We start from the raw sequence: 56,187 nt of genomic DNA, 5'->3' as shown, positions 1-56,187 counted from the left end.
CTGCCCCGATGCCCCAGCTCCCCTCGACGATGAGCCCGGGGTTCAGGGCGTAGCCGCGCGCCCTCGTCTCCGCCACGCGGGTGCGCAGGCGCGCGGGGGAATGCGCCGCGCCCCAGCGGTCGGAGAGGTCGGCGTGGCGTCCGAGGTAGGCGTCGACCTCGTCGGGCGGCAGGAACGCGAGGATCGCGAGGCCCGCGGATGCCACCCCGAGCGGGAACCGCACGCCCTCCGAGAGCACGAACGAGCGGATCGGGAAGCTGCCGTCCTCGCGCACGAGGCACACGGTCTCGTCGCCCCGGCGCACGGACAGGAACGCGCTCTCCTCGGTGCGCACCGCGAGCGAGCGCACGATGTCGCGGGCGAGCGCGGTCACGTCGAACCGGGAGGCCGCAACCGTGCCCATCAGGTACAGCTCGGGGCCGGGCAGCCAGCGGCCGCTCTCCTCGTCGCGGTCGACGAGCCCTTCCTGTCGGAGCGCCGACAGCAGCCGATGCGCGGTGGGGCGGGTGAGATCGGCCTGGCGGGCGAGGTCGAGCACCGCGGCCCCCTCGGTTCCGGCGGCCGTCACGAGCCGTAGAAGATGCGCGGCGCGGGCGATCGCCTGGGTGCCGGGGACGGCGGAGCGTGCGGGGGAGGTCGCGGCCGTGTCCACGATGTGGACGCTACGCGGGCTGGCATCCACATGGCAAGACGGACCGCGACCGCGGGCGTAAGGCGGGCGCAGGATGACAACACCGATCCAGCACGAAGGAGTCCGCGTGATCGACAAGACCTGGCACTCGGCGAGCGACGCCGTCGCCGACATCCCCGACGGAGCGTCGCTCGCGGTCGGCGGCTTCGGCCTCTCCGGAAACCCCATCGCCCTCATCGAGGCGCTGCTCGCGCAGGGCACGCGCGACCTCTCGGTCGTGTCGAACAACTGCGGCGTCGACGATTGGGGGCTCGGCATCCTGCTCGGGGCCGGACGCATCCGCAAGATGACCTCGTCGTACGTCGGCGAGAACAAGGAGTTCGAGCGGCAGTTCCTCTCCGGCGAGCTCGAGCTCGAGCTGACGCCCCAGGGCACGCTCGCCGAGAAGCTGCGCGCCGGCGGCTCGGGCATCGCCGCGTTCTACACGCAGACCGGCGTAGGGACCCAGGTGGCCGAGGGCGGCCTGCCGCAGCGGTACGACGGGGCGGGCGGTGTCGCCCTGGCATCCCCGGTCAAGGACGTCCGCACCTTCGACGTCGGGGGCGAACCGCGCGAGTTCGTCCTCGAGGAGGCGATCCGCACCGACTTCTCGCTCGTCCACGCCTGGAAGGGCGACCGGCACGGCAACCTCGTCTTCCGCAAGGCCGCGCGCGCCTTCAACCCGCTCGCCGCGATGGCCGGACGCGTGTGCATCGCGCAGGTCGAGCACCTCGTCGAGCCGGGCGAGATCGACCCCGACGACGTGCACCTGCCCGGCGTCTTCGTCCACCGCCTCGTCGAGGTCGGTCCCGACATCGAGAAGCGCATCGAGAAGCGCACCGTCACCGAAGGAGCCCGCTGACATGGCCCTCACCCGCATCGAGATGGCCGCGCGTGCGGCCCGCGAACTCGCCGACGGTTCGTACGTCAACCTCGGCATCGGTCTTCCGACCCTCGTCCCCAACCACGTGCCCGACGGGGTCACGGTCGTGCTGCAGTCCGAGAACGGCATTCTCGGCGTCGGGCCCTACCCGACGGAGGACGCGGTGGATGCCGACCTCATCAACGCCGGGAAGGAGACGGTCACGACCCTCCCGGGGGCCGCGTTCTTCGACTCCGCGCTGAGCTTCGGCATGATCCGCGGGGGGAAGATCGACGCGGCGATCCTCGGGGCCATGCAGGTCTCGGCATCCGGGGACCTGGCGAACTGGATGATCCCCGGCAAGATGGTCAAGGGTCCGGGCGGCGCGATGGACCTCGTGCACGGAGCGGCGCGCGTCATCGTGCTGATGGAGCACGTCGCCCGCGACGGCTCGCCGAAGATCGTCGACGCGTGCTCGCTCCCGCTGACCGGTCGCGGTGTGGTCGACCGCATCATCACCGACCTCGCCGTCATCGACGTCACCCCCGACGGGCTCGTGCTCGTCGAAACCGCTCCCGGTGTCACGGTCGACGAGGTCGTCGCCGCCACCGAACCCCCGCTCACCGTCCGCATCCCCGAGGAGCAGATCGCATGACCTCCGCCACCGATGTCGTCATCGTCGCCGCCGCCCGCACCCCGCAGGGGCGCCTGAAGGGACAGCTCGCGCCACTGACCGCCGTGCAGCTCGGTGCCGCCGCGATCTCGGGCGCGCTCGAGCGGGGCGGCATCCCCGCCGACGCCGTGGACGCCGTGCTCGTCGGTCAGGTGCTGCAGGCCGGTGCGGGACAGAACGCCGCCCGCCAGGCCGCGATCGCCGCCGGCATCGGGTGGGACGTGCACGCCGCGACCGTCAACAAGGTCTGTCTCTCGGGGCTCACCGCGATCATCGACGCGGCCCGGATGCTCCGGCTCGGCGACGCGACCGTCGTGGTGGCCGCGGGCATGGAGTCGATGACGCGCGCGCCGCACCTGATGATGAACTCGCGCGAGGGCTACGCCTACGGCTCGATCGAGGTCCTCGACCACATGGCGTACGACGGCCTCACCGACGCGTACGACCGCGAGAGCATGGGTGCCTCGACCGAGCGCGCGAACGCCCGGTACGACGTCACCCGGGAAGCTCAGGATGCCGTCGCCGCCCGGTCGCACCAGCGTGCCGCCGCCGCGCAGGAGGCGGGTGTGTTCGAGGCCGAGATCGTGCCGGTCTCGATCCCGCAGCGCCGAGGCGAGCCGGTGGTCGTCGCGTCCGACGAGGGGATCCGACCCGAGACGACCGTCGAGACGCTCGCGAAACTCCGACCCGCCTTCGCGGAGGGTGGCTCCATCACGGCCGGCAACGCCTCGCAGATCTCCGACGGGGCGTCCGCCGTGGTCCTCACCACGCGCACGGTCGCGGACGAGCACGGCTGGGACGTCCTCGCGGTCGTCGGTGCCGCGGGACAGGTCGCCGGTCCCGACAACTCGCTGCACGCCCAGCCGGCCCGCGCGATCGCCCGCGCCCTCGAGAAGCAGGGGATCGTGGCATCCGCTCTGGATCACGTCGAGATCAACGAGGCCTTCGGCGCCGTGGTCGCGCGATCGCAGGCCGAGCTCGGACTCGCCGACGACGTCGTGAACCCGCATGGCGGCGGCATCGCGATCGGTCACCCGATCGGCGCCTCCGGCAACCGCCTCGTCGTGCACGCGGTGCACGAGCTGGTGCGCCGGGGGAGCGGCACCGCCGCGGTCGCCCTGTGCGGTGGGGGCGGCCAGGGGGATGCGCTGATCCTCACGCGCTGACCCGGCCCGGACACACGGATGCCGCGACCCCGGGGTCGCGGCATCCGTCGTGTCGTCAGCGGGCCAGGCGCTTCTTCAGCAGCTTCTGCTGCTTGCGGGCGACGGGCGAGTCGCCGGCGACGTTGCGTCCGCGCCGGGCTCGCCGGGTGTCGACGACCGCGCCGATCGCGAGGGCGAGCGTGATGCCCCAGCTCAGCCACGCCAGTGCCGTGCGCCACGTGAACTCCTCGTGTTCGCGGAGACCGCGCAGGAGCGTGACGCCGCCGGTGATGGCGCTGAGGAGACCCGTTCCGAAGATGTACTGACGCATGCCCCCAACCTAGCGATGTGCGCCCGCCACGTGCGGTCGCCTTGACAGATGCCCAGCCCTCCCCGCCCTCTCAGCGAGAAACGGCATCTGCGGCGAGAAACGCGCCGCCGCCCCATGTCTCGCCGCAGACGCCGTTTCTCGCGGGTCGGTGGGGGCCCCGCGCGGTGAGTAGCGCATTCCGGCCGCCTCGGGGAACGCCTTCACCCCACTGTTAGCCTGAGAGCAAGCTACCGAGGAGGACCTGTGCCCCAGGCCGATTTCGTCGTCGTCGCCAATCGTCTGCCGGTGGATCGCACCCCCGACGGGGAGGGATGGCGGCGCTCGCCCGGCGGTCTCGTCACCGCCCTCGAACCGGTCATGCGCCGCGCCGAGGGAGCGTGGGTCGGATGGGCCGGTCAGCCCGACGTGACCCTCGAGCCCTTCGACTTCGACGGGACGCACCTGGTGCCGGTCGAGCTGTCGGCGGCCGACGTGCAGCACTACTACGAGGGCTTCTCCAACGACACGATCTGGCCGCTGTACCACGACGTGATCGCCGAGCCCACCTACAAGCGGGCGTGGTGGGACGCCTACGTCCGCGTGAACCGACGCTTCGCCGAGGCGGCGGCCGCGGCCGCCGCCGACGAGGCGATCGTGTGGGTCCAGGACTATCAGCTGCAGCTCGTGCCGAAGATGCTGCGCGAGCTCCGGCCCGACCTCACGATCGGCTACTTCCACCACATCCCGTTCCCCGCCTACGGCCTGTACTCGCAGCTGCCGTGGCGCAAGCAGGTGCTCGAGGGTCTTCTCGGCGCGGACGTCATCGGATTCCAGCGCGTGGCGGATGCCGGCAACTTCGCGCGCGCCGTCCGGCGTCAGCTGCGGTACGAGACCAAGGCGAGCGGGATCTCGGTGCCGGACGGCGAGGGCGGCACGCGCGTCGCGCTGGCCAAGGCGTTCCCGATCTCGATCGACGCGGAGTCGTACGTCGAGATGGCGCAGCGCCCCGAGATCCAGCAGCGGGCACGCGAGATCCGCGAAGGTCTGGGCAACCCGCGCAAGATCCTGCTGGGCGTCGATCGCCTGGACTACACCAAGGGCATCCGCCACCGTCTCAAGGCCTGGGGCGAGATCCTCGAGGACGGACGCGCCACGGTCGAGGATGCCACTCTGGTGCAGGTCGCGAGCCCGAGTCGCGAGCGCGTCGACGCCTACGTGCAGTTGCGCGACGAGATCGAGATGACGGTCGGACGCATCAACGGCGACCACGACAGCACCACGCACACCGCGATCCGGTACCTCCACCAGTCGTATCCCCGCGAGGAGATGGTCGCGCTGTACCTCGCCGCCGACGTGATGCTCGTCACGGCGCTCCGCGACGGCATGAACCTCGTCGCCAAGGAGTATGTCGCGAGTCGCATCGACAACCGCGGTGTCCTGGTGCTCAGCGAGTTCGCCGGTGCGGCGGACGAGATGGGCAGCGCACTGCTGATCAATCCGCACGACATCGACGGACTCAAGGACACGATCGTGCGGGCGCTGGAGATGCCCTCCGCCGAGCAGGGGCGCCGCATGCGCGCCCTGCGCAAGCGCGTCCGCGACCACGACGTCGAAGACTGGTCGCGCGAGTTCCTCGAAGCCCTCTCGGCGTTCCACGACCGCGCATCGAGCGCCTCGGCGGCCGCCGAGGTGGACGCGTCCGTCGACGAGCCTCGGGATGCCTCGTGACCGCCGCCGACGCCGCGCTCGAGGCGGTCTCGACGACCCCCGTCCTGCTCGTCGCGCTCGACTTCGACGGAACCCTCGCGCCTCTCGTCGACGACCCGATGACCGCCCGCATGACCCCGCGCGCCCGCGCCGCCGTCGATGCCCTGGCGGCGCTGCCGGACACGGTCGTCGCCCTCGTGTCGGGGCGTTCGCTCGGGCATCTCCGCGAGATCGCCGAGCACGATGACGCGTCGCCCGTCTGGCTCGCCGCGTCGCACGGGGCGCAGTTCTGGACGCCGGGCGCGGGGGAGGAGGCGGCGGCCGACGATGCCGACGACCTCGCGCTGCGCGACCGCCTCCAGGCGACGATCTCCGATGGCGTCGGCCACCTCGAGGGCGTGTGGATCGAGCCGAAGGAGTTCGGCGTGGGCGTGCACACGCGGCGGGCGGATGCCGAGGCGACCGAGGAGGCGCGTGGTCTCGCCGACCGCCTCGTCGCCGAGGAGGCCCCGGACTGGCGGCGGCGCACCGGCCACGACATCCTCGAGTTCGCCTTCCGCCACGAGGGCAAGGACTCCGCCGTCGCACGTCTGCGCGAGCGGACCGGGGCGACCGCGGTGATCTTCGCCGGCGACGACGTCACGGACGAGGACGCCCTCGGCGCCCTCGCGACCGGGGATCTCGGCATCCACGTCGGTACCGGCGACACCGTCGCGGCCCTCAAGGTCGCCGACATCGACGGGCTCGTCGACGTGCTGGAGGCGGTCGCGCATCAGCGTGTCGTCCACGCGCAATAGACTGCGAGAATGCCCGCTCCGCAGAATCCGAACACCGGTGAGTTCGACATCAAGCCCCGCAGTCGCGTCGTCACCGACGGCATCGAAGCCACCACGTCCCGAGGCATGCTCCGTGCCGTCGGCATGGGCGACGAGGACTGGGACAAGCCCCAGATCGGCATCGCCTCCAGCTGGAACGAGATCACTCCCTGCAACCTGAGCCTCGACCGTCTGGCGCAGGGCGCGAAAGAGGGGGTGCACGCCGGCGGCGGCTACCCGCTGCAGTTCGGCACCATCTCCGTCTCGGACGGCATCTCGATGGGGCACGAGGGAATGCACTTCTCGCTCGTCTCGCGCGAGGTCATCGCCGACTCGGTCGAGACCGTCATGATGGCCGAGCGTCTCGACGGCTCGGTGCTGCTCGCCGGTTGCGACAAGTCGATCCCCGGCATGCTCATGGCATCCGCCCGTCTCGACCTCTCCAGCGTCTTCCTCTACGCGGGCTCGATCGCGCCGGGCTGGGTCAAGCTCAGCGACGGCACCGAGAAGGACGTCACGATCATCGACTCGTTCGAGGCCGTGGGCGCGTGCCTCGCGGGCAAGATGAGCGAGGCCGACCTCAAGCGCATCGAGTGCGCGATCGCGCCGGGCGAAGGCGCGTGCGGCGGCATGTACACCGCCAACACGATGGCCTCCGTCGCCGAGGCGCTCGGTCTCAGCCTCCCCGGCTCGGCCGCCCCGCCGTCGGCCGACCGCCGTCGCGACTACTTCGCCCACCGCTCGGGCGAGGCCGTGGTGAACCTGCTGCGTCAGGGCATCACGACGCGCGACATCCTCACGAAAGAGGCGTTCGAGAACGCCATCGCGCTGGCCATGGCCCTCGGTGGCTCGACCAATGTCGTGCTCCACCTGCTGGCCATCGCCAACGAGGCCGAGGTCGAGCTGTCGCTGCACGACTTCAACCGCATCGGCGACAAGGTGCCGCACGTCGCCGACATGAAGCCGTTCGGCAAGTACGTCATGAACGACGTCGACCGTCACGGCGGCATCCCGGTCATCATGAAGGCGATGCTCGACGAGGGCCTCCTGCACGGCGACGCGCTCACCGTCACGGGTAAGACGCTGGCCGAGAACCTCGCCGACCTGAACCCCGACCCGGTGGACGGCAACGTCATCCACCGCTTCGACGACCCGATCCACGCCACCGGCGGCATCACGGTGCTGCACGGATCGCTCGCTCCGGAAGGCGCGGTCGTGAAGACCGCGGGCTTCGACGCCTCGGTGTTCGAGGGACCCGCGCGGGTGTTCGAGCGCGAGCGCGGCGCCATGGATGCCCTCGAGGCCGGCGAGATCAACGCCGGCGACGTCATCGTGATCCGCTACGAAGGCCCCAAGGGCGGCCCGGGTATGCGGGAGATGCTCGCCATCACCGCGGCCATCAAGGGCGCGGGGCTCGGAAAAGATGTACTACTCTTGACGGACGGTCGATTCTCAGGCGGCACAACCGGCCTCTGCATCGGCCACATAGCTCCCGAAGCGGTGGACGCAGGTCCTATCGCCTTCGTGCGCGATGGTGATCTGATACGGGTCGATATCGCCGCTCGCACTCTCGACTTGATCGTCGATGACGCCGAGCTGAGTTCCCGCCGCGAAGGCTGGGAACCGCTTCCCCCGCGCTATACCCGTGGCGTTCTGGCCAAGTACTCCAAGCTCGTGCACTCCGCCGCGGAGGGCGCGGTCACGGGCTGACGGCCGTCCCCCTTTCACCCCCACCTGGTTCCGAGGTACCACCATGTCCGCCGAATCCGCCACGGCCGTTCCCCGGCCCCCCGCTCGCACCGCCCCGGCGCCCGTGCTCACGGGCGCCCAGGCGGTCGTCCGTTCGCTCGACCTGCTCGGCGTGACCGATGTGTTCGGTCTGCCGGGCGGCGCGATCATGCCCGTCTACGACCCGCTCATGGACGACGAGAACGTCCGCCACATCCTCGTGCGCCACGAGCAGGGCGCCGGCCACGCGGCCGAGGGGTACGCCGCAGCCTCCGGTCGCACCGGCGTCGCCATCGCGACGTCCGGCCCCGGTGCGACCAACCTCGTCACCGCGATCGCCGACGCCTACATGGACTCGGTGCCGCTGGTCTGCATCACCGGCCAGGTCTTCTCAACCCTCATGGGGACGGATGCCTTCCAGGAGGCCGACATCGTCGGCATCACGATGCCGATCACGAAGCACTCGTTCCTGGTGAAGTCCGCCGAGGAGATCCCCGGCGCGATCGCCGCGGCGTTCGAGATCGCCTCGACCGGGCGTCCCGGCCCGGTGCTCGTGGACATCACGAAGGACGCGCAGCAGAACTCGGCGCCGTTCATCTGGCCGCCGAAGATCGACCTGCCCGGCTACCGTCCCGTCACGAAGGCCCACGGCAAGCAGATCCAGGCTGCGGCGCAGTTGATCGCGAACGCGAAGAAGCCCGTGCTGTACGTCGGGGGCGGTGTGATCCGCGCGAAGGCGTCGGCCGAGCTCAAGACGTTCGCCGAGGCGACCGGCGCCCCGCTGGTGACGACGCTGATGGCGCGCGGGGCGTTCCCCGACTCGCACGACCAGCACCTCGGGATGCCCGGCATGCACGGCACGGTGCCCGCTGTCCTGGCGCTCCAGGACAGCGACCTCATCGTGTCGCTGGGCGCCCGCTTCGACGACCGCGTGACCGGCAAGGCGGCGCTCTTCGCTCCGAACGCGCAGGTCGTGCACGTCGACATCGACCCCGCTGAGATCTCGAAGATCCGCACCGCGGACGTTCCGATCGTGGGCGACCTCAAGGAGGTGCTCGTCGACCTGGATGCCGCCTTCCGGCAGGCGGCATCCGAGACCGACGTGGACTACTCGGAGTGGTGGACCTTCCTCAACGGCCTCCGCGAGGAGTTCCCCCTCGGCTACACGCCCACCACCGACGGGCTCCTGTCGCCGCAGCACGTGATCCAGCGGATCGGTGAGCTGACCGGGCCCGAGGCGATCTACGCCGCGGGAGTCGGTCAGCACCAGATGTGGGCGGCGCAGTTCATCAAGTACGAGCGTCCCAACGCGTGGCTCAACTCCGGCGGTGCCGGAACGATGGGGTACTCGGTTCCCGCCGCGATGGGCGCCAAGGTGGCCGAGCCCGAGCGCGTCGTCTGGGCGATCGACGGTGACGGCTGCTTCCAGATGACCAACCAGGAGCTCGCGACCTGCGTCATCAACGACATCCCGATCAAGGTCGCGATCATCAACAACTCGTCCCTCGGGATGGTGCGCCAGTGGCAGACGCTGTTCTTCGACGGGCGTCACTCCAACACCGACCTGAACACGGGGCACGGGACGCGTCGCATCCCGGACTTCGTCAAGCTCGCCGAAGCCTACGGATGCCTCGCCATCCGGGTCGAGAAGGAAGACGAGATCGACGCGGCCATCCAGCTCGCGCTCGACACCAACGACCGCCCGGTCGTCATCGACTTCGTCGTGAGCGCGGATGCCATGGTGTGGCCGATGGTCCCGCAGGGCGTCAGCAACAGTTACGTCCAGTACGCCCGCGATCACTCGCCCGCCTTCGCCGAGCAGGAGGACTGAGATGTCTCGTCACGTTCTGAGTCTCCTCGTCGAGGACAAGCCCGGTCTGCTGACCCGCGTCGCGGGGCTGTTCGCCCGTCGCGGCTTCAACATCGAGTCGCTCGCCGTGGGCGTCACCGAGGTGCCGGGCCTGTCCCGCATCACGGTCGTCGTCGACGTCGAGGGACTGCCGCTCGAGCAGGTGACGAAGCAGCTCAACAAGCTCATCAACGTCATCAAGATCGTCGAGCTCGACCCGGCCAGCTCGGTGCAGCGCGAGCACGTGCTCGTCAAGGTCCGCGCCGACAACGCCAGCCGCTCCCACGTGCTCGAGGTCGTGAACCTCTTCCGCGCGTCGGTGGTCGACTACGCGCCCGACGCCCTCGTCATCGAGATCACCGGTGACTCCGGCAAGGTCAGCGCCTTCCTCAAGGCCATCGAGCCGTTCGGCGTGAAGGAGCTCGCGCAGTCGGGCCTGCTCGCCGTCGGCCGTGGTGGCAAGAGCATCACCGAACGCGTCCTGCGCGGCTGAACCTCTCACCCCTTTTCACACACCCCCGGTCCCGTCGCGGGACCAGTATCCAAGGAGAAAGCATCCCCATGGCAGAGATCTTCTACGACGACGACGCCGACCTCTCGATCATCCAGGGCAAGAAGGTCGCGATCGTCGGCTACGGCTCGCAGGGTCACGCCCACGCGCAGAACCTCCGCGACTCCGGCGTCGAGGTCGTCATCGCGCTCAAGGACGGTTCGAAGTCGGCCGCGAAGGCGCAGGAGGACGGCTTCGAGGTGAAGAACGTCGCCGACGCGACCGACTGGGCCGACCTGATCATGATCCTGGCGCCCGACCAGCACCAGCGCTCGATCTACGCCGACTCCATCAAGGACAAGCTCACCGAGGGCAAGACGCTCGCCTTCGCGCACGGCTTCAACATCCGCTTCGGCTACATCGACGCCCCCGAGGGCGTCGACGTGATCCTCGTCGCCCCTAAGGCGCCCGGTCACACCGTCCGTCGCGAGTACGTCGCCGGCCGCGGCATCCCCGACATCATCGCCGTCGAGCGCGACGCCTCGGGCTCGGCCTGGGACACCGCCCTCTCGTACGCGAAGGCCATCGGCGGCACCCGCGCCGGCGTCATCAAGACGACCTTCACCGAAGAGACCGAGACCGACCTGTTCGGCGAGCAGGCCGTCCTGTGCGGTGGTATGAGCCACCTCGTCCAGTACGGCTTCGAGACGCTGACCGAGGCCGGCTACCAGCCCGAGATCGCCTACTTCGAGGTGCTGCACGAGCTCAAGCTCATCGTCGACCTCATGTGGGAGGGCGGCATCGCCAAGCAGCGCTGGTCGATCTCCGACACGGCCGAGTACGGCGACTACGTCTCCGGCCCCCGCGTCATCTCGCCGGACGTCAAGGAGAACATGAAGGCCGTTCTCGCCGACATCCAGTCCGGTGCGTTCGCGCAGCGCTTCATCGCCGACCAGGACAACGGCGCCCCCGAGTTCCTCGCCCTCCGCGAGAAGGAGCAGGGGCACCCGATCGAGGCCACGGGCAAGGAGCTCCGCGGCCTGTTCGCCTGGAAGCAGCAGGACTCCGACTACGTCGAGGGTTCCGCCGCGCGCTGATCCCCGCCGCGAACGCCCCGGAACCGTCCTGGTTCCGGGGCGTTCGCCGTTGCGGCGGGGCATAGACGCCCCACGGGCGTGCCGCGCTAGCGTGGAGGCGTGAGCACACCGCGCGACGACGACGCCCTCTCCTGGGACGGTGACGACGACCCGACGCTCGATGTGGGCGAGAAGCGGGTCTCCGAAGCCGAGCCCTTGCCGTTGCAGCCCGAGGCCGAGCCCGAACCGCTCCAGCCGGAACCGCTGTCGACCTCGGCGGCGCCGGCATCCCGGCATCCGGGAACCGCGCCCGAAGCCGACGCCGAGACCACGGATGCGGGGGATGCCGAACACTCGGCGCCGCTCGGCAATGTCGGGCTCGTCGGCATCGGGATGATCGCCGCGACGTTCCTGCTCTTCGCGGTCGGCTGGTTGGTGGCCGGATTCCGTCTGCGCGACCTCGGTCTCCCCATCCCCGACGTCACGGTGCTCACGCTGACCATTGCCGCGACCCTTGCTCCGCCGGTGTGGTTCGTGACCGTCCTGGCGCTCACGCGCGGCTGGCGCACGTGGCAGCGGTTCCTGCTGCTCATCCTCGGCATCCTGTTGCTCGTTCCGTGGCCCTTCCTCTCGTTGGGAGCTTCCGTATGAGCGCCACCACCCGCGTCCGCCGCCTGCCGACGTGGCTCGTCGTGACCATCGCCGGGCTCTTCGGCCTGCTGTACGCCTTCGTCGTCTGGAGCTCGGTGGCGCTGCTCGTGCAGCAGGCGACCGGCGCCCTCGGCCTGAACGGGCTGGGGTGGTTCGTCTACATCCTGCCGATCGTGTTCCCCCTGGTGGCCTTCGGTGTCGCGTTCGCGATCGGCGCGCGCCGCAAGGCGGGGGAGTTCTCGCTGGCCCTGCTCGCCGGGCTCACCCTGTCCGCGGCGTTCTGGCTGGCGATCGTCGGGTACGGAGCGACGTCGTACGGGTTGTACGGCGGCTGATCGCCCGTCGGATGGCGGCGGATCGCCCGACAGACGCCTTCGGCGCGGCTGCGGGTCGCGCCTGCCGGAGCGTCACGCGGTCGGACGCCTGCCGTTGCAGCGCTAGGCTGGCAGACGGCCCGCACGGGTCGCGCGCCCGGTTCGCGCCGGCGATGCGCGGCGGTGCGCGCCGCTCCCCAGCACCGTTTCGAAGGACGCATCCGTGACGAAGCCCGTCGTGCTCATCGCCGAAGAACTCTCTCCCGCCACGATCGACGCGCTCGGCCCCGACTTCGACGTGCGCCACGTCGACGGGACCGACCGCCCCGCGCTGCTCTCGGCCCTCGCCGACGCGCACGCGGTGCTCGTGCGCTCGGCCACCCAGATCGACGCGGAGGCCCTCGCCGCCGCGCCGTCGTTGAAGGTGGTCGCGCGCGCCGGCGTCGGACTCGACAACGTCGACATCAAGTCGGCGACCGCGGCCGGTGTGATGGTCGTCAACGCACCCACGTCGAACATCATCTCCGCCGCGGAGCTGACCGTCGGTCACGTGCTCAGCCTCGCGCGTCGGATCCCCGCCGCCCACGCCTCTCTCGCTCAGGGACTGTGGAAGCGCAGCTCCTTCACCGGCACCGAGCTCTTCGAGAAGACGATCGGCATCATCGGCCTCGGTCGCATCGGCGCCCTCATCGCGGCGCGGCTGCAGGCGTTCGACATGCGCGTGATCGCCTATGACCCGTACGTCACCGCGACGCGCGCGCAGCAGCTCGGCGTGCAGCTCGTCTCGCTCGACGAGCTCCTCGACCAGAGCGACTTCGTCACGATCCACATGCCGAAGACCCCCGAGACGACCGGGATGATCGGCACCGAGCAGCTGCGTCGCATGAAGAAGTCGGCCTATGTCATCAACGTCGCGCGCGGCGGTCTGATCGACGAGGACGCGCTGTACGACGCGCTCACCTCGGGCGAGATCGCCGGAGCCGGCCTCGACGTCTTCTCGACTGAGCCCCCGGTCGAGGGCGGTCCGGCGCGCAAGCTCCTCGACCTGCCCAACGTGGTCGTCACGCCCCACCTCGGCGCCAGCACCGAAGAGGCCCAGGAGAAGGCCGGCGTCTCCGTCGCGCGTTCGGTCAAGCTCGCCCTCGAGGGAGACCTCGTCCCGGATGCCGTCAACGTCGCCGGTGGCGCGATCGATCCGTTCGTGCGCCCGGGCATCGCCCTGGTGGAGATGCTGGGTCAGTTCTTCAGCGGTCTGGCCGACAGCGCCCTGTCGAGCCTCGACATCGAGGTGCGCGGCGAGCTCGCGGAGTACGACGTGAGCGTGTACCGGCTCGCGGCTCTCAAGGGCATCTTCAGCCGCATCGTCAGCGAGACGGTGTCGTACGTCAACGCGCCGCTCTTCGCCGAGCAGCGCGGCGTCGAGACCCGACTCGTCGTCGAGTCGGAGAGCCCGCTCTACCGCAACATCACGATCCTGCGCGGCACTCTGGCGGACGGATCGACCCTCGAGGTCGCCGGTACGCTCGCCGGCACGCGCATGGTGCCGAAGGTCGTGGGCATCAACGGCTACGAGATCGAGGTTCCGATCGAGACGCACCACATCGTGATGCGCTATGCCGACCGTCCCGGCATCGTCGCGATCTACGGTCAGAAGCTCGGCGAGGCGGGCATCAACATCGCCGGCCTCCAGGTCGCCCGACCGGATGCCACGGGCCGTGCACTGTCCGTGCTCACGGTCGACTCCCCGGTGCCCGATGAGATCCTCGCGGCGATGCGCGAAGCCGTGAACGCCGATCTGTTCCGTCAGATCGAGATCGTCGAGAGCTGACGCACGAACGAAGTGCGGGGGAGGGGGTCGCGGAAGCGGCCCCCTCCTCCTGCGTTTCGGGCCGTCGTCCCTTCGGCGGCGTCCACGGCCCGTCCTCAGGCCACAGGTTGTGCGGTTTCGGGTGAGATCCGTCCGGCGGAGGATGGAATCGGCGGGACCCGGCGACCGCCGGGCCCGTTCGTCGTCAGCATCGACCCATGCTGCTCTCCCTGGTCGGTCGGCTGGCGTCGGTGGCTATCGGCTCCGCCCTCCTCATCGTCGGGCTCGCCGAGATCGTGGGCGGCCGGTGGTGGGGATTCCTCGCGATCGTCGGCGCGGCCGGAGTCCTGCTGGGCGTGGCGCTGGAGGCATCCGGGATCGTCCGCGTCCCGCGCCGGGGCGATCGCCGATCTCAGGTGGTCGCTGCGACGACCGCGGAGATGAGCGCGTCGAGGTCGGTGCCCTCGAGTGCGGGGCCGGGGAGCGCGTTGAGGTCGAGAACGGCGTTGAAGTAGAGCCCGTCGCTCACGAGCAGGACCATCTGCAGGGCGGTCTCGTCACGGGTGTGGGCGCGCAGGCTGTCTTCCCAGAGTTCGCGGACACGGCGCAGACTCGCCGATGCGGCGTCGCTGCCGTTCTGAGCCAACCGCGACACCGCGAGGATGGTCACATCCAGGGGCGAACCGGTGTTCTGCGACGAGCGCAGGTGCGCGGCCACGACGCCTTCCGGAGAGTTCTCGATCTCGTCGACGTCCTGCTGGGCGAGCGTCTCGAGGCGCTGCACGAGGGCTTCCTCCAGTGCGCTCTTCGAGTTGAAGTGGTAGAGAAGTCCGCCCTTGCTGACCCCGGCGGCGCGAGCCGTGGCATCCATGGTCGCCGCCCGTTCGCCGTCGTCGACGAGGATACGGGTGAAGGCGTCGAGGACGGCTTCGCGGGCGAGTGGGGGTCTGCTCATGGCCTTTAGATCGTAATGGCGGGCGGTGTGTCGATTCTGTTACTATACCGGCTGGACGGTTTAGAAACGGAACTCGGAAGAATGCTCACCTCGTCGTTGCCCACTCAAGAGATCAACGCTCCTCGCGCCGGCTGGCGCGGGTGGTTCGCGTTGGCGGTGCTCATGCTGCCCGTGCTGCTCGTGTCGGTCGACAACACCGTGCTGAGCTTCGCTCTGCCCGAGATCGCGCTGTCGCTGCAGCCGTCGAGCATCGAGCAGCTCTGGATCATCGACGTCTACCCGCTCGTTCTGGCCGGACTCCTCGTCACCATGGGCACGCTGGGTGACCGGTTCGGCAGGCGGCGCATGCTCCTGATCGGCGCCACCGGATTCGCGGTCGTCTCCGCGCTCTCCGCGTTCGCGCCCACCGCGGCGCTGCTGATCGCGGGACGCGCTCTGATGGGTGTGTTCGGTGCGATGCTGATGCCCTCCACCCTGTCGCTGCTGCGCAGCATCTTCCGCGACCGCGACGAGCGACGCCTCGCCATCGCGGTGTGGGCGTCCGGGTTCTCCGCGGGTGCCGCTCTCGGTCCGATCGTGGGCGGTTTCCTGCTCGAGCACTTCACGTGGGGGTCGGTCTTCCTTATGGCCGTGCCCGTGCTCGTGCCTCTGCTGGTGCTGGCGCCGTTCTTCGTGCCCGAGAGTCGCGATCCTGCTCCGGGCCGGTTCGACCCGGTAAGCGTCCTCCTGTCGCTCGCGACGATGGTGCCGATCGTCTACGGCATCAAGAAGCTGGCCGTCGACGGTCCGACCCTGACCACCGGTGCCCTCTTCGTCATCGGTGTCGTGTTCGGGTGGCTGTTCGTGCGGCGGCAGCGTACCCTGCCCACCCCGATGCTCGACATGTCGCTGTTCCGTCGGGGCACGTTCTCCGGCGCGATCCTGGTCAACCTGCTCAGCGTCGTCGGTCTCGTGGGCTTCCTGTACTTCGTGGCGCAGCACCTGCAGCTGGTCGTCGGACTCACGCCGATGGTGGCCGGCTTCGCGCTGCTGCCGGGGCTCGCGCTGATGATCGTGTCGGGTCTCGCCGTGGTCCCGGTGGCGCAGCGGTTCGCGCCGCGGGTCGTCGTCCCGGCGGCACTGGGCTTCTCGGTGGTCGCGTACGTCCTGGTCGCGGCGTCCACCGGTGACCTCGTGCTGCTCATCGTCGCCTTCGGTCTCCTCGGAATCGGCATCGGTGCCGCCGAGACCGTGTCGAACGAGCTCATCCTGTCCAGCGCCCCGCCGGCGAAGGCCGGTGCGGCCAGCGCGGTGTCGGAGACGGCCTACGAAGTGGGGGCCGTGCTCGGTACGGCGGTGCTCGGCGGCATCCTCGCCGCGTTCTACCGCGCGCAGCTCGTGCTTCCGGCCGGACTCCCCGAGGCTGCCGCCGACGCGGCCCGCGAAACCCTCGCCGGGGCGGTGGCGGTGTCGCACACGCTGGACGATGCCGCTCTGGCGGAATCGCTGCGTCTCGCGGCCGCGCACGCGTTCGATTCCGGCGTCGTGGTCACGGCGTTGATCGGTGCCGGGCTGATCGTCGTGGCGGCCCTCATCGCTGCCACTACCCTGGGAGGAACCCGCGGCGCGTCGACGAAGTGATGCGCCCTGAGCGCTGAGGAGTGCGATGTCGCGCGTCGTCAAACTGGCCGTCATCCCCGGTGACGGCATCGGTCCCGAGGTCGTCACCGAGGCCGTGAAGGTCCTCGACGCGGTCACCGCCGGATCCGGTGTGGAATTCGAGAAGACGCCGTTCTCCCTCGGCGCCGGCCGTTACCTCGAGACGGGCGACACGCTCACCGATGCGGACCTCGCCGCGATCGCCGAGCACGACGCGATCCTCCTGGGCGCGGTCGGGGGAGTGCCCGGCGACCCGCGCCTGAAAGACGCGAACATCGAACGCGGCCTGCTGCTGAAGCTGCGTTTCGAGCTCGACCACTACGTCAACCTGCGCCCCTCGAAGCTGTACCCCGGAGCGACCGGTCCGCTCGCGAACCCGGGCGACATCGACTTCGTCGTGGTCCGCGAGGGCACCGAGGGGCCGTACGTCGGCAACGGCGGCTCCATCCGGCGCGGCACGCCGCACGAGGTCGCGAACGAGACGTCCGTGAACACCGCCTACGGCATCGAGCGGGTCGTGCGCTACGCGTTCGACCTCGCCCAGCGTCGCCGGAAGAAGCTCACGCTCGTGCACAAGACGAACGTCCTGGTGCACGCCGGTGGCATGTGGAAGCGGATCGTCGACGCCGTGGCGTCGGAGCACCCCGAGGTCGACGTAGACTACCTGCACGTCGACGCGGCCACCATCTTCCTGGTCACGAACCCGAGCCGCTTCGATGTGATCGTCACCGACAACCTCTTCGGCGACATCCTGACCGACCTGGCCGGCGCCGTCACCGGTGGCATCGGCCTCGCCGCATCGGGCAACATCAACCCCGACGGCGCGTTCCCCTCGATGTTCGAGCCCGTCCACGGATCGGCGCCCGATATCGCGGGCACCCAGAAGGCCGATCCCACGGCCGCGATCCTCTCCGTCGCCCTTCTGCTCGATCACCTCGGGCTCCCCGACGAAGCCACTCGCGTCACCCGCGCGGTGGAAGACGACATCGCGACCCGGGATGCCACCCCGCGCAGCACCGCGCAGATCGGCGACGCCATCGCCGCCCGCGTCCAGGCGTAACCTGGACCGATCGGCACGCGCCGCCGCCCGCGCCCCCCGACACCGTGTGAAAGAGACCATGACGACCATCGACACCGACCCCGACACCGGACTCGACCCGCTCGAGTTCGCCGTCACCCGCAATCTCGCCGCCAAGAGCCCCGCGCAGCGCGCCGAGATCCTCGCCAGCCCGGGATTCGGGCAGCACTTCACCGACCACATGGTCGACGTCTGCTGGTCGGTCCGCGGGGGATGGCACCGGCCGCGCGTCTCGCCCTACGGTCCGATCTCGCTCGACCCCGCCGCGGCCGTGCTCCACTACGGGCAGGAGATCTTCGAAGGCATCAAGGCCTACCGTCACGCCGACGGCTCGGTGCACACGTTCCGCCCCGATCAGAACGGACGTCGTCTGCAGCGTTCGGCGCGCCGTCTGGCTCTGCCCGAGCTGCCGGTGCCGTACTTCCTGCAGTCGCTGCGCGAGCTGATCGCGGTCGACGGCGACTGGGTGCCCTCTGGTGAGAACCAGAGCCTGTACCTGCGTCCGTTCATGTTCGCGAAGGAGGCGTTCCTGGGTGTCCGCCCGGCGCACAAGGTGGCCTACTACCTGATCGCGAGCCCCGCGGGTGCGTACTTCAAGGGCGGCGTACAGCCGGTGTCGATCTGGCTGAGCGAGGACTACTCGCGCGCCGGCAAGGGCGGAACGGGCGCGGCGAAGACCGGCGGCAACTACGCCGCGAGTCTCCTGCCCCAGTCCGAGGCGTACGAGAACGAGTGCGATCAGGTGGTCTTCCTCGACCAGGACCGCAACATCGAGGAGCTCGGCGGAATGAACGTCGTGTTCGTCTACAAGGACGGCACCATCGTCACGCCGCAGTCCGACTCCATCCTCGAGGGCATCACGCGCGACTCGCTGCTGCAGCTCGCCCGCGACCGTGGCCACCACGTGGTCGGACGCAACGTGTCGCTCACCGAGTGGCGCGAGGGTGTGGCATCCGGAGACATCGTCGAGGTGTTCGCGTGCGGTACCGCCGCCGTCGTGACCCCCATCGGTGTGCTCAAGGGCAAGGACTTCATCGACGAGCAGCCGACCGGCACGCTCGCCCTGGAGCTGCGTCAGGAACTGACCGACATCCAGTACGGTCGCGCGGAAGACCGGCACGGCTGGCTGTATCGCCTCGACGCCTGAGGGCGTTGCGCATTCGGAGGGGTCCCCGCGAGGGGGCCCCTTCGCCGTTGGGCACCCGTGCCTGTGGGCTCCGCCCCACCGATAAACGGCATCGGCGACGAGAAACGGGCTCTCCCGGCGTGTTTCGTCGTGGATGCCGTTTATCGCCAGATGCTCGAGCAGCGCCGGGGCTGGACGCGGCGCGGAGGCAGACGCGGCGTCGGGGCCGGACGGGGTGTCGGGTGAGCCGCGGTTAGGCTGAGACGGTGAAGATCGCTCGCTTCAGCTACCAGGAAACCCTCCGCTACGGCATCGTCGACGACGCCGAACTGGTCGTCCTGTCCGGTGACCCCCTGTTCGCCGGGTTCGAAACGACGGGGGAGCGGATCCCACTGTCCGAGGTCACGCTGCTGGCTCCGGTCATTCCGCGCTCGAAGGTCGTCTGCATCGGCAAGAACTACCACGACCACGCGGCCGAGATGGGCGGCGAAGCCCCCGCCGAGCCGCTCATGTTCCTCAAGCCCAACACCTCGGTGATCGGTCCGGACGACGTCATCGTCCGTCCGACCGCGCTCAGCTCGCGGACCGACTACGAGGGCGAGGTCGCGGTCGTCATCGGCCGCATCGCGAAGAACGTCCCGGCCGAACGGGCATCCGACTACGTCTTCGGCTACACCGTCGCCAACGACGTCACCGCCCGCGATCTGCAGAAGACCGACGGGCAGTGGACTCGCGCGAAGGGCTTCGACACCTTCTGCCCGGTCGGGCCGGTCATCGAGACCGAGCTCGACACGGATGCCGCGATCATCACGACCCGCGTCAACGGCGAGGTGCGGCAGAACGGACCGATGTCGGACATGATCCACTCGGTGCCCGATCTCATCGCCTACGCGTCGTCGGTGTTCACGCTGTTGCCCGGTGACCTGATCCTGACCGGGACCCCCGCCGGGATCGGCCCGTTCGAGGCCGGCGACACCGTCGAGGTCGAGGTGAGCGGGATCGGGGTGCTGCGCAACACCGTGCGCGATGCCTGAGCCGACGTCGGGCGCGGCGCCCGACATCGCGCTCGTGCAGCGCCGGACCGTGCGGGTCCTCGCATCCGGGCAGGTGCTCACGGGTGTCGCGTTCGGGTCGACGCTGTCGCTGGGCGCTCTGCTCGCCGCCGATCTGTCGGGGCAGGAGGCGTTGTCCGGCTTCGCCACCGCGGCGGTGACACTGGGCGCGGCTCTCACGGCGATCCCGCTCGCCCGCCTCGCGGCGGCGCGCGGCCGTCGATTCGCGTTGAGCGCGGGGAACATCGCCGCACTCGTCGGAATCTCCGTCGTGATCCTCGCCGCCGCCTCGCGCCTGTTACCCCTGTTGCTCGTCGGGATCGCCCTCATCGGCGCCGGTAACGCCGGCACGTTGCAGGCACGGTTCGCCGCCACGGATCTCGCCGGCCCTCAGCGGCGGGGGCGGGACCTCGCGACGGTCGTCTGGGCGACCACCGTCGGCGGTGTCGTCGGTCCTCTGCTGCTGGCGCCGGGCGAGGTGCTCGGGGCGGGCATCGGGATGCCACGTCTCACCGGCGCGTACCTGTTCTCGTTCGCGGCCCAGGCGTGCGCGCTCGCGCTGTACGTGCTGGTCCTGCGGCCCGACCCGCTGCTTCTCGCACAGAGACGCGACCGCGAGAGCGCGGGCGCCGCGACCGTGGAGGCCGTGGCCGATCGGCCCGCACTGGCCCGCTACGCGATGTTCGCCGTGGCTGCGTCGCACGTGACGATGGCATCCGTCATGGCGATGACGCCCGTGCATCTGTCGCACATCGTCGCTCCGGATGCCGTGACCCTCGCCGTCGGCGTCACGATCGCGCTGCACGTGTTCGGGATGTACGGGCTGTCGCCCGTCTTCGGGATCCTCGCTGACCGTGTGGGGCGGATCCCCGTCGTGCTTCTCGGGCAGGTGCTGCTCGCTGCGGCGTTGGCGGTGGCGGCGACGCTGCCGTGGTCGCAGGCGGGGGTGCTCGTCGCCCTGGTGCTGCTGGGTCTCGGTTGGAGCGCGGCCACGGTCGCGGGCTCGGCGCTCCTGACCGAGGCGACTCCGCTCGCGGGCCGTCCCCGGCGTCAGGGACGCAGTGACACCCTGATGACGGCGTGCGCCGCCGCCGGGTCCGTCCTCGCGGGCGTGATCCTCAACGTCGCGGGATACGGCGGGCTCGCGCTCTGGGCGCTCGTGCCCGTCGCGGCCGTGTGCATCGGAGCCGTGGCGGTCAGAGCGCGACGGTGAGCGGCGCGCTGCGCCGGCCGTGCAGGGCCGAGAGCGAACGGTCGACGTCGTCCTCGTCGTTGAAGACGTGGAAGGCGACCCGGGCGCGGCCCGCGCGTCCCGACGCGATCATTCCGGATGCCGTGAGCCGCGCGAGCGCGCAGCCCTCGGCATCCGGCCACGTGACGATGGCCGAGGGGCGTGGCTGCTCGTCCAGGTCCATTCCCGCGCGGAAGCGCGCGGCGAGCCCCGTCGTGTGCGCGTGCACGGCGGTCGGATCGGCCGAGGCGAACAGCGCGAGGGCGGGCGCGGCGCCGACGAACGCCTGCCAGGCCGGCGAGACGTCGAAGCGTCGTGCATCCGGTGCCGGCGGCGCCGACACGCCGTAGCAGGACGCCCACGGATCGTCCCCCGAGTACCAGCCGGCGTGCACGGGACGGAGTTCACGCGCGAGGGCCGGGGACAGGGTGAGGAAGCCGACCCCGCGGGGAGCGCACAGCCACTTGTACGCGTGGCACACCGTGGCGTCGAAGAGCGTGGCATCCACGGGCAACCACCCGGCCGCCTGCGTCAGATCGCACAGGGTGCGTGCGCCCGCCCGGGCCGCTGCGGCGGCGATCCCGGCGGCGTCGGCGACCTCGCCGGTGGCGGATTGCACGAGGGAGAACGCCACGAGCCACGTCTCGGCCGTGACCTCGTCGGCGAGACGGCTCAGAGGGACGGACCGCAGGCGTACGCCGCGACCCGCGTGCGCGAACGGGGCCACGAGCGACGCGAAGTCGCCTTCGGGGCACAGCACCTCCGCTCCGTCGGGCACGGCGGCGGCGATGAGCGAGACGGCGACCGAGGTCTGCGCGGCGATCGCGACACCCGACACGGGCGCGTGGACGAGGTGCGCGTAGGAGCGTCGGGCGTCTTCTACCGCCCGCGTGGCAGCGGCGACGTCGGGTCGCCCGGATGCCGCGGCCTGGAGGTCGGCGGACACGGCGGCGACCGTCGCGCGGGGCGGAAGCCCGAGTGTGCAGGCGGCGAGGTAGTCGCGGCCTCCGGCGAAGTGCGGCGCGAGGGTCATGCGACCAGCGTGCCCGCGCATCGCACATAGCACTACGGGAGGTTTTGCATGAAAAGCATTCGCCATGATTATGTTCTGGCATGAGCGATGCACCCCACGACGACGGGCTCGATGCGCACGTCCTCCGCGTCGTGAAGGCGATCGCCGACACCGGTTCGATCACGGCGGCGGCGCGCGCCCTCGGCTACAGCCAGCCCGCGGTGAGCCAGCAGCTGCGGCGGCTGGAGCGCCGCTCGGGCCTGCCGATCGTGGAACGCGTGGGGCGCGGGGTCCGGCTCACGGAGGCCGGGTGGGTGCTCGCCCGTCACGCAGCGACGGTGACGACCGCGCTGGATGCCGCCGCCGGCGACCTCGCGGAACTGCGCGGCATGCGGGCGGGACGCGTGCGGATCGCCGCCTTCCCGTCGGCATCCTCGACAGTCGTGCCCCGGGTGATCGCCGCACTGTCGGCTCGTCGGCCCGGGGTGGCGCTGAGCTTCGTCGAGGCCGAGCCGCCCGAGGCGATCGCGGCGGTCCGCGAGGATCGCGCCGACATCGCCCTCATCTACAGCTTCCCCGGCGACCGTCGCGAGCAGCTCGAGTCCGCGGCGGGCGGTCTGAGCGTCCGTGCGGTCGGCGGCGACGACACGGTGCTCGTCGTCCCCTCCGATCATCCGGTCGCGGGCGACGACCCGGTGGATCTGTCGCGTCTCGCGGGGGAGCGTTGGATCGCGGGATGCCCGCAGTGCCGCGGTCACCTCCTCGAAGCGTGCGGACGTGCCGGCTTCGTCCCCGACATCGCGTTCGAGACCGACAACTACGTCGCCGTCGAGAACCTCGTCGCCCAGCGGGTCGGCGTCGCCATCCTGCCGGGGATGGCCGTGGCATCCCTCCCGCTCGTCGCGGGGATCGCGGTGCCGCGCCTGCCGGTGTCCGAGGCGCGGACGCTGCACGTCGTCACGGCACGCGGAGCCGACCGGGTCCCGGCCGTCGGCGCGGCCCTGAGCGTCGTCGACGAAGTGCTCGTCGATCATCCGCACCCGGCGCCGGGGCGCCCGGGCCGCGCGGGCGCCGCCGAGTAGGATCGGGGGGTGTCTGCCACACCCGATCCCCGCACCACGACCGCCACCGGCGCCGATGTCCGCGTCCGCTTCTGCCCCTCCCCGACGGGGCTGCCGCACGTCGGTCTGATCCGCACCGTCCTGTTCAACTGGGCCTACGCGCGCCACAACGGTGGAAAGCTCGTCTTCCGCATCGAAGACACGGATGCCGCCCGCGACAGCGAGGAGAGCTACCAGCAGCTCCTCGAGGCGCTGCGCTGGATGAACATCGACTGGGACGAGGGCGTCGAGGTCGGCGGTCCGCACGCCCCGTACCGGCAGTCGCAGCGCCACGAGATCTACCGCGAGGTGCTCGACAAGCTCATCGCCGCCGGTGCGGTGTACGAGAGCTACTCCACCGCCGAAGAGATCGACGCCCGCAACGAGGCCAACGGTCGCGCGAAGCAGCTCGGATACGACAACTTCGACCGCTATCTCACCGATGAGCAGAAGGCGGCTTTCCGCGCCGAGGGACGTCAGCCGGCGTGGCGTCTGCGCGTGCCCGACCACGACCTCAGCTACGTTGACCTGATCCGCGGCGAGGTCACCTTCCCCGCCGGTTCGTTCCCCGACTTCGTGCTCGTGCGCGCCGGGGGAGTGCCGCTGTACCCCTTCGTGAATCCGGTCGACGACGCCCTGATGGGCATCACCCACGTCATCCGTGGTGAGGACCTCATGCCGTCGACGGCGCGTCAGCTCGCGCTGTACTCCGCTCTGGTGGATGCCGGGGTCACGACGTTCATCCCGCGCTTCGGCCACATGCCCCTCGTGTTGGGCGAGACCGGCAACAAGAAGCTGTCCAAGCGCGACCCGCAGGCCGACCTGTTCCTGCAGCGCGAGAAGGGCTTCATCCACGAGGGGCTGCTGAACTACCTGTCGCTGCTGGGCTGGTCGCTCTCGAGCGACCGCGACGTGTTCTCGCTCGACGAGATGATCGCGGCGTTCGACATCGGCGACGTGAACCCCAACCCGGCCCGCTTCGATCAGAAGAAGGCCGAGGCGATCAACGGCGACCACATCCGGATGCTGGATGCCGACGACTTCGCCGCCCGCATCGTGCCCTACCTCGCTGCCGCGGGGTACATCGGCGAGGAGCCGTCCGCGGAGCACCGCGCGATCATCGCGGCCGCCGCGCCCCTCGTGCAGGAGCGCGTGCAGCTGCTCGGCGAGGTGCCGGGGATGCTCGGCTTCCTCTTCGTCGACGAGGTGTCGTACGCCGAGGACGCGCTCAAGGGCCTGCCGGCGAATGCGGGCGAAGTGCTCGTGGCATCCGTCGGTGCGCTCGAGCTCGTCCCCGAGACGGAGTTCACCGCCGCCGCGGTCCAGGAGGCGCTGTCCGCCGCGCTCGTCGACGAACTCGGCCTGAAGCCCCGCGTGGCCTACGGTCCGCCCCGCGTCGCCCTGACGGGCCGTCGCGTGTCGCCCCCGCTGTTCGAATCGATGGAACTCCTCGGAAAGGCCGCGACGCTCCGTCGCCTCGACGCTCTGGTGCAGCACCTGGGCTGACACCCGCGGCGCACCGTCGCTGACCGTCCAGGACACGCGGATGCCACGCCGCGGCATCCGCGTGTCCTGGACGCCGAAGCGGGTGTGCGGCGCCGCGCGACGCGCGCGGGCGGGCGCCGGTTTGGCGCACGGCCCCACGTCACGTAAGCTTGATCCTCGGCACGAACTTCGGTTCAGCGCCTTGGGGTATGGTGTAATTGGCAACACGGCGGTTTCTGGTTCCGTTGTTCTTGGTTCGAGTCCAGGTACCCCAGCAAGACGAAAGCCCCGGTCAGGCCGCATTCCCGCGGACAGCCGGGGTTTCTTGCTTCTCCGCCGGCGCACGGGGAGCCCCTGGAGCCTCCTCCCGACCTTTGGTAGGCAGGAAGCATGACTTCCACCGACATCCGGCCACGGACCGACTCGCCGAGCGCGCGCGCCGCGCGGAAGAACCGGCTGCTCACGTGGATCACGCTGTCCATCGCCGCGGTCATCTGCGTGGCGATCGGCGTGGGGGCCTACGCCATGAACAACTCGTGGTGGACCGAGGAGTCGCCGGTCGCCGCCGCGGACCAGCAGCTGCCCGACGGCCAGTCCCGCTTCGATCAGGCGGGTCAGGACTACTTCAACCGGCAGGGGCGGGCGACCGTGGACCTCGCTTCGGGAACCGCCGCGACCGAGCTCGGTCTTCCCGTCGCCGGTACCACCGCGATCGACACGCTCGTCCCGCTCGCTCTGGACATCCGCCCGAGCGGCGAGGACATCACCTTCGGTGGAGTGTCGCACTTCGACATCACGACCGGGCAGGACGGCATCACGGGCGTCGCGGTCGAGCCCGCGTCCAGCAGCGTCTGGTCGGCGATCTCCACGGAACTCCGGGCGCGCGCGAGCGCGTGGGGCTGGTCGGATGCCGATCTCGCGACGTTCGGCGACCAGGTCGGCGCCGCGGCGCGCGATGAGGGCGTGGCGTCGACGGTGAGCCTCCCCGCCGTGGCATCCGGTGGGCTGACCATCACCGCCGCCGTGAACGTCACCGACGGGGGATCGCTCCAGCTCGTGTACACGCTGACACGCTGATCCACCGACCCGCGCTCAGCGCGCCGCCAGCCGCGGCCCCTCGTACGCCCGGACGGGCGGCAGCTCCCCGTCGTACCGCGCGATGCTCACGGCCACCCGCGCGCCGCTCGACGCCTGGGTGAGTTGCGACGTGCCGACGTCCTTCGTCAGGACGTTGACGTTGCCGTTCACGCAGTCGGCGATCTCCGGGGCGCTGGGGTCGTACCAGGCTCCCGTGTGCATCTGCGCGACTCCGGGCAGCAGCGCGTCGGTGGTCACGACGCCCGCGAGCAGGCTGCCCTGCGCGCTGCGGACCAGCGCGACGTCGCCGTCGGTCAGCCCGCGCGCGGCCGCGTCGGAGGGGTGCAGTCGGACCGGTTCGCGGTCGGCGACCTTGGTCGAGCGGCTGGGCGCGGCCATGTCCAGCTGGCTGTGCAGACGGCGCGAGGGCTGGGTGCACAGCAGCTTCAGGTCGTAGGGGGAGCCGGGCGGTTCGGCGGGGTCGATCCAGACCGCGTGTCCGGCGGTGTCGGCGAGTCCGAAGGCGTCGAGGGTGGTGGAGAACAGCTCGATGCGACCGCTGGGCGTGTCCAGGGGATGTGCGACGGGATCCGCACGGTAGTCGGTGAACGCGTCGTCCCGGTAGTGGTGCTGGGGGAGCGGTGTTCCGCCGTTCCGCCAGAACTCGTCGAACGGGGGCGCGTCCGGCGTGTCCGGTCTTTCGCGCCAGTCCTCGTAGATCTTCTCCAGCCACGCCCGGCTGTCGCGGCCCTCCGCGAAGTCGGCATCCAACCGCCGGGCCAGCTGGTCGTAGATCCAGAACTCCTCGCGGGCCTCGCCCACCGTGGCGACGGCGCGCGGCATCGTGCGCAGGCGCGTGTCGCCCGCCCCGGCCGCGAGGTCGTCGCGTTCGAGGCCGGTCGCGGCGGGGAGCACGATGTCGGCGTGACGGGCCGTCGGGGTCCAGTGGAACTCGTTCACCACGAGCGTGTCCACCGTGGCGACGGCTCGGGTCAGACGCCGGAGATCCTGGTGATGGTGGAACGGGTTCCCGCCCGCCCAGTACACGAGTCGGATGTCGGGCAGCTCCAGGGTGCCCCCGTCGTACGGAATCGTCTCGCCCCCGTGGAGGAGGAGGTCGCTGATGCGGGCGCAGGGGATGAAGTCCGTGACGGGGTTCCGCCCCTGCGGGAACGTCGGCAGCGGGACCGGCACGACGCCGACTCCGTAGTCGCCCATCGAGCCGTAGCCGTGGGTGAAGCCGCCGCCGGGAAGACCGATCTGTCCGAGGAACGCGGCGAACGTCACCGCCGCGAAGATCGCCTGTTCTCCGTGTTCGGCACGCTGCAGCGAATAGGTCACGTTCACCAGCGCCCGCCCGGCCGCCGCGCGGCGCGCGAGGTCGCGGATCGTCGCGGCCGGGACCCCGCTCACGGCTTCCGCCCACTCCGGCGTCTTCGCCACGCCGTCGGGCTCACCACGGAGGTAGGCGCGGACCCGGTCGGCGCCGACCGTGTGCGTGGCGAGGAACGCCTCGTCGGCGAGCCCCTCCGTCACCAGCGTGTGGGTGAGGGCCAGGAGCACCGCCGTGTCGGTTCCGGGCCGGATGCCGACCCACTCGGCATCCCACTCGGCCAGGGTGTCGTCCCGCTGGGACGACACCGAGACGATGCGCGTCGACGCGGCCGCCTCGCCCGCCAGGCGCGTCCCCACGTGACGGTCGTGGCCGCCCGGCACCACCCAGGTGTTGGACCGGCGAAGTCCGCCGAACGCGATCATGAGGTCGGTGTGCTCGGCGATGTGCCTCCACGACGGCGGACGGTTGCGTAGTTCGCGCATCCCTCGCGGCCCGATGAGGTGGGGGAGCAGCACGAGACTCGCGCCGCGACTGTAGTCGTTGATCGACCGGGTGTACCCGCCGATGGAGGTGAGGAACCGGTGGAGCTGGCTCTGCGCGTGGTGGAACCGCCCCGCGCTGCCCCATCCGTACGAGCCCCCGAAGATGCCGCGGTTGTCGTGGACGGTGCGCACCCGATCGAGTTCGCGCGCGAGCAGGTCGAGGGCTTCGTCCCACCCGACCTCCAGGTATTCGTCGTCGGGGGTTCCGCGGAGCGGGTCGGGACCCGGGCCCCGTTCGAGCCAGCGGCGGCGAATCGCGGGACGGGTGACACGAGACGGATGGCGCAGACCCTCCGCGACCGCGGCGATGGCGGGGGCGGCGTCCGGATCGTCGGAGTGGGGCCGCGTCTCGACGACCTCGCGGCCGTCGTCCGAGATCTCGACCTGGAAGGTGCCCCAGTGCGTGCTGCTCTCCTGCGTTCGCGTCACCCGTCCATCGTGGTCCACGTCACGCCGTCAGGCCGCCGGGTGCGCAACACGGCGTCAATGTACCGCCGAAGACGCCCCGCGCGGGTCGGCGGGGCGTCTTCGGACGGGGACGCGATCAGGGCGTCGCGTACGCCGGGATGGCGGAATCGATCATCCAGTACTCGGACTGCGTCCTCGCGGAGTCGTCGGTGAAGTCGGAATCGCGGATCATGAGGTATCGAGTCGGATCGCCGCCGTCGTTCCACGTCGTGTCGACCGCGAGCCACTGGTCGTCGACACGCACCTTGTTCCACGCGTGCGGGCCGCCGGAGAGGACGTCGCCGGCCACGACGACCGTCTCCACTCCCGCGGCGTTGGCGAGGGCGGAGAACGCGTAGGCGTAGCTCGCGCAGACACCGGTGCCGTCGAGGAGCGTGCCGGTGGCGTTCCACGCCGACTCGTATCCGGGGGGTATCCCGTCGAACTCATAGGACTGCAGGGCGGCGAACGCCTCGTCGTCGTATTCGGCGTGGGAGATCAGCCAGTCATTGAGTGCGGCGACCTTGTCCCGGGGACTCATCGCGTCGTTCGTCACCTCGCCGACGACGCTGTCCACCTTGGACTTCATCTCCGCCTGCAGGGTGCGCACCTGGTCGGTGGGCAACGAATACGTGACCAGCAGCGACTTCCCGCCGTTGCGGAGTCCGACGTAGTTCATGTTGAACGCGTACGGGTTCTGGTACCGCGCTTCGTAGACGGCGTCGTACGGATCCGGCGCGCCGGGCTGGTCGACGTAGGCCGAGATGTCGATCACCTTGGTCTGCGCGATGAGATGCGCCCCGAGATAGCGCGTGAACTCGGTGCTCCCGTAGACGGGGTAGCCGAGGTCGGGTGTCTCCGAGACAGGGGTGTCAGCGCTGTCCTCGGGTACCTCGAACGACTCGAACCGCGGCTGCCCGGTCGGCGGCGCGGCCGCGAGTGCCGCAGCGTTGAACTGGGCGATGGCCGCGGCCGGGTCGGGCGTGGAGTTCTTGGTGATCGGGATCCATTCGCCCAACAGCGTGTTCCGGCCGCGCAAGGCGATGACCCAGCGGTTGCCGTAGTCGAGCACGGCATTCTCGTCCAGGAAGGCGACGGTGCTCCGCGTCCGCCCGTCGACCGAGGTGACCGGGAGGACTTTCTGCACGTTCTCGATGCCCTCGATGAACCCGCTTGACCCCCAGTTCTTGAGCGCGGAAGCGGCGTTGAAGGCGACCTCCAGCGGCATCCATCCCGCCACCTGTTCGAGATCGTTCGCCTGATAGGACGAGTAGCGCGTCCCGTCGGTCGCGATGACCCCGATGTCCGAGCCGAGCGACTGCGCGACGCGCGCGGCCTCCTCGGAGTCGAGCGTGTCTCCGCCGTCGACCTGGTCCTGCGTGAGGGCGCGGTAGTTGAAGCCCTCGAGCCCCAGGTTCTGGGCCGTGACGAAGGAGGCCCGATTCGATTGATTGTTCTCGGTCTGGCCCGCGGACGACCACTCGGTCTCTCTGACTTCGGCCACGAGCTTCTGGATGGCCTGCCCGTCGCGCTCGACCTCATTGGTCACGATCAGGTAGCTGGTGGCACCGTCGACGGGCGCCCACGACATGGTGAGGCTGCCGGCTTCGGCGCCGGAGCCGAAGGTGACGTCGGGGGTCGCGAGCGTCGACTCGACGGTGAACCGGGTGACCAGCGGCTTCGCCCGCGGAGTGCCGTCCTTCTCGAGGTGACGCACGAGGAAGTACTCCTCGTGCAAGCCCCACGGAAAGGCGAGATCACCGTCCCTCTCCTGGATCTGGCGATCCCCGGCCCCGGCGGAGGCTCTCCCCGATTCGTCGCCGCTGACCAGAACCTTCCCGCCCGGATCGGCCTGGTAGGCACGGAACTCGGCCGGCCTCGTCAACGCCGCGTCGTAGTACACCTCGATCGCCCAGTCCGGGGCATCCGCCTCGGGGCGTCGGTCGGGGTCGGGGGTGGGGTTCTCCGCCTCGTGGGCGGCGTTGGCCGCGTCGAAGTCGTAGTCGGCGTCGAACTCGAACTCGTGGTCGCGCGGCAGACCCAGTTGCGGTTCGGTGAAGTCGTACAGCGTCGAGCGGTCGGCATACACGCGTTCGTTGGATCCGGTCACCGCGGGAACGATGACGAAGGCGGCGACGACCGCGAGGACGGTGACGACGGCGATGCCGCCGACGAGGAGTCCCGCTGTGAGCCCCCGACGTCGGCGCCGCGGTGTGGGCTCGCCGGATGCGGGGATCGCCGTTGCATCGGCAGACGTCGGTAGGGACGCTTCTGCGGAGGTGACGCCGGCTGGCACGGATATGCCCGTGGATGCCGGGTGCACGTGCCCCGTCCACGTCGTGCCGTCCCAATACCTCAGCTGGCGCGGGTCCCAGGGGTCGGCGTACCAGCCCTCCGGCGTGTTGTTCGGCTCATCGGACATGCGTTCGGCCTTCCCCCCAGGTCTGAATCTCCGATGGTTCCCGATGCGGGACGGAGTGGCAAAGGCGCGCGCCGGACGCGCCACATCGTGTATGTGCGGCGTGCCGCGATAGCATCCGATTCCCGCTCCGTCCCGAGAGAAGGTCTGGCGTGACCCGATCGTCATCCGTCGTCATCGTCCTCGTCACCGTCGCACTGCTCACGAGTGGCTGCACGGCCCCCGCCGAGCCCGCCGTCCCCGCGGCTCCGACGGCGGCAGCGAGCGCGGGCCCCGACGGCGGGTCCCAGGCGCTTCCTCCCACGATCGTGTCGCCCGGTCAGCTCGAGGGCACCGATGTCGCCGTGGTCATCGGCACCGCGCTCGTCATCGCGGTCGACGACGGCACCGAGGACCAGTGGCACGGAACCACCGCCGACGTGACGATCGCCGAGTTCTCCGCCGGTGGTTCCGATGAGGGAGCGACCTTCCGGCCCGGCTTCATCGCGCGCAAGATCGGGACGACCGCGGCGACCTTGACGGCGCCGGACGGCACGGTGCGCGCGTTCACGATCGCGGTCGTCGCGCCCTGAGGCGACCGTCAATAGCGCGCGAGCACCGACAGCAGCGGATCGCCCGCGGGCGTCTCGGCGCGCAGCGCCTTCGTCTCCACGCCGTCGAGGTGCGCTGCGACGTGATCGGCAGCCGCGGCGCCGTCGCCGGCGGCGAGGAGGGCGATGAGTTCGTCGTGCTCGGCGATCGAGGCGCCCTGTTCGATGTCGCGCCCGTAGATGGTGAGGATCAGGGCGGTCCGTGAGACCACCTCCGACATGTAGCGCTGGAGGAGCGCGTTCCCGCTCTCGCGGGCCAGCAGGATGTGGAACTCGCCGCCCAGCCGCGCGGATGCCGCGCTGCGGCGCTCCGTCCACGCCTCCCGCTCTGCGCGGGCGTGAGCCCGGAGCCGCTCGTGGATGCCGTCGTCCCACCGCTCCGCGACGCGCAGCACGGCCTCGCGCTCGAGCGCGCGCCGCACCACGAACGCGTCCCGCGCCTCCTCGATGGTGGGCTGCGCCACCTCGGCCGATCGCCCGTGCGGGGACTCGACGAGCCCGTCGTTCACCAGGCGTGTGAGCACGGTGCGCACCAGCGTGCGACTGACGCCGTAGTGCGCGGCGAGGGCCTCTTCGCCCAGCTTCGTTCCGGGCGTGAGCGCGCCCTCGATCACCGCCGCGCGGACGGATGCGTACGCGCGCTCCGCGCGATCTGCGGGTGTCCCGTTGCTGCCGTCTGTGCTCGCGACCATGCCGAAACTGTATACGAAGACTGTCTTTGTACCCCGTCTTACGGCGTAGGCACCGCCGAAACGTGCGTGACTCATGGCTGAAATCGCCGCGACCTGTATACGAGCTAGAACAGTATCTGTATACAGAAAGGCGCGACCCATGAACCTGACCTTGACGGCCCAACAGCGAGAGCTGCTCGACCGATCCGTCCTCGCCGGTGAGGCGGGCACGGTGGCGGACCTGGTGAGTCTCGCGCTTCGGGAGACGGCGGGCGGGGTGACACGTCGATCACTGCCGGGATCAGCGAGCGTCGTGCGCGCTTGGCGAGACGACATCGCCTTCACGCCGGGGCCCGAGCGGGTCGTGCGAGCCGAGCACCGGCTCCTGCCCGGAACGGGCAAGGCGTTCGAGGTGCGTGCCGGGCAGATCCTCCGCGTGGCCCAGGTCGACGGCGATCAGTGCGCCGACCTGAACGTCTTCTCTCTGCACGACTATCGCGAGGCGATGCACGTCGGTCGCACGCGCACGCTGCACGGCATCCATCCGGGGGAGGGGTCGTTCCTGTGGTCGGCGCCTCCGCGGGAGCGGGCGATGATGTTCCTCCTCTCCGATGCGGCGGGCCTGAACGACACCCTCTTCCCGCGCTGCAGTGCCGCGATGTACGAGTCCATGTTCGGCTTCGCCGAGCACACCAACTGCGCCGACATGCAGGCCGAGGCGCAGCGCGAGTACGGACTGACCCCCGACGACGTGCACGATTCGTTCAACCTCTTCATGGCCACGCGCGTCAACGTGGACGGGTCGATCGAGGTGGTCCACCAGCACACGCCGGCGACCGCCTTCGTCGAGATGCTCGCCGTCATGGACGTCCTCGCCGTGCCGAACGTCTGCGGCAACGACATCTTCCGCACGAGCAACTACTCGCTGCGGCCGCTCGACGTCACCGTGTTCGACGCCGCCGAGTCCGACCTCGACCGCGTGCCGCCGCTGCAGGTGCACCGCGCGCAGCGCACGCCCGCGGACTTCGCTCAGCCGGAGATCCGTGCGGAACGGAGTCTGCAGAGGGACGCCGCGTACGAGCCCCGTTTCGCCCGCACGCCGGTCACGGTCGACCGCCTCCCGATCGAGCTCGGCGAAGCGGACACCGCGCTGCTCCACGCCCACGCGCGTCGCGACCTATACGGCGACGACGACGAGGCCGCGCTGCGTGACATCGTCCTCAGCTGGTGGGTGCAGAGCCATGCATGACGTCGAGGACTTCGACGCCCTGACGCCGTACGAGCGGTACAAGCTGATGGCCTCGCTCATCGTGCCGCGGCCCATCGCCTGGGTGACGACGCTCGGCCCGGACGGAGTGCCCAACGCCGCGCCCTTCTCGATGTTCGCCATGGTCGGGGAAGACCCCCCGCTCGTCATGGTGAGCATCGACCGCCTGCCCGGCGGCGCCCGCAAGGACACCGCGGTGAACATCGACGCGACCGGCGAGTTCGTCGTCCACCTCGTCGACCGGCCCCTGGTGGAGGCGATGGATGCCACGAGCGTGCGGCATCCCCCCGAGATCGACGAGCTCGCACACCGCGCGATCGTCACGGTGCCCGCGGCATCCGTCCGTCCGCCCGTGATCGCCGAGGCACCCGTCGCGCTCGAATGCGTGCTGTTCTCGCGCATGGACATCCCGAGCCGCGAGATCTACTTCGGTCGCGTCCAGCGCCTGCGCACGCGCCCCGGTCTCGTCGACCGCGCGCGGATGCGCGTGCGGCTCACCGATTACGCCCCGGTCGCTCGGTTCGGGGCGAGCTTCTACACGACCACCCGCGAACGCTTCACCCTGACCGGCGATCCCACGACCGACATCGATTCCCTCTGAGCTCCACCCGACCACAGGAGAACACCATGACCCGACTCTCACGCCCCCTGTCCGCTGTCGCCGTCGGCGCCGCCGTGGCCGCCGCGCTGACCGGTTGCGCGTCCGGCGGGGCCGCGGCTCCCGCGGCGGCTCCCGGTCTCGCCATCGGAGCGACCGACCTGTCCGGCGTCTGCCCGGCGACCGTCGTCATCCAGACCGACTGGAACCCGCAGGCCGAGCAAGGCGGACTGTTCACCCTTCTCGGCCCGGATGCCCGGATCGACGCGGGGAAGAAGAGCGTGTCCGGGCCGCTCATGTCCCAGGGGGAGTGGACCGGGGTGAACGTCGAGATCCGCGCGGGCGGACCCGCGATCGGCTTCTCGGGAGTCCCGGCCCAGATGTACACAGACCCCGACATCCTGCTCGGCTGGGTGAACACCGACGACGCCATCGCGGCATCCGACACCCTCCCGACGACCGCGGTGATGTCGACCTTCGAGAAGGCGCCGTGGGCGATCATGTGGGACCCGAAGACCTACCCCGACGTGCACTCCATCGCCGACCTCGCCAAGACGGATGCCACGGTCCGGTACTTCGACGGCACGACGTACATGGACTACCTCACCGGCTCGGGACTCCTGCGCACCGACCAGCTCGACGGGTCGTACGACGGTACGCCCGCCGCCTTCATCGCCGCCGACGGAACCGCCGCGCAGCAGGGTTTCGCGACGGTCGAGCCCTGGGTGTACGAGAACGCGATCCCCGAGTGGGGTCGCGCTCTCGACTACCAGCTCGTCGCCGACACGGGGTACCCGATCTACGCGGTGGCGCTGGCTGCGCGCAGCGCCGACATCGACACGCAGGCGGACTGCCTCTCGAAGCTCGTCCCGGTCGTCCAGCAGGCGAGCGTGGACTACTTCGCCGACCCCGCCGCGACCAACGCACTGATCGTGTCGGCGGTGGAGCAGTACGACAACGGCTGGGTCTACCCGGCCGCGGAGGCCGAGAACTCCACCGCGCAGCAGCGGGCGCTCGGCCTCGCCGCCAACGGGGCGGACGGGACCTTCGGCTCCTTCGACGAGGCGCGGGTGGCCCGCGTGCAGTCGATCGTGACCCCGATCCTGACCGAGAAGGGCGTGACGGTGCCGGCGGGGCTGACGCCGGAGCAACTGGCGACCAATCGGTTCCTCGATCCCGCCATCGCTCTTCCCTGAGTCACGGCTCCGCGCAGACCGCGGTGCGACTTCGGTCGTACCGCGGTCTGTGTTTTCGCCTGCCCGAATGTGTTGCTTCATGTGGGTGCGTGTTGTACTGTGTGGGAATCTTCGAAGGGGATCCCGTGTACGCAATGGAGCGCCAGCAGCTCATCGAGCGCGAACTGCGCGAGATCGGACGCGTCAGCGTCGTCGACCTCGCCCGCCGTTTCGACGTCACCACAGAGACCGTTCGTCGCGACCTCGACCGTCTCGAGCAGACCGGCGCCCTGCGTCGCGTCCACGGCGGCGCCGTCGGTACGGACCGTGCGAGCACCACCGAGGTCTCGCTGTCCGAACGCCGCCTCCGCCAGGGTGACGCCAAGCGCGCCATCGGTGCCGCGGCGGCGCGTCTGCTCACTCCCGGGTTCCGCGGCTCGATCTTCATCGACGCCGGGACCACCCCCGCGGCCGTGGCCGCAGAACTCCCGCTCGTCCTCGGCGACAGCTCGGGCGAGGTCGAGATCGTCACGCACTCCCTCGAAGCGGCCCACCTGCTCGCGGGCGACGACCGTGTCTCGCTCACCGTGATCGGCGGCAAGGTCCGCGGGGTCACCGCCGCCGCCGTCGGGGCGCACACGGTGCGCTCGATCGGCGAGCTCCGCCCCGACATCGCCTTCGTCGGCACCAACGGGCTCAGTGCCGGATTCGGTCTCAGCACGCCCGATCCCGAGGAAGCGGCCGTGAAGACGGCGATCATCCGAGCCGCGCGACGGGTGGTGGTCGTCGCCGACACCGCCAAGTTCGGGGAGGAGCTGCTCGTGCGCTTCGCGCGCCTCGACGAGATCGACGTGCTCGTCACCGACGGGACACCGCCCGAACCGCTCGCGGACGCCCTGGCCGACGCCGATGCGGAGGTGCGCGTCGCATGATCGTCACCGTCACCGCCAACCCGTCGGCCGACCGCGCGGTCGAGCTGCCCGGCCCCCTCGTGCCGGGCGAGGTGCAGCGCGCCGCGTCCTCGCGTGAGGACGCGGGCGGCAAGGGCGTCAACGTCTCCCGCGTCGTGTCCGCCGCCGGGGCGCCCACCCGTGCCGTCGTCCCCGTCAACGCGCACGACCCGTATCGCCTGCTCCTGGACGACGCCGGCGTCGATCTCGACATCGTCGCGGTCGAGGGGCGGGTGCGCGCGAACCTCACGATCACCGACCCGCAGGGCGAGACGACCAAGCTCAACCTGCCCGGTGCGGAGCTCTCGCCGTCGGAGGCGGCCGCGCTCACCGAGGGTGTCGTCGCCGCCGCGGAGAACGCCACATGGCTCGTCCTCGCCGGATCGTTGCCGCCGGGCGTGCCCACGACCTTCTACGCGGACCTCATCGCCGCCGTGCGCGATCGGTGGGGCGACACGGCTCCGCGCATCGCGGTCGACGCGTCCGGGGCGGCTCTCGCGGCCGTCGTCGAGTCCGCACGGCCCGACGTGATCAAGCCGAACCACGAAGAGCTGGCCGAGCTCGTCGGCGAGGATGCCACGGCCGACGCCGACGTCCTGCTCGAAGCCGCGCGGCGCGCCGCTGCCCTCGTCCCCGGCCGGGTGGCATCCGCTCTCGTCACCCTCGGTGCCGACGGCGCACTGCTGTTCGACGGCGACGGCGCGTGGCGCGGTCGCGCGCCGAAGATCCAGGTCGCGAGCACGGTCGGGGCGGGCGACAGCTCGCTCGCCGGCTACCTGCTCGCCGACCTCGACGGGGCCACGGCCCCCGAACGCCTCGCCCGCAGCATCGCCTACGGCGCGGCTGCGGCGACCCTCCCGGGGACACAGGCCCCGACACCGGCCGATCTGCCCGCGGGGCCGATCGCCGTGACCGTTTTCTCCACCCCCACCGCAACATCCTGACCACGAAAGGTCACCGAACAATGTCCGACATCATCACACCGGAGCTCGTCAGCCTCGACGCGCCCCTGGGGGCCGACAAGCAGTCGGTCATCCGTGCTCTGGCCGAGCGTGTCGTCGCGCAGGGCCGCGCGACCAGCGCGCAGGAACTCTTCGACGATGCGTGGGCCCGCGAGCAGAAGGACGAGACCGGCCTCCCCGGGGGCATCGGCATCCCGCACGCCCGCAGCGCCTCCGTCACCGAGCCGACCCTCGCGTTCGCCCGACTGACGCCGGGCGTCGACTTCGGCGCCCCCGACGGTCCCGCCGACGTCGTGTTCCTCATCGCCGCGCCCGCGGGCGCCGACGAGGCGCACCTCGCGGTGCTGTCGCAGCTCGCCCGGAGCCTCATGAAGCCCGAGTTCACCGGTGGTCTCCGCGCCGCGGCGACGCCGTCGGACGCGGTTCGGATCATCACGGATGCCATCACCCCGGCGCCCGAGGCGCCTGCCGCTCCCGCGGCCACGCGCGCCGAGAACCGTGCCGCCACGGCCACCAAGACCACCAAGATCGTCGCCGTGACCGCCTGCGCCACGGGCATCGCCCACACGTTCATGGCGGCGGACGCCCTCACGGCAGCCGGCGCCGAGACCGACGGTGTCGAGCTCATCGTCGAGCCGCAGGGCTCCAGCGGCTACAAGGCCCTGCCGCAGAGCGTCATCGACGACGCCGACGCCGTGATCTTCGCCGTCGACGTGGACGTGCGCGAGCCCCAGCGCTTCGCGGGCAAGCCGGTCGTGCGCGCCGGCGTCAAGCGCGGCATCGAGCAGCCGAAGCAGCTCATCGCCGAGGCGGTCGCCGCGGTCGACAACCCGAATGCCGCACGCGTCGCCGGTGCGGCCGCCGGCGCCTCGGCCGCCGCACCCGCGGTCCCGCAGTCGGTGGGCCGCCGCATCCAGCGCTGGCTGCTGACCGGCGTGAGCTACATGATCCCGTTCGTCGCCGGCGGCGGCCTCCTGATCGCGCTGGGCTTCCTGCTCGGCGGCTACGAGGTCACCAAGAACGCGGCCAACGTCATCATCCAGAACTCGCTCTGGGACCTGCCCACCGAGGGCATCACGTCGCCCCTGGGGCCGATCGGACAGTACCTCGGGTCGGTCGCCTTCATGATCGGTGCGACCTCGATGGGCTTCATCGTCGCCGTGCTGGCGGGCTTCATCGCGTACGCGATCGCCGACCGCCCGGGCATCGCGCCGGGCTTCGTCGCCGGTGCCGTGGCGGTCCTGATGAACGCCGGCTTCATCGGCGGCATCATCGGCGGTCTGCTCGCGGGCTTCATCGCCTGGTGGCTCGGACGTTTCGACGCCCCGCGCTGGCTGCGGGGACTCATGCCGGTGGTGATCGTCCCGTTCCTCGGCTCGATCTTCGCCTCGGGCCTGATGATCCTGTTCCTCGGCCGTCCGATCGCCGCGCTCATGGCCGCCCTGACCGAGGGGCTGACGTCGCTCGCCGCGAGCGGTGCCGGCGCCGTTCTGCTCGGCGTGATCCTCGGTCTCATGATGTGCTTCGACCTCGGCGGTCCGGTCAACAAGGTCGCCTACGTCTTCGCCACGACCGGCCTCGCCGCCGCGACGCAGACCAACACGGCGCCGTACCTCATCATGGCGGCGGTCATGGCCGCGGGCATGGTTCCGCCGCTCGCGATGGCGCTGGCCTCCACGGTCCTCGCCCGCGGACGCTTCACCCCGGTCGAGCGGGAGAACGGCGCCGCGGCCTGGCTGCTGGGCGCATCGTTCATCTCCGAGGGCGCGATCCCGTTCGCCGCGGCCGACCCGCTGCGCGTCATCCCGGCCTCGATGGTCGGCGGCGCGATCACCGGTGGACTGAGCATGCTGATCGGGGTGCAGTCCTACGCCCCGCACGGCGGAATCTTCGTGCTCTTCGCGATCAATCCGGTGTGGGGTTTCCCCCTCGCGATCATCGTGGGTACGGTCGTTTCGGCGCTGCTCGTCGTCGCACTCAAGCGTGTCGGCGGTGCCCGCAAGGAAGAAGCCCCCGTCTCCGAGTCCGCTCCCGCGGTCACGGTCGCGGCCTAAGGCCCCATCGGTTCGAAAGGAATCACCATGGCAGAACGTCAGGCGACCATCGCCAGCAGCTCCGGCCTCCACGCCCGTCCCGCGAAGCTCTTCGTGCAGGCCGTGCAGGAGAAGAAGGTGCCCGTCACCATCGCGGCCGAGGGCGGACCCGACCTCAACGCCGGCAGCATCCTTTCGCTGATGGGCCTGGGGGCCGGTCACGGCACGGTCGTGACGCTCAAGGCCGAGGGGGAGGGCGCCGAGCAGGCGCTCGACGAGCTCGTCGCGCTCCTGGAGACCGATCTCGACGCGCAGTAGGCACGTCCTGCTCCGCTCCGCTCCCTCTCACCGATAAACGCGATCCACAACGGGAAACGTGACGACAGACCGTGTCTCGGCGCGGATCGCGTTGATCGCGGGGGACGGAACACAGAACACCGGATGCCACGGCCCGACGGGTCGTGGCATCCGGTGTTCTCGTCTGTGTGCGGGAGTCAGACCTCGGTCGAATCGCCGGGTGCCAGGTCGACGAAGGAACCGCCGTTCTGCTCGACCGCCCAGGTCAGGCGCGCATCGCCCATCTGCTTGCCCGCGACGGACAGGGTCATGTCGTGCGTGGCGAACGCGCGCGCGGGCTTGACCGCGAGGACGTAGTCGATCGCCTCCGAGATCTTCAGCCACGGAGCCCCGACGGGTGCGGCGAGCAGGGCGACGTGCGCTCCGCGCGGCACCGTGTATGAGTCCCCGGGATAGAAGAACGCATCGTTGACGAGCACGCCCACGTTGTCGACGACGGGGATCGATTCGTGGATCACCGCGTGGGTGCCACCGAAGAACTCCAGGTGGAACGGCCCGAGATCGAGCGTGTCCCCGGGATGGACCGCGATGATGTCGAATCCCGCCGCCGCTTTCCGTACGCCCTCGGGACCGTAGACCGGTACACCCGGGTGGGCCTTCTGGAGCCGTGTCAGGTGCTCGGGCGTCCAGTGGTCCGCGTGTTCGTGGGTGATGACGACCCCGACGAGCCCGGTCAGTTCCTCGAGCGGCGAGGTGAAGACGCCGGGGTCGATGACGAGTGTGTGTCCCGCCTCGCTGAGGACGAGGGCGGCGTGTTCGCGTTTGGTGACCTGCATGTGTGGGAGTCAACTCCGCGGTGGGGGACCCTGCAAGCGCTGGACGGCGAGTCATCGGGATGCCACAGGGGGAACGTCCTGCGTCGGCCGGGTATTCGCGCTTCCCTCGCGGCGGTCGGCACGGTACGGTGGGCGGGACACGCCCGGGCTGCGAGTCATTCGCGGCCCGATTTGTCGTGCGCGGCATCCGTAGTGCATACTTGAACGGTTGCGACGCGGCCCCATCGTATAGCGGCCTAGTACGCCGCCCTCTCACGGCGGTAACGCGGGTTCGAATCCCGCTGGGGTCACCAACAGAGAAAAGCCTCGACCGAAGGGTCGGGGCTTTTCTCATGTTCCGGTGCCGTGGCTGGACGAGGAGCGGATGGGCACCCACCGCCCGGAGGCCCCGACCCTCCGCGGAGTCGGGGCCGTGCGCCTACGCTTCGTGCGACCCCCGACGCTTCCGCACGATGCGCCGGACACCCCACACGATCAGCACCGCGACGCCCGCGACGGCGATCCAGGGGAGCAGGAAGCCCAGGCCGATCACCACCCCGTTCAGCGTCGCGATGAGTCCGTTCCACCCGGCGACCAGGCCGTCGCCGAAGCCGGCCGGATCGGCGGTCACCGTCACCGAACGCGTGTTCACCTGCACGCTCAGCGACGACATCGCCACCTGCGACTCGATCGAGGTGAGCACGGCCCGGTCGGAGTCGAGTTGCGCCTGCCGCTCCGACAGCGCGGACTCGGCGGCGATGAGGTCGGCCACCGACCCGGCCTGAGCCATGAGTTCGGTCAGGCGGGCAACGGACGCCTCGCCGGCGGCGACGCGGGCACGCAGGTCGACCGTCTGCTCGGTGACGTCGGAGCGGTTGACGCTCGTCGCACTGACCTCGCCGACCGCGGAGAGCCCGTCCATGACCGAGGTCAGGGCGTCGGCCGGTACCCGCAGGGTGATCCAACCGGACGAGACGTCCGGCTGTGCCGCTGTCCCGTCGAGAGGCACCACGCCGTACCCGCCCCCGACCTGCGAGGACTCGACGTACCCGCCGGCCGAGCCGGCGGCATCCGTGATCTGCTGGAGGGCCGCGCGCACGTCGTCGACCTCCACGGTGACGGAACCGGTGGCGACGATGTCGCGACCCGCATCGGCCGCGGTGCCCGATGACGCCGCCACCCCGCTCGATGAGTCACCGGTGACGCCTCCGGGGGCGACCGGCGCACTGAAGTCGCGCGACCCGTCCACGGCACCCTGGCCGGGGTCGGCTGCGCCGCCCGCCTCGGATCCGGGGGCGAACTGCTCGGTCACACCGCCGTCGGACCGGCTCGCCCCCGAGATCGACGAGCCCGACGTGCCGGTGGAGGTGGTGAGCGCGGGTCCGACCACGGCCGCGACCACGACCACGGCGGCCGCGGCGCCGACACCTGTCCACACGCCCCGTCGGCGGCGGCGGCGCGCGGCGCGCTCGTCGGCGATCCGCGCGAAGACGGTGGCCTCGATGGCATCCACGCGATCGGCGCGCAGGGGGGGAAGGCTGGGGGTGGTCATGAGGTCTCCGTCTCCATCGCGGTGGCGCGCACCCGGGAACGGATGCGGGAGAGGCGGTTGCGCACCGTCCCGTGCGAGACGCCGAGCGTCTCGGCGGCGGCCTGGTAGCCGTAGCCCTCGGCCGCGCACAAGCGGAAGATCTCGCGGTCGAGATCGCCGAGTCCGTCGACGGCGGCGAGGATGGCCCCGACCGTCTCGGCCTCGACCACCTGGTTCTCGACGTCGACGAGGGCGGGGATGCGTTCGTCCAGTTCCGCCGTCTCTCCGTGCCGACGCCGCGACCGGAGCCGGTTCTGCGCCTGGAGTCGACAGACGGTGGCGAGCCACGGCAGCAGGGACGCGCCCTCGAGTCGCAGCTTCGGGATCTTCCGCCAGGCGACGACGAACGTCTCCTGCACGACGTCCTCCGCGTCGCTCTCGTCGTGGACGAGCCCGAACGCGATCCAGTACACGGGTCGCACGTACGCGCGGTACAGCGAGCGGAAGGCGTCCTCCGACCCGCCGGCGGCGCGCGCGACGAGCGCCCTGTCGTCGATCACGTCGTCGGTCATGGCATCCGTTCCCTCGTGTGGGCGCCCGTGCGAGCACTCTCTCACTCAGAGGTGTCCGCCGGCGCGTGATCGTCTCATACCCGGTTCCGGACGGGATGCCGAGCCGACGAGGCGGTCGGTAGACTTCAGCGTTTCCCCCGAACGAAAGGCCTTTGATGGAGCTGCAGCTGGACCCGGTGTTCCAGACGGTCACCCTCGTGGTGCTCGTCCTGATCCTCGCCGCGGATCTGCTCATCATCCTGGCCCGGCCCCACATCCCCTCGCCGAAGGAATCGACGCTGTGGGTCGTGTTCTACGTCGTGCTGGCGTTGGCGTTCGCCGGGGTGCTGGCGATCGTGGCCGGGGGAGAGGTCGCGGGGCAGTTCGTGGCCGGTTGGCTCACGGAATACAGCCTGTCGATCGACAACCTCTTCGTCTTCGTCCTGATCATGGGTCAGTTCGCGGTTCCGCGCCGCTATCAGCAGGAGGTGCTGATGGTGGGGATCATCATCGCGCTCGTGCTGCGCGGTGCGTTCATCCTCGTCGGCGCGACGATCATCGAGAACTTCAGCCCGATCTTCTACCTGTTCGGCGCGTTCCTCATCTACACCGCGATCCGTCAGGCGTTCCCGGGCGACGACCACGACGACGACGCCCAGAAAGAGAATCTGATCGTCCGGATGCTGCGTCGCGTGCTCCCCATCAGCGACGCGTACGACGGGAAGAAGGTCGTGACGCGCATCGACGGAAAGCGCGTGTTCACGCCGATGATCATCGTGTTCGCCGCGATCGGTGTGACCGACCTGCTGTTCGCGATCGACTCCATCCCGGCGATCTTCGGCATCACGCAGAGCCCGTTCATCGTCTTCACGGCGAACCTGTTCGCGCTGATGGGACTGCGGCAGCTGTACTTCCTGCTCGGCGATCTGCTGGAGCGACTGCGGTTCCTGCACTACGGAATCGCGTTCATCCTGGCGTTCATCGGCGTGAAGCTGATCCTGCACGCGCTGCACGTGAACGAGCTGCCGTTCCTCAACGGCGGCGAGCCGGTCGAGTGGGCGCCGGAGATCTCGACGTGGGTGTCGCTCGCCGTGATCGTGCTGTCGATGGTCGTGGCGACCGTCGCCAGCCTGACGATTCCGGCGAAGACCGCCGCGAAGGACTGACCCGCCCCGTCGCCGGGCCGGGCCGGTCAGAACGCGCGCAGATTCGCTCCCAGGCCGCCGTCGACGTACTCCTCGCGGAGGATGCCGCGGCGTCGGAGGATCGGTACGAGCTCGTCGAGCAGCCGGTGCACGGTGACCGGGTGCAGGTCGCCCCACAGCAGGACGCCGTCGTTGCCCCAGTCGCCCAGCTCCTCGATGCGGTCGGCGAACTCCTGGGCCGTGCCGACGAACCCGGACCCGTCGTTCAGGCGCCCGAGGCGCGCGTGCGCGGCGAGGATCGCCCGCAGGGGTGCGTCCGGCTCGTGCGCCCCCACCAGGCGACGGATGCTGCCCTCCGAGACGTGCTCGCCGAAGATCGCCCGGTCCAGGGGCGCGTCCAGGTCGAGGCCGGTGAGGTCGGTCTCGAGATCGCTCGACTGCTTGCGGGCGATGGCGAGCAGGGCCGCGTCATCCGGATCCGCGGATGCCGCGACCAGGCGGTCCGCCTCCTCCGGCGAGGACACGAGCACGGGCTGGATCGCGAAGAGGATCTTCACGTCGCTCGCGACGCGTCCCGCCGCCTCCGCCGCGGCGTGGATGCGCCCGCGGTAGGCGCGGATGCTCTGCTCGTCGAGCGGGGCCAGCGCGAGCTGCACATCGGAGTTGCGTCCGGCGAAGGCCAGACCGCGCCCGGAGCCGCCGGGGGAGACGATCGCGGGCTCGCCGTCCGTGAACGGTACGGCGTTGAGCGGGCCGTCGAAGCCGAAGTACTCGCCGCGGTGCTGCGCGGCATCCAGTCGGGACCCGTCCGCGTAGACGCCGGACTCTTCGTCCTCGACGAGCGCGCCGTCGCCCCAGCTGCGCCAGAGGGAGCGCAGCCCGTCGATCCACTCCTCGGCCCGGTCGTACGCGGCGTCGTGACCGAGCTGCGGGCCGGTGGAGAAGTGCCGTGCGCTGCCGGTGTCGGTGACGACGTTGAGACCCAGCCGGTGCCCGCTCAGGTGTTGCAGCGTCGCGAACTGGCGGGCGGCCGTGTACGGCAGGTACGCCGCCGGGTTGACGGTGGGGACGACCCCGAGATGCCGCGTGGCGGCGAAGAGGTACGGCGCGAGCAGCAGCGGGTCGTGCTTGGGCCCGCCGAACGCGTGCCGCACGCGCAGGTCGATCGTTTCGGCGCTGCCGAGCGAGGGCGCGTCCTCGATGATCAGCAGGTCGAATCCGGCCTGCTCGAGCGTCCGCGCGGAGTCCTGGTACAGGCCGGGTTCGGTCCAGCGGTGATTCCAGCGGAGGTACGGGTGTCCCCACCCGTGCGGACCGAATCCGCGCGCGAGGAACCAGCCGAAGTGCTGCAGCCGGCTCACGCGTTCACGACCTCGCGCACGTCGTCGGCATCCTCGAACCCGTCGAGGGGGACGGATGCCGTGCCCTCGAGGGCCTGAGCGAGGTCGGCGATGATGTCGTCGACGTCCTCGATGCCGATCGAGAGGCGGATCGTCCCGGGGAAGACCCCGGCGCGTTCGCGTTCGGCCACGGTCCGGGCGGAGTGGCTCGTGCTCTGCGGGTGCAGCACGAGCGTGCGCACGTCGCCGAGGTGGGTCATGTGCGTGATGAGGCGCACCGACTGCACGAGGTGCCGCGCGGCTTCCAATCCGCCGCGGAGGGTCACGGTGAACACCGAACCGCTCCCGCGTGCGAGGTACCGGCGACCGATGTCGTGGTGCGGGTGCGAGGGGAGACCGACGTAGTCGACGCGCTGGACCTCGGGGCGGGTCTCGAGCCACTGGGCGACCGCGAGCGCGTTGGCGGACTGCCGCTCGACCCGCAGGCTCAGCGTCTCGACGCCCTGACCGATGAGGAAGGCGTTCAGCGGCGACGGCGACGGGCCGAAACGCGGGGCGACGCTCTCACGGAGGTACTGCCCGCGGGCACGACGCCCGTACTTCTCGGCGTAGCTCGCGCCGCCGAGGCGGTCGGTCTGCACGAGGTGGGGGAAGAGATGACCGGATGCCACGGCGTCGAAGCGTCCGTCGTCGACGATGACGCCGCCGAGCACGGCGCCCTGGCCGGCGAGGAACTTGCTCGCCGAGTGCACGACGATCGCCGCGCCGTGCTCGATCGGACGCAGGAGGTACGGGGTCGTGAAGGTGCTGTCGACGACGAGCGGAACGCCGCGCTCGGCACCGATCTTCGCGACCGCGGCGACGTCGAGCACGTCGTTCCGGGCGTTCGAGAGGGTCTCGGCGAAGAGCGCCTTGGTCCGCGGCGTGATCGCCGCGCGCCACGCGGCGGGATCCGAGGTGTCGACGAAGGTCGCCTGGATGCCGAGTCGCGAGAAGTTGTCGAGGAGGAGACCGCGCGTGCCCTCGTAGATGTGCTCGGACACGACGATGTGGTCGCCGGCATCCAGGAGTCCGAGGAGCGCGACCGTGACCGCTGCTTGGCCGCTGGAGACCAGGATCGCCTGGTCGCCGCCCTCCAACGATGCGAGGCGTTCCTCGACCGCCTGCACCGTCGGGTTGCCGGTCCGCGTGTACCCGAAGCCGCTGCCGGTCGCGAAGTGCGCGGCCGACTCGTCGAGGTCGGAGAACGTGAATCCGGCGGTCAGGTAGATCGGCGTGGCCCGCGGCGATGCGGGCGCGGCGGACGCCCCCACGTGCACCTGACGGGTCGAGAACCCGGTGTCATCCTGCGCGCCCATCCGGCACTCTCCTTCCAACGACGTGGCGACAGGCTCGCACGGCGGCCCGCCCGCGGCCCAACCGTGCGGCGCCGTGTTACGCGGAGGGGCCCCGCGGCCCGGTGGTATCGTGGCGAGGTGCGGATCGCCGGCCTCCTCCTTAGCGGCCGCGACGAGACCTTGTTCTAGGCCTTTCTCGTCGCGGAGTTCGTCGCGGGCCTCACATCCCATCCGAGGAGAAACGCAAGTCTCATGAGCACGACATCGATCGACGGCATCCACGTTCCCGATCGCCCCCGGACCCTCGCCGAGAAGGTCTGGGACGACCACCTGGTCGTGAAGGGCGAGAACGGTCAGCCCGACCTCATCTACATCGACCTGCACCTGGTGCACGAGGTGACGAGCCCGCAGGCCTTCGACGGTCTGCGTGCGGAGGGGCGTCCCGTGCGGCGCCTCGATCTCACGATCGCGACCGAGGACCACAACACCCCGACGCTCGACATCGACAAGCCGATCGCCGACCTCACCAGCCGCACGCAGATCGAGACGCTGCGCCGCAACGCCGAGGAGTTCGGCGTCCGCATCCACTCGCTGGGCGACAAGGAGCAGGGGATCGTGCACGTCGTCGGCCCGCAGCTGGGTCTCACGATGCCCGGCATCACGGTCGTCTGCGGCGACAGCCACACCTCGACGCACGGTGCGTTCGGCGCGATGGCGTTCGGCATCGGCACGAGCGAGGTCGAGCACGTGCTGGCCACGCAGACGCTGCCCCTGAAGCCGTTCAAGACCATGGCCATCACCGTCGAGGGCGAGCTGAAGCCCGGCGTGACCGCGAAGGACATCATCCTCGCCATCATCGCCAAGATCGGCGCGAACGGCGGCCAGGGCTACGTGCTGGAATTCCGCGGCAGCGCGATCCGCTCCCTCTCGATGGAGGGGCGCATGACGATGTGCAACATGTCGATCGAGGCCGGAGCCCGCGCGGGCATGATCGCGCCCGACGAGACGACCTTCGCGTACGTGAAGGACAAGCCGCACGCCCCGCAGGGGCAGGACTGGGACGACGCCGTCGCGTACTGGCGCACGCTGCCGAGCGACGAGGGCGCGGTCTACGACGCCGAGGTCTTCCTCGACGCGAACGAGCTCGAGCCCTTCGTCACATGGGGCACCAACCCCGGCCAGGGCGTGTCGCTCTCCGACGTGGTGCCGACGCCGGCCGAGATCGCCGACCCGAACGAGCGCGCCGCCGCCGAGCGCGCGCTGGAGTACATGGACCTCTCAGCGGGTACACCCATGAAGGACATCCCGGTGGATGCCGTCTTCATGGGCTCGTGCACCAACAGCCGCATCGAAGACCTCCGGGCCTTCGCGTCCGTCATCCAGGGGCGCACCAAGGCCGAGAACGTCCGTGTCATGGTCGTGCCGGGTTCGGCGCGCGTGCGCCTCGAGGCCGAGGCCGAGGGACTCGACAAGGTGTTCACGGCCTTCGGTGCCGAATGGCGCTTCGCCGGATGCTCGATGTGCCTCGGGATGAACCCCGACCAGCTCGCGCCGGGCGAGCGGTGCGCGTCGACGTCCAACCGCAACTTCGAGGGACGCCAGGGCAAGGGCGGCCGCACCCACCTCGTGTCGCCGCTGGTCGCCGCGGCCACCGCCGTGCGCGGAACGCTGTCCAGCCCCGCCGACCTCGAGCCGCTTCCCGCGGAGACCGTTTCGACCGGGGCGGAGGCCTGACATGGAGAAGTTCACCACGCACACCGGGATCGTCGCCCCGCTGAAGCGCTCGGCGGTCGACACCGACCAGATCATCCCCGCCGTGTACCTCAAGCGGGTCACCAAGACGGGCTTCGAGGACGCGCTCTTCGCCAACTGGCGCCAGGACCCCGAGTTCGTCCTGAACCAGGATGCCTACCGCTCGGCATCCATCCTCGTCGCCGGCCCCGACTTCGGAACCGGATCCAGCCGCGAGCACGCCGTGTGGGCGCTGCGCGATTACGGGTTCCAGGTCGTCCTGAGCCCGAAGTTTGCCGACATCTTCCGCGGTAATTCGGGCAAGCAGGGCCTGGTCACGGGCGTGATCACCGAAGACGACGTGGAGCGCATCTGGGCGGCGGTCGAGGCGCACCCGGGCGTCGAGATGACGGTCGACCTCGAGGCGCGAACCGCCACACTCGGCGACCTCCGAGTCTCGTTCGAGATCGACGATTACACTAGGTGGCGGCTTCTCGAAGGGCTCGACGACATCGGGCTCACTCTGCGCGACGAAGACAAGATCGCGCAGTTCGAGGCGCGCCGCGAGGCATGGCGGCCGCGGACCCTCCCGGTCCGCTAAGCCCGGTCGGCCCGATCGGGCCGGTCCGTCGCCCCTCGTCCACGAAGTGAGGTCCACCCCCCTATGAGCACACTCGTCACCGAATCCGGAGATCACATCCCCGGTCAACCGGATTGGGAAGCGGCGGAGACCCTCTCGATCCGCGGGGGTCGTCCGCTGCGCGGAACGGTCGAGGTCAAGGGGGCCAAGAACCTCGTCACGAAGGCGATGGTGGCCGCCCTCCTGGGCGACACCACGAGCACGCTGCGCGACGTCCCGATGATCAGCGACGTCAAGGTCGTCCGTTCGCTCCTCGAGGTGCACGGCGTGACCGTGACCGAGGGCGAGGAAGAGGGCACTCTCCACCTCGACCCCTCGGGCGCGGTCGCCGCGCACTTCGAGGAGATCGACGCCCACGCGGGCGCCTCGCGCATCCCGATCCTATTCTGCGGACCCCTGCTGCACCTTCTGGGCGAGGCTCTCATCCCCGACCTCGGTGGATGCCGCATCGGCGATCGCCCGATCAACTTCCACATGGACGCGCTCCGCGCCTTCGGCGCGGTGGTCGACAAGAGCTACGAGGGCATCCGCATCACCGCCCCGAACGGTCTGCACGGCGCGAACATCACGCTGCCGTACCCGAGCGTGGGTGCGACCGAGCAGGTGCTGCTGACCGCCGTCCGCGCGAAGGGCGTCACGGAACTCCGCAACGCCGCGATCGAGCCCGAGATCATGGATCTCATCGCCGTGCTGCAGAAGATGGGCGCGATCATCTCGTACGAGCCGAACCGCGTGATCTTCATCGAGGGCGTCGATCGCCTGGTGGGCTACGACCATCGCGCGATCTTCGACCGCAACGAGGCGGCGTCGTGGGCGTGCGCCGCTCTGGCCACCGACGGCGAGATCTTCGCCAAGGGTGCCCGCCAGCAGGACATGCTCACGTTCCTCAACGTGTACCGCAAGGCCGGCGGCTGGTTCGACGTGCGCGAGGACGGCATCCTGTTCCGTCGGGGTGGCGACCTCAAGCCGGTCATGGTCGAGACCGACGTGCACCCCGGGTTCATGACCGACTGGCAGCAGCCGCTGATCGTCGCCCTGACGCAGGCTCACGGCACCTCGACCGTGCACGAGACCGTGTACGAGAACCGTCTCGGCTTCACGCAGGCGCTCAACAAGATGGGTGCGGACATCGTCGTGCACCCGAAGGGACTGGACAGCCCCGACCGCCGCGTTCCGCGCCGCGATCTCGAACAGGCCGCCGTGATCAACGGCCCGACACCGCTCCACGGTGCCGATGTCGAAGTGCCGGATCTGCGCGGCGGGTACAGCTACGTGATCGCCGCTCTCGCGGCCGAGGGCGAGTCGACGGTCCGCAACATCGGGATCATCCGCCGCGGATACGAGAAGTTCCTCGAGAAGCTGACCGCTCTCGACGCCGACTTCGACGTCGTGGGCTGAGCCGTGGCGGCCTCTCCGGAGAAGAGCCGGCCCAGCGCCTTCTGGCCCCTCGCGGCGATCATCGTGCCCCTCACGGGCCTGTTCGCGCGGATCGAGATCCGCGGCGCCGAGAACCTTCCGAAGGAGGGGGCCTACGTCCTGGCCCCCAATCACAACTCCGAGTTCGATCCGGTGATCGTCGCCGTGGCGGTGTGGCGGCTCGGCCGGGCACCGCGGTTCATGGCGAAGGAGAGCCTGTTCCGGGTGCCCGTGCTCGGTGCGGCGCTGAAGGCGACCGGCATGGTCCCGGTGCCGCGCAGCTCGACCAGCGCCAACCAGTCGATGAAGGCGGCCGAGCAGATCGCCCGGGACGGGCGCGGCGTCATCGTCTACGCCGAGGGGACGCTGACCCGCGACCCCGACCTCTGGCCGATGCGCGGGAAGACGGGTGCGGTGCGACTGGCCCTCGCGGGCGATCTGCCTCTCATCCCCATGGCGCAGTGGGGCGTGCAGCAGATCCTCCCGCGGTACGGCAAGCTCCGCTTCCCCCGCCGCTCGCACGTGATCGTGGAGTTCGGTCCGGCGATGGACGTCGCCGACTACCGCGCGACCGCGACGCAACCGGCGACGCTGACGCGCGCGACCGATGCGCTCATGGCCCGGATCTCCGAGATGCTCTCGGGGCTGCGGGGCCTGCCGGCGCCGCCCGAACGCTGGAACCCGTCGCAGCACGGCCAGAACGAGACGGGTCGCCTTGAGTCGTAAGAGCGAAACGCCTGCGCCCAAGGTCGCCGTCGTCGGTGCCGGCAGTTGGGGGACGACGTTCGGCAAGATCCTCGCGGACGGCGGCGCCTCCGTCGTCATGTGGGCTCGCCGGCCCGAGCTGGCCGCCGAGATCACGGAGTCCAAGCGCAACAGCCGCTACCTGTCGGGCATCAATCTGCCCCGCACGATGACCGCGACGACCGACCTCGCCGAGGCGCTGACCGGGGCCGAGCAGATCTACCTCTCGGTGCCGAGCCAGTCGCTGCGTGAGAACCTCGCCGCGATCAAGCCGCTCGTGGAACGCACGGATGTGCCCCTGGTGTCCCTGATGAAGGGCGTCGAGAAGTCGACGGGACTGCGGATGAGCCAGGTCATCGAGCAGGTGCTCGAATGCGATCCGGCCCGCATCGCCGTGGCATCCGGTCCCAACCTCGCCCTCGAGATCGCCCGGGAGCAGCCGACCGCGGCGGTGATCAGCTCGCTGAGCCCCGAGACGGCCGAGGCGGTCGCCCGCCGTGCACGCAACCGGTACTTCCGCTCGTTCGTGAACACCGACGTGATCGGCACCGAGTTCGGCGGAGTCCTGAAGAACCTCATCGCCGTCGCGATCGGCATCGTCGACGGCGTCGGCTACGGCGAGAACACCAAGGCGTCGATCATCACGCGCGGCCTGGTCGAGATGACCGACTTCGCCGTCGCGCAGGGTGCTCAGCCCGAGACCCTGCAGGGGCTCGCGGGGCTCGGCGATCTCATCGCGACGTGCCAGTCGCCGCTCAGCCGCAACAACACCGCCGGGCGCCTGCTCGGACAGGGCTACGGCTACCAGGACGTCGTCAAGCAGATGCAGCAGACCGCCGAGGGATTGGCATCCGTCGCCCCGGTCCTGCAGCTCGCGAAGCAGGTCGGCGTCGACATGCCCATCGTGCAGCAGGTGAAGATGGTGCTGGACGGCACCATGGATCCGCGCGACATCGCGCCCCATCTCACGACCGACGACGACCAGCCGCAGGGCGAGAGGACGCAGAATGACCAGACCGGCGGTGGTGGTGCTCTTCGGCGGGCGCTCCAGCGAGCATTCGATCAGTTCCGCCACGGCGGGCGGGGTGCTGCGCGCGATCGATCGTGAGCGCTTCCGGGTGATCCCCGTCGGGATCACCCGTGACGGCGCCTTCGTGCTCGAGGACGACGACCCCGACAAGTTCGCGCTGCGCCCCGAGGCGCTGCCCGAGGTCCGCGACAACGGCACGCGGGTGCGGCTGCCGGAGTCGACGCTCGCGCGCGAGTGGACAGTGACGGATGCCTCCGGCGAACGCTCGCTCGGCGAGGTCGACGTCGTGCTGCCGATCCTGCACGGCCGCTTCGGTGAGGACGGGACGGTGCAGGGGCTTCTCGAGCTCCTCGGCATCCCGTACGCCGGTGGCGGCGTCCTGATGTCGGCCATCGGCATGAACAAGAACGTCACCAAGCGGGTGCTGCGCTCGGCGGGAGTACCGGTCGTGCCCTGGGTCGCGGTGACGCGCGCCGACCTCGCGCGCGATCGCGCCCTGTGGGAGCGTCGCATCCGCTCGCTCGACCTGCCCGTGTTCGTGAAGCCGAACGAGGCGGGCTCGAGCGTCGGCGTGACCAAGGTGTCGCGCTGGGAAGACCTGGATGCCGCGCTCGACACCGCGTTCGCGGAGGACCGGCTCGTGCTCGTCGAGCAGGCCATCGTCGGGCGCGAGCTCGAGTGCGGTGTGCTGCCGGGCCGTGACGGGGGTCCCGTGCGGGTCAGCGTCGCGGGTGAGATCGTGGTCACGGGTCGGGAGTTCTACGACTTCGAGGCGAAGTACATGAATGCGCCCGGCGTCGACCTCGTGTGCCCGGCGGATCTGCGCGACGGAGAGCTCTCCGAGATGCAGCGGATCGCCGCCCAGGCCTTCGAAGCCCTCGGTGGCGAAGGCCTCGCCCGGGTGGACTTCTTCTACACCGGCACCGAGTTCTACGTGAACGAGGTGAACACGATGCCGGGGTTCACCCCGATCTCGATGTTCCCGACGTGCTGGATCGCGTCGGGGCTGTCGTACCCGGAGCTCATCAGCGACCTGCTGGACGCCGCGCTCGCCCGCGACTGAGCGCGCCGCGCCGTCGGCCCCGCTCAGGGCGTGGGAGTCGGCGCGGGTGTCGCGTCCGCGGGCGCGGTGCAGACCTGGCCGGTCGCGGGCAGGTGGTCGCGGATCAGGGGCGCGAGCGCGCGCGCGATGTCGGCGCTGCTCGCGGTGGCGGCGTTGAGGAAGACCTGGATCGCCGGCTGATGCCCGAACGTCGTCAGCGTGTACTTCTGATCGGTCGCCTGCGACTCGTCCACGAGCCAGTCGACGCCGTCGAACGTGCGGCAGGGGAGCGTCGACGGGCCGGGAGCCTCAAGGCCGCAGGTGATCAGGATGCTGGCCGGGCTGCCGTAGGCACCGGTCGCCTGGGCGTCGGTCCAGCGGCGGTCCTGGCCGGAGATCGACTTCGGCAGGCGCGCAGTGATCTGTGCGCACGCCGGGTCGTTCGCCGCCTTGGCCGGCTCCATCGACACGGTCGTGGTGCACGCCGCGAGCCCCGGGAGGAGGGCGAGGACGGCGAGGAGCGCGAGGGGACGACGGGAGCGGGGCACCCCTCCAGGCTAATAGCGTGGGAGGGTGACCGACGCCGAGACCACCGTGGGGGAGCTGTCCGAGGGGCAGGTGCTCCGCGGCATCCTGGACCGCCTGCCCGCCTCGACCGCGCCCGTGGGCCCGGGCGACGACGCGGCGGTGCTCGCCGTTCCGGACGGGCGCGTGGTCGCCACGACGGACACGCTCGTGCACGGTCCGGACTTCCGGCTGGCGTGGTCGTCCGCCGCGGACCTCGGGTACAAGGCGGCGGCGGTCAACCTCGCCGACGTCGCGGCGATGGGCGCGCGCCCCATCGCGCTGCTCGTCGCCCTCGCGATGCCGGATGACACCCCGCTCTCGTTCGTGCGCGGGCTCGCCGACGGGCTCGCGCAGGCGTGCGCCGAGCTCGCCCCCGGCTGTGCGGTGGAGGGCGGCGACCTCACCGTGTCGGACACGCTGACGATCGCGGTGACGGCGCTGGGAAGCCTGGACGGGCGGGATCCGGTGCGACGGTCCGGCGCGCGGGCCGGGGATGCCGTGCACCTGATCGGCGAGCTGGGTGTCGCGGGCCGCGGGCTCGAGGTGCTGTTCACGCGTTTCGTCGACGCCGACGGAGTCCCCATCCCCGTGAATCCCGAGCGCCGCGCGGCGCTGGACGCCGAAGACGCCTACGCGCTCGATCGTCAGCTTCGCCCGCAGCCCCCGATCGCCGACGCGCTGCGCGCGGCGGATGCCGGAGCGACCGCGATGATGGACGTCTCCGACGGACTGGCCCTGGATGCCGAGCGCCTCGCCGACGCGTCCGGGGTGACGATCGACTTCGACGCGGAGGCGCTGGGCGACGATCTCGCGCGGTCGCTCGGCGGGGGAGAGGACCACGGGTTCCTGGTGACCTTCCCCGCGGGGACGGTCGGCCCGGGGCGGCGCGTCGGTTCGGTCGAGCCTCGCGGCGAGGTCGCCGTGACGGTCGACGGCCGCGCGTGGACGGGTCGCTCCGGCTGGGACCCCTACCGCGACTGGGACGCCGGCCGCGGCTGAACAGCGCGGTGTCGGCGACTCCCACGAGCGGGGCCGGGGTCAGCGGGGCCGGGGTCAGCGGGGCGGTCGGCCCCACCAGAGGGTCGTGTCGCCGTAGGTGCGGTCGCGATCGGCCTCGAGGCCGGCGGCCGCCCAATCGGGTGCGGGCGAACGCTTCGCCCGCTCGACGATGACGGCGGCATCCGGGCTGAGACGGGCGGCCAGCCCGGCGAGGACCCGCGCGATCTCCGCGTCCGAGACGTCGTACGGCGGGTCGAGGAACACGAGGTCCCACTCCGACGTGGAGGTCTCCACGAATGTCGTGGCGTTCGCGCGGTGCACCCGGGCCGTGCCGGCCACGCCCGCGGCACGCAGTCGCTCCGCGTTCTTGCGGATGAGGGCGGCCGCGGGTGCGGAGAGCTCGACGAGGTCGGCCGAGACCGCACCGCGGCTCAGGCTCTCGAGTCCGAGGGCGCCGGAGCCCGCGTACAGGTCGAGGACACGGGCGCCGTCGACGAGGTCGGCGGAGTCGAGGGCGCCGAACAGCGACTCGCGCACGCGGTCGCTCGTGGGCCGCGTGCCCTTCGGCGGGACGTCGAGAACCGTGCCGCCCGCGCGGCCGGAGATGATGCGGGTCACCGTCTCAGCCTACAAACCGCGTGTCCGGGGTCGTGCCTAGACTCGGTGCATGCCCGGTCTCTCGCTGTCGTCCCGACTCGACGGCGCCGTGGGTGGCAAGACCGCCGCGGCTTTCGAGCGTGCCTTCGGGATGAAGACCGTCGGCGAACTCCTCGAGCACTATCCGCGCCGCTACGCCCGCCGCGGCGAGCTCACGCCCATCGCGTCGTTGCCGCTCGGAGAGCCGGTCACGATCGTGGCCGAGGTGGTCAGCGCGACCGAGCGCCGCATGCAGAACCGCCGGGGATCGCTGCTCGAGGTCATCATCAGCGACGGCGACGGACGGCTGTCGCTGACGTTCTTCAACCAGTCGTGGCGTCTGAAAGACCTGACCCCCGGTCGCCGCGGCATCTTCTCGGGGAAGGTGGGGGAGTATCGGCGTCAGACGCAGCTGACCCACCCCGACTACTCGCTGTTCGACGATCTCGAAGAGGCCCGCGCCGAAGCCGAGGTGAACGCGAAGCGCCCCATCCCGATCTACCCGGCCACCAGCACGGTCCCGAGTCCGCTCGTGCAGAAGACGATCTCGCTGGTCCTCGACGGTCTCGGTGCCGTCGACGACCCGTTGCCCGATGAGCTGCGCGAACGCCGTGGCCTCGTCGGCGCGCGGACCGCGCTCGAGCACATCCACCGTCCCCATCACGACGACGAGATCCCGCCGGCGGTCGAGACCCTGCGCATGCAGGAGGCGTTCGTCCTCCAGACCGCCCTGCTGCAGCAGCGCCAGTTCGTGCGCGCGCTGTCGGCCACGAAGCGGCCCGCGACTCCCGGAGGTCTGCTCGAGCGTTTCGACGCCGCGCTGCCGTTCGCCCTCACGCCGGATCAGGAGACGGTGGGCGCGCGGATCGCCGCCGATCTGGTGGGCGACTGGCCGATGAATCGACTGGTGCAGGGAGAGGTCGGTTCGGGGAAGACCCTCGTCGCGCTGCGGGCGATGCTGCAGGTCGCCGAATCCGGGGGCCAGTCGGCTCTCATCGCCCCGACCGAGGTCCTCGCCGCCCAGCACGTGCGCTCGATCGCGAAGATGCTGGGACCGCAGCTCGCCCCCGAACTGATGCCGACGCTGCTCACCGCTCAGCTCCCCGCCGCCGAGCGCCGGCGCGCCGCGCTGCGGGTGGCATCCGGTCAGGCCCGCATCGTGGTCGGTACGCACGCTCTGCTCAGCTCGACGACCACGTTCGCCGACCTCGGGTTCGTGGTGGTCGACGAGCAGCACCGGTTCGGGGTCGACCAGCGCGAAGCGCTCCGCGCGAAGGGGGACTCGCCGCACACGCTGGTGCTGACGGCGACACCCATTCCCCGAACCGTGGCGATGACCGTGTTCGGCGATCTCGACGTCTCGACGATCCGCACCATGCCCGCCGGGCGCGCGGGCATCGAGACTTTCGTCGCACCGCTCGCCGAGAAGCCGGGGTGGTTCGCCCGCGTCTGGGACCGTGTGGCCGAAGAGGTCGCGAAGACCCACCAGGTGTTCGTCGTGTGCGCCGCGATCGACGCCGAGAAG

General features: G+C 70.5%; 51 protein-coding genes and 2 tRNA genes (2 of these 53 cut by a window edge). 39 read left to right on the top strand and 14 right to left on the bottom strand.

Annotation, left to right across the window (positions count from 1 at the left end; all coding sequences use genetic code 11):
* A protein-coding gene (locus tag BGO45_RS02470) for an IclR family transcriptional regulator (RefSeq protein ID WP_292690629.1) crosses the window boundary here: on the bottom strand, window positions 1–652 show its 5' portion. Its footprint begins 146 nt before the window's first position; 652 of the gene's 798 nt are visible here — the first part of the coding sequence; its start codon is at window positions 650–652; its stop codon lies off the left edge, out of view.
* Between the two features lie 106 nt (window positions 653–758).
* Here BGO45_RS02470 and BGO45_RS02465 point away from each other — a divergent pair, with 106 nt between their 5' ends.
* Genes BGO45_RS02465 through BGO45_RS02455 form a run of 3 tightly spaced genes read left to right on the top strand, consistent with a single transcriptional unit; the run spans window position 759 to window position 3,371 of the window.
* Entirely contained in the window at window positions 759–1,532 is a 774-nt protein-coding gene (locus BGO45_RS02465; protein ID WP_292690627.1) for a CoA transferase subunit A, read from the top strand.
* A 1-nt stretch (window position 1,533) separates the two neighbouring features.
* Window positions 1,534–2,187, top strand: a complete 654-nt coding sequence (locus BGO45_RS02460) for a 3-oxoacid CoA-transferase subunit B (RefSeq protein WP_292690626.1) — start codon at window positions 1,534–1,536, stop codon at window positions 2,185–2,187.
* Window positions 2,184–3,371, top strand: coding sequence for an acetyl-CoA C-acetyltransferase (locus BGO45_RS02455; protein WP_292690624.1), 1,188 nt, complete (start codon window positions 2,184–2,186; stop codon window positions 3,369–3,371). The genes BGO45_RS02460 and BGO45_RS02455 overlap by 4 nt, the downstream gene beginning before the upstream one ends.
* Window positions 3,372–3,426: 55 nt before the next feature.
* Here the strand turns inward: BGO45_RS02455 and BGO45_RS02450 are convergent, their stop codons facing one another.
* On the bottom strand, window positions 3,427–3,681 hold the full coding sequence (locus BGO45_RS02450; RefSeq protein WP_076490207.1) for a hypothetical protein: 255 nt from the start codon (window positions 3,679–3,681) through the stop codon (window positions 3,427–3,429).
* 243 nt (window positions 3,682–3,924) lie between these two features.
* On the opposite strand from BGO45_RS02450, the gene otsA reads away from it, so the two are divergent.
* The 9 genes from otsA (at window position 3,925) to serA (ending at window position 14,118) form a co-directional block, all read left to right on the top strand.
* Window positions 3,925–5,388: an alpha,alpha-trehalose-phosphate synthase (UDP-forming) gene (gene otsA, locus BGO45_RS02445; RefSeq protein ID WP_292690621.1), complete on the top strand. Its 1,464-nt coding sequence runs from the start codon at window positions 3,925–3,927 to the stop codon at window positions 5,386–5,388.
* The gene (gene otsB / locus BGO45_RS02440) at window positions 5,385–6,164 is read left to right on the top strand and encodes a trehalose-phosphatase (protein ID WP_292690619.1); all 780 of its coding nucleotides are present in this window, start codon (window positions 5,385–5,387) and stop codon (window positions 6,162–6,164) included. The genes otsA and otsB overlap by 4 nt, the downstream gene beginning before the upstream one ends.
* A gap of 9 nt (window positions 6,165–6,173) precedes the next feature.
* Window positions 6,174–7,892, top strand: coding sequence for a dihydroxy-acid dehydratase (gene ilvD / locus BGO45_RS02435; RefSeq protein ID WP_076490210.1), 1,719 nt, complete (start codon window positions 6,174–6,176; stop codon window positions 7,890–7,892).
* Between the two features lie 43 nt (window positions 7,893–7,935).
* Window positions 7,936–9,741, top strand: a complete 1,806-nt coding sequence (locus tag BGO45_RS02430; protein WP_292690616.1) for an acetolactate synthase large subunit — start codon at window positions 7,936–7,938, stop codon at window positions 9,739–9,741.
* Window position 9,742: 1 nt separating this feature from the next.
* The gene (gene ilvN / locus BGO45_RS02425) at window positions 9,743–10,252 is read left to right on the top strand and encodes an acetolactate synthase small subunit (RefSeq protein WP_076490212.1); all 510 of its coding nucleotides are present in this window, start codon (window positions 9,743–9,745) and stop codon (window positions 10,250–10,252) included.
* 68 nt (window positions 10,253–10,320) lie between these two features.
* A complete protein-coding gene (ilvC, locus tag BGO45_RS02420; protein WP_076490213.1) occupies window positions 10,321–11,346 on the top strand; it encodes a ketol-acid reductoisomerase in 1,026 nt (341 codons plus the stop codon).
* 99 nt (window positions 11,347–11,445) lie between these two features.
* Entirely contained in the window at window positions 11,446–11,976 is a 531-nt protein-coding gene (locus BGO45_RS02415; RefSeq protein WP_292690612.1) for a DNA polymerase III subunit gamma/tau, read from the top strand.
* Window positions 11,973–12,311, top strand: coding sequence for a bacitracin resistance protein (locus BGO45_RS02410; RefSeq protein ID WP_076490215.1), 339 nt, complete (start codon window positions 11,973–11,975; stop codon window positions 12,309–12,311). Before BGO45_RS02415 ends, BGO45_RS02410 begins: the two co-directional genes overlap by 4 nt.
* A gap of 202 nt (window positions 12,312–12,513) precedes the next feature.
* Window positions 12,514–14,118, top strand: a complete 1,605-nt coding sequence (gene serA / locus BGO45_RS02405; RefSeq protein WP_292690610.1) for a phosphoglycerate dehydrogenase — start codon at window positions 12,514–12,516, stop codon at window positions 14,116–14,118.
* Window positions 14,119–14,509: 391 nt separating this feature from the next.
* On the opposite strand, the gene BGO45_RS02400 is transcribed toward serA, so the two are convergent.
* The gene (locus BGO45_RS02400; protein WP_076490217.1) at window positions 14,510–15,052 is read right to left on the bottom strand and encodes a TetR/AcrR family transcriptional regulator; all 543 of its coding nucleotides are present in this window, start codon (window positions 15,050–15,052) and stop codon (window positions 14,510–14,512) included.
* 81 nt (window positions 15,053–15,133) lie between these two features.
* On the opposite strand from BGO45_RS02400, the gene BGO45_RS02395 reads away from it, so the two are divergent.
* The 5 genes from BGO45_RS02395 (at window position 15,134) to BGO45_RS02375 (ending at window position 21,159) form a co-directional block, all read left to right on the top strand.
* On the top strand, window positions 15,134–16,672 hold the full coding sequence (locus BGO45_RS02395; RefSeq protein WP_292690609.1) for an MFS transporter: 1,539 nt from the start codon (window positions 15,134–15,136) through the stop codon (window positions 16,670–16,672).
* A gap of 25 nt (window positions 16,673–16,697) precedes the next feature.
* Entirely contained in the window at window positions 16,698–17,750 is a 1,053-nt protein-coding gene (locus tag BGO45_RS02390; protein ID WP_292690607.1) for a 3-isopropylmalate dehydrogenase, read from the top strand.
* A 58-nt stretch (window positions 17,751–17,808) separates the two neighbouring features.
* The gene (locus BGO45_RS02385; RefSeq protein ID WP_292690605.1) at window positions 17,809–18,915 is read left to right on the top strand and encodes a branched-chain amino acid aminotransferase; all 1,107 of its coding nucleotides are present in this window, start codon (window positions 17,809–17,811) and stop codon (window positions 18,913–18,915) included.
* Between the two features lie 245 nt (window positions 18,916–19,160).
* Window positions 19,161–19,928, top strand: a complete 768-nt coding sequence (locus tag BGO45_RS02380; RefSeq protein ID WP_292690603.1) for a fumarylacetoacetate hydrolase family protein — start codon at window positions 19,161–19,163, stop codon at window positions 19,926–19,928.
* Window positions 19,921–21,159 (top strand): MFS transporter, encoded by a 1,239-nt coding sequence (locus BGO45_RS02375; RefSeq protein ID WP_292690601.1) that lies wholly within the window; start codon window positions 19,921–19,923, stop codon window positions 21,157–21,159. The genes BGO45_RS02380 and BGO45_RS02375 overlap by 8 nt, the downstream gene beginning before the upstream one ends.
* On the opposite strand, the gene BGO45_RS02370 is transcribed toward BGO45_RS02375, so the two are convergent.
* On the bottom strand, window positions 21,143–22,210 hold the full coding sequence (locus tag BGO45_RS02370; RefSeq protein WP_292690599.1) for an aminotransferase class V-fold PLP-dependent enzyme: 1,068 nt from the start codon (window positions 22,208–22,210) through the stop codon (window positions 21,143–21,145). The two genes, BGO45_RS02375 and BGO45_RS02370, sit on opposite strands and share 17 nt — an antisense overlap.
* Before the next feature lie 80 nt (window positions 22,211–22,290).
* Between BGO45_RS02370 and BGO45_RS02365 the strand changes: the two genes are divergently transcribed.
* The 4 genes from BGO45_RS02365 to BGO45_RS02350 all read left to right on the top strand — a co-directional run bounded on the left by BGO45_RS02365 (window position 22,291) and on the right by BGO45_RS02350 (window position 25,851).
* A complete protein-coding gene (locus BGO45_RS02365) occupies window positions 22,291–23,271 on the top strand; it encodes a LysR family transcriptional regulator (RefSeq protein ID WP_292690597.1) in 981 nt (326 codons plus the stop codon).
* A gap of 9 nt (window positions 23,272–23,280) precedes the next feature.
* Window positions 23,281–24,795, top strand: coding sequence for a glutamate--tRNA ligase (gltX, locus tag BGO45_RS02360; RefSeq protein WP_292690595.1), 1,515 nt, complete (start codon window positions 23,281–23,283; stop codon window positions 24,793–24,795).
* A 182-nt stretch (window positions 24,796–24,977) separates the two neighbouring features.
* Window positions 24,978–25,049, top strand: a tRNA-Gln gene (locus BGO45_RS02355).
* Window positions 25,050–25,164: 115 nt separating this feature from the next.
* Window positions 25,165–25,851, top strand: a complete 687-nt coding sequence (locus tag BGO45_RS02350) for a hypothetical protein (protein WP_292690593.1) — start codon at window positions 25,165–25,167, stop codon at window positions 25,849–25,851.
* A gap of 15 nt (window positions 25,852–25,866) precedes the next feature.
* Here the strand turns inward: BGO45_RS02350 and BGO45_RS02345 are convergent, their stop codons facing one another.
* On the bottom strand, window positions 25,867–28,158 hold the full coding sequence (locus tag BGO45_RS02345) for a molybdopterin-dependent oxidoreductase (RefSeq protein ID WP_292690591.1): 2,292 nt from the start codon (window positions 28,156–28,158) through the stop codon (window positions 25,867–25,869).
* 115 nt (window positions 28,159–28,273) lie between these two features.
* Window positions 28,274–30,598, bottom strand: a complete 2,325-nt coding sequence (locus BGO45_RS02340; protein WP_292690589.1) for a transglutaminase domain-containing protein — start codon at window positions 30,596–30,598, stop codon at window positions 28,274–28,276.
* Window positions 30,599–30,747: 149 nt separating this feature from the next.
* Between BGO45_RS02340 and BGO45_RS02335 the strand changes: the two genes are divergently transcribed.
* On the top strand, window positions 30,748–31,167 hold the full coding sequence (locus BGO45_RS02335) for a hypothetical protein (RefSeq protein WP_292690587.1): 420 nt from the start codon (window positions 30,748–30,750) through the stop codon (window positions 31,165–31,167).
* A gap of 8 nt (window positions 31,168–31,175) precedes the next feature.
* Here the strand turns inward: BGO45_RS02335 and BGO45_RS02330 are convergent, their stop codons facing one another.
* The gene (locus BGO45_RS02330) at window positions 31,176–31,877 is read right to left on the bottom strand and encodes a GntR family transcriptional regulator (RefSeq protein ID WP_292690585.1); all 702 of its coding nucleotides are present in this window, start codon (window positions 31,875–31,877) and stop codon (window positions 31,176–31,178) included.
* Window positions 31,878–32,016: 139 nt separating this feature from the next.
* Between BGO45_RS02330 and BGO45_RS02325 the strand changes: the two genes are divergently transcribed.
* The 7 genes from BGO45_RS02325 (at window position 32,017) to BGO45_RS02295 (ending at window position 39,159) form a co-directional block, all read left to right on the top strand.
* Window positions 32,017–33,105, top strand: a complete 1,089-nt coding sequence (locus BGO45_RS02325; RefSeq protein WP_292690583.1) for an urea carboxylase-associated family protein — start codon at window positions 32,017–32,019, stop codon at window positions 33,103–33,105.
* Window positions 33,098–33,724, top strand: coding sequence for a flavin reductase family protein (locus BGO45_RS02320; protein WP_292690581.1), 627 nt, complete (start codon window positions 33,098–33,100; stop codon window positions 33,722–33,724). Before BGO45_RS02325 ends, BGO45_RS02320 begins: the two co-directional genes overlap by 8 nt.
* A gap of 26 nt (window positions 33,725–33,750) precedes the next feature.
* Window positions 33,751–34,917, top strand: a complete 1,167-nt coding sequence (locus BGO45_RS02315; protein ID WP_292690579.1) for an ABC transporter substrate-binding protein — start codon at window positions 33,751–33,753, stop codon at window positions 34,915–34,917.
* Window positions 34,918–35,042: 125 nt separating this feature from the next.
* Window positions 35,043–35,828, top strand: coding sequence for a DeoR/GlpR family DNA-binding transcription regulator (locus BGO45_RS02310; protein ID WP_292690577.1), 786 nt, complete (start codon window positions 35,043–35,045; stop codon window positions 35,826–35,828).
* On the top strand, window positions 35,825–36,790 hold the full coding sequence (gene pfkB / locus BGO45_RS02305) for a 1-phosphofructokinase (protein WP_292690575.1): 966 nt from the start codon (window positions 35,825–35,827) through the stop codon (window positions 36,788–36,790). Before BGO45_RS02310 ends, pfkB begins: the two co-directional genes overlap by 4 nt.
* Window positions 36,791–36,810: 20 nt before the next feature.
* Entirely contained in the window at window positions 36,811–38,862 is a 2,052-nt protein-coding gene (locus tag BGO45_RS02300) for a fructose-specific PTS transporter subunit EIIC (protein WP_292690573.1), read from the top strand.
* Between the two features lie 27 nt (window positions 38,863–38,889).
* Entirely contained in the window at window positions 38,890–39,159 is a 270-nt protein-coding gene (locus BGO45_RS02295; RefSeq protein WP_076490237.1) for an HPr family phosphocarrier protein, read from the top strand.
* A 176-nt stretch (window positions 39,160–39,335) separates the two neighbouring features.
* Here the strand turns inward: BGO45_RS02295 and BGO45_RS02290 are convergent, their stop codons facing one another.
* A complete protein-coding gene (locus tag BGO45_RS02290) occupies window positions 39,336–39,974 on the bottom strand; it encodes an MBL fold metallo-hydrolase (RefSeq protein ID WP_076490238.1) in 639 nt (212 codons plus the stop codon).
* 217 nt (window positions 39,975–40,191) lie between these two features.
* On the opposite strand from BGO45_RS02290, the gene BGO45_RS02285 reads away from it, so the two are divergent.
* Window positions 40,192–40,267: transfer RNA gene (locus BGO45_RS02285), tRNA-Glu, on the top strand.
* Between the two features lie 125 nt (window positions 40,268–40,392).
* On the opposite strand, the gene BGO45_RS02280 is transcribed toward BGO45_RS02285, so the two are convergent.
* Together BGO45_RS02280 and BGO45_RS02275 are read right to left on the bottom strand one after the other, a co-directional pair.
* Window positions 40,393–41,505, bottom strand: coding sequence for a DUF4349 domain-containing protein (locus tag BGO45_RS02280; RefSeq protein ID WP_292690569.1), 1,113 nt, complete (start codon window positions 41,503–41,505; stop codon window positions 40,393–40,395).
* Entirely contained in the window at window positions 41,502–42,056 is a 555-nt protein-coding gene (locus BGO45_RS02275; protein ID WP_076490240.1) for an RNA polymerase sigma factor, read from the bottom strand. Before BGO45_RS02275 ends, BGO45_RS02280 begins: the two co-directional genes overlap by 4 nt.
* A gap of 155 nt (window positions 42,057–42,211) precedes the next feature.
* On the opposite strand from BGO45_RS02275, the gene BGO45_RS02270 reads away from it, so the two are divergent.
* Window positions 42,212–43,201 carry a TerC family protein gene (locus tag BGO45_RS02270; RefSeq protein WP_292690566.1) on the top strand — a complete coding sequence of 330 codons (990 nt, stop codon included), beginning with the start codon at window positions 42,212–42,214 and terminating at the stop codon, window positions 43,199–43,201.
* 26 nt (window positions 43,202–43,227) lie between these two features.
* Here BGO45_RS02270 and BGO45_RS02265 read toward each other — a convergent pair whose 3' ends face one another.
* Window positions 43,228–44,541 carry an LLM class flavin-dependent oxidoreductase gene (locus BGO45_RS02265; protein ID WP_292690564.1) on the bottom strand — a complete coding sequence of 438 codons (1,314 nt, stop codon included), beginning with the start codon at window positions 44,539–44,541 and terminating at the stop codon, window positions 43,228–43,230.
* Window positions 44,538–45,878 carry an O-acetylhomoserine aminocarboxypropyltransferase/cysteine synthase family protein gene (locus BGO45_RS02260; protein ID WP_292690562.1) on the bottom strand — a complete coding sequence of 447 codons (1,341 nt, stop codon included), beginning with the start codon at window positions 45,876–45,878 and terminating at the stop codon, window positions 44,538–44,540. Before BGO45_RS02260 ends, BGO45_RS02265 begins: the two co-directional genes overlap by 4 nt.
* A gap of 231 nt (window positions 45,879–46,109) precedes the next feature.
* On the opposite strand from BGO45_RS02260, the gene leuC reads away from it, so the two are divergent.
* The 6 genes from leuC to BGO45_RS02230 all read left to right on the top strand — a co-directional run bounded on the left by leuC (window position 46,110) and on the right by BGO45_RS02230 (window position 52,481).
* The gene (leuC, locus tag BGO45_RS02255) at window positions 46,110–47,591 is read left to right on the top strand and encodes a 3-isopropylmalate dehydratase large subunit (protein ID WP_292690560.1); all 1,482 of its coding nucleotides are present in this window, start codon (window positions 46,110–46,112) and stop codon (window positions 47,589–47,591) included.
* Between the two features lies 1 nt (window position 47,592).
* Complete coding sequence (gene leuD, locus BGO45_RS02250; RefSeq protein WP_292690558.1) at window positions 47,593–48,189, top strand: 3-isopropylmalate dehydratase small subunit; 597 nt, start codon at window positions 47,593–47,595, stop codon at window positions 48,187–48,189.
* A gap of 63 nt (window positions 48,190–48,252) precedes the next feature.
* Window positions 48,253–49,626, top strand: coding sequence for a UDP-N-acetylglucosamine 1-carboxyvinyltransferase (murA, locus tag BGO45_RS02245; RefSeq protein ID WP_076490246.1), 1,374 nt, complete (start codon window positions 48,253–48,255; stop codon window positions 49,624–49,626).
* 3 nt (window positions 49,627–49,629) lie between these two features.
* Complete coding sequence (locus BGO45_RS02240) at window positions 49,630–50,370, top strand: 1-acyl-sn-glycerol-3-phosphate acyltransferase (protein WP_292690555.1); 741 nt, start codon at window positions 49,630–49,632, stop codon at window positions 50,368–50,370.
* Window positions 50,360–51,496, top strand: coding sequence for an NAD(P)H-dependent glycerol-3-phosphate dehydrogenase (locus tag BGO45_RS02235; protein WP_292690553.1), 1,137 nt, complete (start codon window positions 50,360–50,362; stop codon window positions 51,494–51,496). The genes BGO45_RS02240 and BGO45_RS02235 overlap by 11 nt, the downstream gene beginning before the upstream one ends.
* Entirely contained in the window at window positions 51,396–52,481 is a 1,086-nt protein-coding gene (locus tag BGO45_RS02230) for a D-alanine--D-alanine ligase family protein (protein ID WP_292690551.1), read from the top strand. Before BGO45_RS02235 ends, BGO45_RS02230 begins: the two co-directional genes overlap by 101 nt.
* A gap of 23 nt (window positions 52,482–52,504) precedes the next feature.
* Here the strand turns inward: BGO45_RS02230 and BGO45_RS02225 are convergent, their stop codons facing one another.
* Complete coding sequence (locus BGO45_RS02225) at window positions 52,505–53,008, bottom strand: DUF3515 family protein (protein WP_292690549.1); 504 nt, start codon at window positions 53,006–53,008, stop codon at window positions 52,505–52,507.
* 25 nt (window positions 53,009–53,033) lie between these two features.
* Between BGO45_RS02225 and thiL the strand changes: the two genes are divergently transcribed.
* Window positions 53,034–54,026: a thiamine-phosphate kinase gene (gene thiL, locus BGO45_RS02220; RefSeq protein ID WP_292690547.1), complete on the top strand. Its 993-nt coding sequence runs from the start codon at window positions 53,034–53,036 to the stop codon at window positions 54,024–54,026.
* A 54-nt stretch (window positions 54,027–54,080) separates the two neighbouring features.
* Here the strand turns inward: thiL and rsmD are convergent, their stop codons facing one another.
* Window positions 54,081–54,644: a 16S rRNA (guanine(966)-N(2))-methyltransferase RsmD gene (gene rsmD / locus BGO45_RS02215; protein WP_292690545.1), complete on the bottom strand. Its 564-nt coding sequence runs from the start codon at window positions 54,642–54,644 to the stop codon at window positions 54,081–54,083.
* Between the two features lie 49 nt (window positions 54,645–54,693).
* On the opposite strand from rsmD, the gene BGO45_RS02210 reads away from it, so the two are divergent.
* Window positions 54,694–56,187: the 5' portion of an ATP-dependent DNA helicase RecG gene (locus BGO45_RS02210; protein ID WP_292690543.1), read on the top strand. It continues 669 nt past the right edge of the window; only the first 1,494 of its 2,163 coding nucleotides appear in the window; the start codon lies at window positions 54,694–54,696; its stop codon lies beyond the right edge, outside the window.

The sequence above is a fragment of the Microbacterium sp. 71-36 genome (assembly GCF_001898305.1).
Classification (GTDB): Bacteria; Actinomycetota; Actinomycetes; order Actinomycetales; family Microbacteriaceae; genus Microbacterium.
Note: the sequence above shows the minus strand (reverse complement) of the source record. Positions and strands in the feature narration are given on the sequence as shown.

What these genes read in the sequence shown, in the direction of transcription:
- BGO45_RS02460 (WP_292690626.1), top strand. Translation starts at nt 1,534, where the DNA reads ATGGCCCTCACCCGCATCGAGATGGCCGCGCGTGCGGCCCGCGAACTC.
- BGO45_RS02455 (WP_292690624.1), top strand. Translation starts at nt 2,184, where the DNA reads ATGACCTCCGCCACCGATGTCGTCATCGTCGCCGCCGCCCGCACCCCG.
- BGO45_RS02450 (WP_076490207.1), bottom strand. Translation starts at nt 3,681, where the DNA reads ATGCGTCAGTACATCTTCGGAACGGGTCTCCTCAGCGCCATCACCGGC.
- ilvD (WP_076490210.1), top strand. Translation starts at nt 6,174, where the DNA reads ATGCCCGCTCCGCAGAATCCGAACACCGGTGAGTTCGACATCAAGCCC.
- BGO45_RS02430 (WP_292690616.1), top strand. Translation starts at nt 7,936, where the DNA reads ATGTCCGCCGAATCCGCCACGGCCGTTCCCCGGCCCCCCGCTCGCACC.
- ilvN (WP_076490212.1), top strand. Translation starts at nt 9,743, where the DNA reads ATGTCTCGTCACGTTCTGAGTCTCCTCGTCGAGGACAAGCCCGGTCTG.
- ilvC (WP_076490213.1), top strand. Translation starts at nt 10,321, where the DNA reads ATGGCAGAGATCTTCTACGACGACGACGCCGACCTCTCGATCATCCAG.
- BGO45_RS02410 (WP_076490215.1), top strand. Translation starts at nt 11,973, where the DNA reads ATGAGCGCCACCACCCGCGTCCGCCGCCTGCCGACGTGGCTCGTCGTG.
- BGO45_RS02400 (WP_076490217.1), bottom strand. Translation starts at nt 15,052, where the DNA reads ATGAGCAGACCCCCACTCGCCCGCGAAGCCGTCCTCGACGCCTTCACC.
- BGO45_RS02395 (WP_292690609.1), top strand. Translation starts at nt 15,134, where the DNA reads ATGCTCACCTCGTCGTTGCCCACTCAAGAGATCAACGCTCCTCGCGCC.
- BGO45_RS02390 (WP_292690607.1), top strand. Translation starts at nt 16,698, where the DNA reads ATGTCGCGCGTCGTCAAACTGGCCGTCATCCCCGGTGACGGCATCGGT.
- BGO45_RS02385 (WP_292690605.1), top strand. Translation starts at nt 17,809, where the DNA reads ATGACGACCATCGACACCGACCCCGACACCGGACTCGACCCGCTCGAG.
- BGO45_RS02375 (WP_292690601.1), top strand. Translation starts at nt 19,921, where the DNA reads ATGCCTGAGCCGACGTCGGGCGCGGCGCCCGACATCGCGCTCGTGCAG.
- BGO45_RS02370 (WP_292690599.1), bottom strand. Translation starts at nt 22,210, where the DNA reads ATGACCCTCGCGCCGCACTTCGCCGGAGGCCGCGACTACCTCGCCGCC.
- BGO45_RS02365 (WP_292690597.1), top strand. Translation starts at nt 22,291, where the DNA reads ATGAGCGATGCACCCCACGACGACGGGCTCGATGCGCACGTCCTCCGC.
- BGO45_RS02350 (WP_292690593.1), top strand. Translation starts at nt 25,165, where the DNA reads ATGACTTCCACCGACATCCGGCCACGGACCGACTCGCCGAGCGCGCGC.
- BGO45_RS02340 (WP_292690589.1), bottom strand. Translation starts at nt 30,598, where the DNA reads ATGTCCGATGAGCCGAACAACACGCCGGAGGGCTGGTACGCCGACCCC.
- BGO45_RS02330 (WP_292690585.1), bottom strand. Translation starts at nt 31,877, where the DNA reads ATGGTCGCGAGCACAGACGGCAGCAACGGGACACCCGCAGATCGCGCG.
- BGO45_RS02325 (WP_292690583.1), top strand. Translation starts at nt 32,017, where the DNA reads ATGAACCTGACCTTGACGGCCCAACAGCGAGAGCTGCTCGACCGATCC.
- BGO45_RS02320 (WP_292690581.1), top strand. Translation starts at nt 33,098, where the DNA reads ATGCATGACGTCGAGGACTTCGACGCCCTGACGCCGTACGAGCGGTAC.
- BGO45_RS02315 (WP_292690579.1), top strand. Translation starts at nt 33,751, where the DNA reads ATGACCCGACTCTCACGCCCCCTGTCCGCTGTCGCCGTCGGCGCCGCC.
- pfkB (WP_292690575.1), top strand. Translation starts at nt 35,825, where the DNA reads ATGATCGTCACCGTCACCGCCAACCCGTCGGCCGACCGCGCGGTCGAG.
- BGO45_RS02300 (WP_292690573.1), top strand. Translation starts at nt 36,811, where the DNA reads ATGTCCGACATCATCACACCGGAGCTCGTCAGCCTCGACGCGCCCCTG.
- BGO45_RS02295 (WP_076490237.1), top strand. Translation starts at nt 38,890, where the DNA reads ATGGCAGAACGTCAGGCGACCATCGCCAGCAGCTCCGGCCTCCACGCC.
- BGO45_RS02290 (WP_076490238.1), bottom strand. Translation starts at nt 39,974, where the DNA reads ATGCAGGTCACCAAACGCGAACACGCCGCCCTCGTCCTCAGCGAGGCG.
- BGO45_RS02280 (WP_292690569.1), bottom strand. Translation starts at nt 41,505, where the DNA reads ATGACCACCCCCAGCCTTCCCCCCCTGCGCGCCGATCGCGTGGATGCC.
- BGO45_RS02275 (WP_076490240.1), bottom strand. Translation starts at nt 42,056, where the DNA reads ATGACCGACGACGTGATCGACGACAGGGCGCTCGTCGCGCGCGCCGCC.
- BGO45_RS02270 (WP_292690566.1), top strand. Translation starts at nt 42,212, where the DNA reads ATGGAGCTGCAGCTGGACCCGGTGTTCCAGACGGTCACCCTCGTGGTG.
- BGO45_RS02260 (WP_292690562.1), bottom strand. Translation starts at nt 45,878, where the DNA reads ATGGGCGCGCAGGATGACACCGGGTTCTCGACCCGTCAGGTGCACGTG.
- leuC (WP_292690560.1), top strand. Translation starts at nt 46,110, where the DNA reads ATGAGCACGACATCGATCGACGGCATCCACGTTCCCGATCGCCCCCGG.
- leuD (WP_292690558.1), top strand. Translation starts at nt 47,593, where the DNA reads ATGGAGAAGTTCACCACGCACACCGGGATCGTCGCCCCGCTGAAGCGC.
- murA (WP_076490246.1), top strand. Translation starts at nt 48,253, where the DNA reads ATGAGCACACTCGTCACCGAATCCGGAGATCACATCCCCGGTCAACCG.
- BGO45_RS02230 (WP_292690551.1), top strand. Translation starts at nt 51,396, where the DNA reads ATGACCAGACCGGCGGTGGTGGTGCTCTTCGGCGGGCGCTCCAGCGAG.